36 protein-coding genes and 2 pseudogenes (1 of these 38 only partly in view) are annotated in these 43,608 nt (G+C 67.2%); 16 read left to right on the top strand and 22 right to left on the bottom strand.

The features are described from left to right. Positions 1 to 140: 140 nt before the first annotated feature. On the top strand, positions 141 to 557 hold the full coding sequence (locus NRB20_RS31760) for a PPOX class F420-dependent oxidoreductase (RefSeq protein WP_153415078.1): 417 nt from the start codon (positions 141 to 143) through the stop codon (positions 555 to 557). Positions 558 to 831: 274 nt separating this feature from the next. Here NRB20_RS31760 and NRB20_RS31755 read toward each other — a convergent pair whose 3' ends face one another. Beyond that, positions 832 to 1,449, bottom strand: a complete 618-nt coding sequence (locus NRB20_RS31755; RefSeq protein ID WP_194290081.1) for a DedA family protein — start codon at positions 1,447 to 1,449, stop codon at positions 832 to 834. A gap of 186 nt (positions 1,450 to 1,635) precedes the next feature. On the opposite strand from NRB20_RS31755, the gene NRB20_RS31750 reads away from it, so the two are divergent. After that, complete coding sequence (locus NRB20_RS31750; RefSeq protein WP_153415076.1) at positions 1,636 to 2,055, top strand: hypothetical protein; 420 nt, start codon at positions 1,636 to 1,638, stop codon at positions 2,053 to 2,055. A 31-nt stretch (positions 2,056 to 2,086) separates the two neighbouring features. Here the strand turns inward: NRB20_RS31750 and NRB20_RS31745 are convergent, their stop codons facing one another. Continuing rightward, positions 2,087 to 2,872 (bottom strand): TetR/AcrR family transcriptional regulator, encoded by a 786-nt coding sequence (locus tag NRB20_RS31745; RefSeq protein WP_153415075.1) that lies wholly within the window; start codon positions 2,870 to 2,872, stop codon positions 2,087 to 2,089. A 117-nt stretch (positions 2,873 to 2,989) separates the two neighbouring features. Between NRB20_RS31745 and NRB20_RS31740 the strand changes: the two genes are divergently transcribed. Further along, the gene (locus NRB20_RS31740; RefSeq protein ID WP_153415074.1) at positions 2,990 to 3,649 is read left to right on the top strand and encodes a hypothetical protein; all 660 of its coding nucleotides are present in this window, start codon (positions 2,990 to 2,992) and stop codon (positions 3,647 to 3,649) included. A gap of 149 nt (positions 3,650 to 3,798) precedes the next feature. Here the strand turns inward: NRB20_RS31740 and NRB20_RS31735 are convergent. The 6 genes and pseudogenes from NRB20_RS31735 to NRB20_RS31710 form a co-directional block, all read right to left on the bottom strand. Next, positions 3,799 to 4,047 (bottom strand): annotated as a pseudogene (locus NRB20_RS31735) (hypothetical protein); the annotation flags it as partial. Between the two features lie 15 nt (positions 4,048 to 4,062). Next, positions 4,063 to 4,656 carry a nucleotidyl transferase AbiEii/AbiGii toxin family protein gene (locus NRB20_RS31730; protein ID WP_153415073.1) on the bottom strand — a complete coding sequence of 198 codons (594 nt, stop codon included), beginning with the start codon at positions 4,654 to 4,656 and terminating at the stop codon, positions 4,063 to 4,065. Continuing rightward, positions 4,653 to 4,859 carry a hypothetical protein gene (locus NRB20_RS31725; RefSeq protein WP_153415072.1) on the bottom strand — a complete coding sequence of 69 codons (207 nt, stop codon included), beginning with the start codon at positions 4,857 to 4,859 and terminating at the stop codon, positions 4,653 to 4,655. Before NRB20_RS31725 ends, NRB20_RS31730 begins: the two co-directional genes overlap by 4 nt. A 95-nt stretch (positions 4,860 to 4,954) precedes the next feature. Continuing rightward, a complete protein-coding gene (gene ilvC, locus NRB20_RS31720) occupies positions 4,955 to 5,968 on the bottom strand; it encodes a ketol-acid reductoisomerase (protein ID WP_319945650.1) in 1,014 nt (337 codons plus the stop codon). A 221-nt stretch (positions 5,969 to 6,189) separates the two neighbouring features. Next, positions 6,190 to 6,693 (bottom strand): acetolactate synthase small subunit, encoded by a 504-nt coding sequence (ilvN, locus tag NRB20_RS31715; RefSeq protein ID WP_153415071.1) that lies wholly within the window; start codon positions 6,691 to 6,693, stop codon positions 6,190 to 6,192. Then, on the bottom strand, positions 6,694 to 8,619 hold the full coding sequence (locus tag NRB20_RS31710; protein ID WP_319945649.1) for an acetolactate synthase large subunit: 1,926 nt from the start codon (positions 8,617 to 8,619) through the stop codon (positions 6,694 to 6,696). A 358-nt stretch (positions 8,620 to 8,977) separates the two neighbouring features. Between NRB20_RS31710 and NRB20_RS31705 the strand changes: the two genes are divergently transcribed. Continuing rightward, complete coding sequence (locus NRB20_RS31705; protein WP_319945648.1) at positions 8,978 to 9,466, top strand: PH domain-containing protein; 489 nt, start codon at positions 8,978 to 8,980, stop codon at positions 9,464 to 9,466. Positions 9,467 to 9,740: 274 nt separating this feature from the next. Next, positions 9,741 to 11,582: a dihydroxy-acid dehydratase gene (ilvD, locus tag NRB20_RS31700; RefSeq protein ID WP_153415070.1), complete on the top strand. Its 1,842-nt coding sequence runs from the start codon at positions 9,741 to 9,743 to the stop codon at positions 11,580 to 11,582. An 85-nt stretch (positions 11,583 to 11,667) separates the two neighbouring features. On the opposite strand, the gene NRB20_RS31695 is transcribed toward ilvD, so the two are convergent. The 5 genes from NRB20_RS31695 to NRB20_RS38595 form a co-directional block, all read right to left on the bottom strand. Next, complete coding sequence (locus NRB20_RS31695) at positions 11,668 to 13,107, bottom strand: NCS1 family nucleobase:cation symporter-1 (protein WP_153415069.1); 1,440 nt, start codon at positions 13,105 to 13,107, stop codon at positions 11,668 to 11,670. Positions 13,108 to 13,429: 322 nt separating this feature from the next. Further along, on the bottom strand, positions 13,430 to 14,455 hold the full coding sequence (locus NRB20_RS31690; RefSeq protein WP_153415068.1) for a TIGR03842 family LLM class F420-dependent oxidoreductase: 1,026 nt from the start codon (positions 14,453 to 14,455) through the stop codon (positions 13,430 to 13,432). 10 nt (positions 14,456 to 14,465) lie between these two features. Then, entirely contained in the window at positions 14,466 to 15,887 is a 1,422-nt protein-coding gene (gene hydA, locus NRB20_RS31685) for a dihydropyrimidinase (RefSeq protein WP_153415067.1), read from the bottom strand. Between the two features lie 66 nt (positions 15,888 to 15,953). After that, the gene (locus tag NRB20_RS31680; protein WP_153415066.1) at positions 15,954 to 16,802 is read right to left on the bottom strand and encodes a nitrilase-related carbon-nitrogen hydrolase; all 849 of its coding nucleotides are present in this window, start codon (positions 16,800 to 16,802) and stop codon (positions 15,954 to 15,956) included. A 204-nt stretch (positions 16,803 to 17,006) separates the two neighbouring features. Then, positions 17,007 to 17,903 (bottom strand): DoxX family protein, encoded by an 897-nt coding sequence (locus tag NRB20_RS38595; protein ID WP_319945647.1) that lies wholly within the window; start codon positions 17,901 to 17,903, stop codon positions 17,007 to 17,009. Positions 17,904 to 18,026: 123 nt separating this feature from the next. Between NRB20_RS38595 and NRB20_RS31670 the strand changes: the two genes are divergently transcribed. Continuing rightward, on the top strand, positions 18,027 to 19,160 hold the full coding sequence (locus NRB20_RS31670; RefSeq protein WP_153415065.1) for a PQQ-dependent sugar dehydrogenase: 1,134 nt from the start codon (positions 18,027 to 18,029) through the stop codon (positions 19,158 to 19,160). A gap of 248 nt (positions 19,161 to 19,408) precedes the next feature. Here the strand turns inward: NRB20_RS31670 and gatB are convergent, their stop codons facing one another. From gatB to NRB20_RS31650, 4 genes are all read right to left on the bottom strand, one after another. Further along, the gene (gene gatB, locus NRB20_RS31665) at positions 19,409 to 20,923 is read right to left on the bottom strand and encodes an Asp-tRNA(Asn)/Glu-tRNA(Gln) amidotransferase subunit GatB (protein WP_153415064.1); all 1,515 of its coding nucleotides are present in this window, start codon (positions 20,921 to 20,923) and stop codon (positions 19,409 to 19,411) included. 353 nt (positions 20,924 to 21,276) lie between these two features. Continuing rightward, positions 21,277 to 23,769 carry an ABC transporter permease gene (locus tag NRB20_RS31660; protein WP_153415063.1) on the bottom strand — a complete coding sequence of 831 codons (2,493 nt, stop codon included), beginning with the start codon at positions 23,767 to 23,769 and terminating at the stop codon, positions 21,277 to 21,279. Next, positions 23,766 to 24,491: an ABC transporter ATP-binding protein gene (locus tag NRB20_RS31655; RefSeq protein WP_153415062.1), complete on the bottom strand. Its 726-nt coding sequence runs from the start codon at positions 24,489 to 24,491 to the stop codon at positions 23,766 to 23,768. Before NRB20_RS31655 ends, NRB20_RS31660 begins: the two co-directional genes overlap by 4 nt. Positions 24,492 to 24,566: 75 nt before the next feature. After that, positions 24,567 to 24,902 (bottom strand): hypothetical protein, encoded by a 336-nt coding sequence (locus NRB20_RS31650; protein WP_153415061.1) that lies wholly within the window; start codon positions 24,900 to 24,902, stop codon positions 24,567 to 24,569. Between the two features lie 182 nt (positions 24,903 to 25,084). Between NRB20_RS31650 and NRB20_RS31645 the strand changes: the two genes are divergently transcribed. The 7 genes from NRB20_RS31645 (at position 25,085) to NRB20_RS31615 (ending at position 35,297) form a co-directional block, all read left to right on the top strand. Next, positions 25,085 to 26,449 (top strand): sensor histidine kinase, encoded by a 1,365-nt coding sequence (locus tag NRB20_RS31645; RefSeq protein WP_153415060.1) that lies wholly within the window; start codon positions 25,085 to 25,087, stop codon positions 26,447 to 26,449. Continuing rightward, positions 26,446 to 27,141, top strand: a complete 696-nt coding sequence (locus NRB20_RS31640; protein WP_319945646.1) for a response regulator transcription factor — start codon at positions 26,446 to 26,448, stop codon at positions 27,139 to 27,141. Before NRB20_RS31645 ends, NRB20_RS31640 begins: the two co-directional genes overlap by 4 nt. 72 nt (positions 27,142 to 27,213) lie before the next feature. Then, complete coding sequence (locus NRB20_RS37755; RefSeq protein ID WP_319945645.1) at positions 27,214 to 30,591, top strand: serine/threonine-protein kinase; 3,378 nt, start codon at positions 27,214 to 27,216, stop codon at positions 30,589 to 30,591. Between the two features lie 248 nt (positions 30,592 to 30,839). Further along, positions 30,840 to 31,685, top strand: a complete 846-nt coding sequence (locus tag NRB20_RS31630) for a serine hydrolase (RefSeq protein ID WP_153415059.1) — start codon at positions 30,840 to 30,842, stop codon at positions 31,683 to 31,685. Positions 31,686 to 31,928: 243 nt separating this feature from the next. After that, positions 31,929 to 32,969 (top strand): amidohydrolase family protein, encoded by a 1,041-nt coding sequence (locus NRB20_RS31625; RefSeq protein ID WP_319945644.1) that lies wholly within the window; start codon positions 31,929 to 31,931, stop codon positions 32,967 to 32,969. A gap of 144 nt (positions 32,970 to 33,113) precedes the next feature. Next, positions 33,114 to 34,145, top strand: coding sequence for an ATP-dependent 6-phosphofructokinase (locus tag NRB20_RS31620; RefSeq protein WP_153415057.1), 1,032 nt, complete (start codon positions 33,114 to 33,116; stop codon positions 34,143 to 34,145). Between the two features lie 270 nt (positions 34,146 to 34,415). Continuing rightward, positions 34,416 to 35,297 carry a helix-turn-helix domain-containing protein gene (locus NRB20_RS31615; RefSeq protein WP_153415056.1) on the top strand — a complete coding sequence of 294 codons (882 nt, stop codon included), beginning with the start codon at positions 34,416 to 34,418 and terminating at the stop codon, positions 35,295 to 35,297. 14 nt (positions 35,298 to 35,311) lie between these two features. On the opposite strand, the gene NRB20_RS31610 is transcribed toward NRB20_RS31615, so the two are convergent. After that, positions 35,312 to 36,439 (bottom strand): hypothetical protein, encoded by a 1,128-nt coding sequence (locus NRB20_RS31610; protein ID WP_227834072.1) that lies wholly within the window; start codon positions 36,437 to 36,439, stop codon positions 35,312 to 35,314. 183 nt (positions 36,440 to 36,622) lie between these two features. On the opposite strand from NRB20_RS31610, the gene NRB20_RS31605 reads away from it, so the two are divergent. Continuing rightward, entirely contained in the window at positions 36,623 to 37,426 is an 804-nt protein-coding gene (locus NRB20_RS31605) for an SAM-dependent methyltransferase (RefSeq protein ID WP_319945643.1), read from the top strand. A gap of 57 nt (positions 37,427 to 37,483) precedes the next feature. On the opposite strand, the gene NRB20_RS39100 is transcribed toward NRB20_RS31605, so the two are convergent. From NRB20_RS39100 to NRB20_RS31585, 4 genes are all read right to left on the bottom strand, one after another. Next, a complete protein-coding gene (locus NRB20_RS39100; protein WP_153415053.1) occupies positions 37,484 to 39,256 on the bottom strand; it encodes a serine/threonine-protein kinase in 1,773 nt (590 codons plus the stop codon). A 112-nt stretch (positions 39,257 to 39,368) separates the two neighbouring features. Next, positions 39,369 to 40,028: a response regulator transcription factor gene (locus NRB20_RS31595; RefSeq protein ID WP_319945642.1), complete on the bottom strand. Its 660-nt coding sequence runs from the start codon at positions 40,026 to 40,028 to the stop codon at positions 39,369 to 39,371. A 10-nt stretch (positions 40,029 to 40,038) separates the two neighbouring features. After that, entirely contained in the window at positions 40,039 to 40,983 is a 945-nt protein-coding gene (locus NRB20_RS31590) for an undecaprenyl-diphosphate phosphatase (RefSeq protein ID WP_153415052.1), read from the bottom strand. 60 nt (positions 40,984 to 41,043) lie between these two features. Continuing rightward, a complete protein-coding gene (locus tag NRB20_RS31585; RefSeq protein ID WP_227834051.1) occupies positions 41,044 to 42,255 on the bottom strand; it encodes a sensor histidine kinase in 1,212 nt (403 codons plus the stop codon). Between the two features lie 168 nt (positions 42,256 to 42,423). On the opposite strand from NRB20_RS31585, the gene NRB20_RS31580 reads away from it, so the two are divergent. Beyond that, positions 42,424 to 43,191, top strand: coding sequence for a hypothetical protein (locus NRB20_RS31580; RefSeq protein WP_153415051.1), 768 nt, complete (start codon positions 42,424 to 42,426; stop codon positions 43,189 to 43,191). A 70-nt stretch (positions 43,192 to 43,261) separates the two neighbouring features. Beyond that, positions 43,262 to 43,608: pseudogene (locus NRB20_RS39410) on the top strand (alpha/beta-hydrolase family protein); its annotated part runs 1,333 nt beyond the window's last position; the annotation flags it as partial.

Below are 43,608 nucleotides of genomic sequence, written 5' to 3'. Positions count from 1 at the left end.
ACTGACTCACCGAAAGGGTGCTCCTGCAACTGCCATATTCGAACCTAGACAACTCGAATTATCGCAGGTCAGAGCACCCTTTCCTCATACCGACACACGGTGTCGGAATTCCGGTGAATGCGCGAGGCTAGTGTCGATCCATGACCTTCACCGACATCGAACGCGCCTACCTCAACACCCAGAACCTCGGCCGCCTGGCAACCGTAACCCCAGGTGGCAAGCCCCTGATCGCCCCCGTCGGCTTCCGGTTGAACGATGACGGAACCATCGATATCGGCGGACCCAACCCGGAGTCTCAGCGGTATCGGAACGTCGGGAAAAATCCGAATGTCACGTTCGCTGTGGACGATATGACTCCGGATGAGCCGGGAGCGGTCAAGCCGGGGTGGGGGCGGGGAGTGATCATTCGGGGAGTGGCCGAGGTGCTGACCGTGGAGACGCCGCCGGTGGCGCCGGAGTGGTTCTCCAACAAGATCATTCGGATTCGTCCGGTTCGGATCCACAGCTGGCATATCGATCCGGACAACCCGGACGGGGAGGTTCGGGTTGTCGGGTAGGGGTTGTCCCTGAGGGGGCTCATACCTGCGGGGGATTCTCACCCGGAAGTCGGCGCAGGGCGGTGACGGACGGGGATGTCTGCGCGAGACTGTAAGTAGGGCAATGAGATTGGGGAGCGAATCTTGTTGGCCGGTGGGATCATCGCAACCCTACTTGCGGTTCACCACCATCATCCGTGATGACAGCGATCCGAACCGCCGGGATGGTTCGGGAGCGGCTGTTTCCGGGTGCGATGGCCCGGCACCACATGGATGCCGGGCCATTGATGTTCGGTCAGGGCTGGTCGGTGGGAGTGCGGTGATGGCGTCGCCATTTCCAGTAGACGACGGCGAGAACGATCAGCGCGACGATGACCATGGCCGCCCAGGAATCTACTCGTTGCAGGATCGCGGTGAAGGACTGGCCGATCGCGTAGCCGGCCATCACCATCGCGCTGCCCCAGATGATCGCGCCGATCGTGCTGGTGAGCAGGAAACGCGTGTATCGCATCGAGGATATGCCGACCAGTTGCGGCAGCATGGTTCGGAAGAAGGTGCTGAAACGGCCGAAGATCACTGCCCAGCTGCCGTGACGTTCGAAGTATCGGCCCGAACGGTCCAACCGCTCGCGATGCCGTTCGAATACCGCCCAGCGCAGGATTCGCGCGCCGAAGATCCTGCCGGTGCCGAATCCGATGCTCGCGCCGACGATTGCGGCGACGACCACGAGGACCAGGGTGGTCGGCAGATCCAGCCGACCGCGGTTCGCGGCGACGCCGGCCAGCACCGCGGCGGTGTCACCAGGCACCAGCAGGCCGAACACCATGGCCTCCTCCGCGCACACCAGAAGCGCCACAACCAGATACGTCCACACCGGTTGAAGGCTCAGTACGCGCTGAACCAGCGAGTCCATGCCATCGACGCTAGCCACTGCGGTGAGCGATTTCAGGCGAGATGGTCGCGGGCTGTCCGAACCGATATCGACAGCGCAGCGCGATCGACGGCTAGATTCCGAATGGAACAAATCGAACGTTCGTCGCGACATACTTCACGTACAGATCGACCCGAACACGAATCGACCCCCGAAGGAGCCGAACGGATGAAATTCGGTCGCATCGCCGCTGGTATCGCACTCGCCGCCGCCGCTCTCACCACAGTCCCGGCCGTCGCGTCTGCCGACGACCCGGAATTCCCGCGCAACGGCGTGATCCCGCCCGGCACGTATCACATCATCAGACACCCCTCCAACGTCGTCGGCTCCCCGGTGGAGAACTGCGACCTGCAGGTGTTCGTGGACCGTATCGTCGTCGTGCTGGTCTGTGGGCAGTCGTCGGTGACCGGACGCCAACGCCCGGTCGCGGCCGACGAAACCTATGTCACGTTCGACGGCAGGCCGTTCGGCCTGGATCTACAGGACATCGACCCGCGGTTCGGACATTGGATCGGCGTACCGAATATCGCGGGCACCCAGTTGAAGGCACCGTATCCGCTGGCGGGAGTCACCCTGAACCGCCGCTGATCCAGCAGCAGTCCACTGCCTCCGCGGCGGCTCAATCCTTCCGCGGAGGCGGTCGACTGTGGGCGGTCGTTTCACCGCCTTCGAGCACTCCCGCGATGCCGTCGAGGATAAGTTCCAGGCCGAAGGTGAAGTCCTCGTCGGCGGTGTCGGGTGGGGGGACCGATTCGAACAGGCCCGCGGCGAGGAGTTCAGCGACGTCCGGGAAGCGGTTCGGGTCGACCAGTTGGGTCAGTTCGCGGCTGTAGATTCGCAGGGCACGGGACTCGTCGAGGTCGGCCTCGCGGCGGGCGGTGTCGAGCTGGTTCGCCATCAGGAAGCCTTGGCGCACATAGCCGCTCAGGACTGTGATGACGCCGATCTTGGCGCCCCAGTCGGCATCGGTCGTGCGCAGGGCGCGCAGGCCCGCGTCCATCCAGCCGACGGCGTTCGGACCGCGCGGGGGGCCGCTGATCGGGATCTGCACGAGCCACGGGTGACGTTCGAAGACGGCGAATTGGTTTCGCGCCCAACGGCGTAGGGCCGGACGCCAGGGTTCGTCGTCGGGAATCGGTTCGAGGGGCGGACCGAAAGCGGCGTCGGACATCAGGGCGATCAGTTCGTCCTTGGAGCCGATGTGGCGATATAACGACATCGGCGTCACGCCGAGTGCGGCAGCGATTTTCGGCAGGGTCGCGCCGGACAGGCCGGTGCGATCGGCCAGGTCGATCGCGGTGCGGACCACCGTGTCCACGTCCAACTCGGCGGGCCGACCCAGGCGGGTGCCGAGCGGCAGCCGCCACAGACGGGCCAGATCGTCGGGGATCCGTCGCTCAGCCATGATCCGAACATCCTTCCACAGAGGCTTGCACGAACCATAAGTATATGACTTATAGTTTATAATATATACTTAGTGTCTATACGCACCGGCACATCACCGAACGAACAGCGAGACCGCATGAACACCAACGTCATTCGCCGTATCACCGGAGCTACCGCACTGCTGGGAGCGGTGTGCCAGCTCATCGAACTGCCGCTGTACTTCGTCTACTCCGGTGCCCCGCCGGACTCGAACATCCTGACCCGGTCGCTGTTCGGCCTGGTCGGGCTGACGTTCTACGTGGTCTTCATGACCGGCATCAGCCACCTGGTGAGCGAACTCGGCCCGCAATACCGCTGGCTCGGCACGTTGACCAGCACCGCGGGCCTGATGTGGCTGGCGGTCGCCTTCGTGGGCATGGGTCTCGAAGTGGGCGCGGTCATCCAGTCACCCGTCGACATCGACCCGACGATCACCGTCAGCGGCACCTACATCCTCTACGGCACCATCTCGAAACTGCTGATGGGCCTGTTCCTGTTCGCCTTCGCCACCTCCGTACGCCTCACCCGCATCCTCCCGACATGGACCGCATGGTCGGCATACGTTCTGGCACTGGTGAATTGGGCATTCATACCGTCGATGTTCTTCGGCAACACCCCGGCCCACTTCTACGCCGCCAACGGCTGGGGCACCACCGCAACCACCGGCGGCATACTGATGCTGTGGTTGCTCGCCGTCGGCGTCACTCTGCTGCGGCAGCCCTCCCCCGCCAACTCCACACAACCGCAACCAGCCTGAGGGGAAGGCACCCGGCATCCGGCTCGGGCGCGCCGAACCCCTCGATCCGCTGGCAAATCGCCGCACAGAAGTCCGGCGCGTAGCACCGCCCCGAAACGCACTGCGGCCCGGCACCTTCGGAGTGCCGGGCCTCAGGTGAAGCGAAAAACTTACGCGGTCTCGGTGATCGGCCGATCCACCCAGCTCATCAACCCACGCAGCTTGGCGCCCGTGACCTCGATCGGGTGCTCGGCATTCGCCTTACGCAGCCCCTCGAGCTCCTTGTTGCCGCCCTCGACGTTCGCGACCAGACGCTTGACGAAGGTGCCGTCCTGGATGTCCTTCAGGATCGCACGCATACGCTCCCGTCGATAATGCGCGAACCGAGGCCTCGGGCTCTGATCCGCGGCACCCGGACCGCCACAACCGACGTCTCAGGCAGATTGTCGCTCGATGAGTGCGTCCAAATCCGCTTCCAGATTTCGACCCCGCTGATACCCACGTTCGGTAATCAACCGTACCGCTTTCCTCGCCTCACGAATATCACTTGCAGATGCTGCCGACAGCAGAGCTTGCAGATCAGCGAGATCCTGTGGCCGTGTGGCATCATCACGGGCCAGCAATTTCAGCGCGATAAGGTGTCCAGTCATCGCCACCGGGAGACTCAAGCCAGGGATGATTTCCAGTTCCTCGGCCATGGCGGCGATTTCCGGCTCGATGCCAGAACTGGCAAACAAAAGATCTATGAGGATCGGCACTCCATCGAAGGCACGGCGCAGACGGATCGTTGCCAACCGACCGTTGTCGTGCTCCACGGATGCGTACATGGCATAGCCCGCTTCGAACAGCATGCGTACCAACGACTCTGCAGCAGCGTCGTCGGCGACCGCAACTGCCAAATCGATATCGTGGGTGAAACGCGGAGTCGATCTAGCAGATACCGCAAACCCGCCCACGAGCCCCCACCCATAACCAAGCTTGTTGATATCGGTGGTGGCTCGGCGCAGCGCTGCTTCGAGCGGATTCATGCAAATCGCAGCGAAGGCCGGCCTACCGAATCGCCCAGCGGTGCGCCCGGCCGCGACAGCAGCCATGCACTTACTTTCTCGGCGATCTCCGAATCGGAGGCATCAGGAAATGATCGGCGCATGCGAGTCCGATACATCTCGATGCCGAATTCGGACATCTCCAAAGCAAGCTTCAGGCGCTGAGCCGGGGTTCCATCCGTCACGTCTTCAGGTTACCGGGTCAGAGCCTCGGGTGCTCCGAACGCACTGCGGCCCGGCACCTTCGGAAATGTGCCGGGCCGCAGCCGATGCGAAAAACTTACGCGGTTTCGGTGATCGGCCGATCCACCCAGCTCATCAGCCCACGCAGCTTGGCGCCCGTGACCTCGATCGGGTGCTCGGCATTCGCCTTACGCAGCCCCTCGAGCTCCTTGTTGCCGCCCTCGACGTTGGCGACCAAGCGCTTGACGAAGGTGCCGTCCTGGATGTCCTTCAGGATCGCGCGCATGCGCTCCTTGGTGCTCGCGTCGATGACGCGCGGGCCCGAGAGGTAGCCACCGAACTCGGCGGTGTCGGAGACCGAGTAGTTCATGCGGGCGATGCCGCCCTCGTACATGAGGTCGACGATCAGCTTCAGCTCGTGCAGCACCTCGAAGTAGGCCATCTCCGGCGCGTAACCGGCCTCGACCATGACCTCGAAACCGGTCTTGACCAGTTCCTCGGTGCCACCGCACAGCACGGCCTGCTCACCGAACAGGTCGGTCTCGGTCTCCTCCTTGAAGGTGGTCTTGATGACGCCCGCACGCGCGCCACCGATGCCCTTCGCGTAGGACAGCGCCAGCGCCTGGCCCTGACCGGTCGGGTCCTGGTCGATCGCGATCAGGCAGGGCACGCCCTTGCCGTCGACGAACTGGCGACGCACCAGGTGGCCGGGGCCCTTGGGGGCGACCATGCCGACGGTGACGTTGCCCGGAGCCTTGATCAGGCCGAAGTGGATGTTCAGGCCGTGGCCGAAGAACAGCGCGTCGCCGTCCTTCAGGTGCGGCTCGATGTCGTTGGTGAAGATCGACGCCTGGGCGGTGTCGGGGGCGAGCAGCATGATCACGTCGGCCCACTCGGAAACCTCGGCGGGGGTGCCGACCGTCAGCCCGGCCTCCTCGGCCTTGACCCGCGACTTCGAGCCCTCCTTCAGGCCGATGCGGACCTCGACGCCGGAATCGCGCAGGCTCAGCGAGTGCGCGTGCCCCTGCGAGCCATAGCCGATGACGGCGACCTTGCGTCCCTGGATGATCGACAGGTCGGCGTCGTCGTCGTAGAACAGCTCGATAGCCACTGTTGGTATCCCTTCGCGGATGATCCCCGAGCGGGCCGGGGAATGGTTCGGTATGCGCGCCCAACGAGGCGCATTCGGTTCAATGCATCAATTTCGATCGGACCCCGCGGCGGCGGGGGAAAGCAGTTGCGCCGACCTATCGACAGACGACAACCCTAGTCCTCGGGACGCCGCCGCAGTGCAGCGCCCGTCCCCTACCACCGCGTACGAGGCCCGGGAGATCACCGGGTCGCGGTGATCGATTTGGGCCCGCGGCCCACCGCCACCACGCCGGACTGCACGATCTCGCGGATGCCGTACGGTTCCAGCATCCGCAGCAGTGCGTCGAGTTTGGACCGGGTACCGGTCGCCTCGATGGTGAGCGCGTCGGGCGAGACGTCGATCACCTTGGCGCGGAACAGATTCACCGATTCGATGACCTGGGTGCGCACACTCGCGTCGGCGCGCACCTTCACCAGGATCAGCTCGCGCGCGACCGAGTTGTCGGCGTCCTGCTCGACGATCTTGATCACGTTCACCAGCTTGTTGAGCTGCTTGGTGACCTGCTCGAGCGGCAGATCCTCCACGGTGACGACGATCGTCATCCGCGAGATGTCCGGCAGCTCGGTCCCGCCGACCGCGAGGGATTCGATATTGAATCCACGCCGGGAGAACAGGCTCGCCACCCGGGCCAGCACGCCGGGCTTGTCCTCCACCAGCACGCTCAAGGTGTGGGTGGTGCTCATCTAGTCGTTCTCCTTGTCGTGCGCCATCGCCTGGTGGATCACCGAGGGCTCGGCGGCCGCTTCGTCGTCGTCGAACAGCGGGCGGATGCCGCGGGCTGCCATGATCTCGTCGTTGGAGGTGCCGGCGGCGACCATCGGCCACACCTGCGCGTCCTTGCCGACGATGAAATCGATCACCACGGGACGGTCGTTGATGGACTGCGCCTCGCGGATCGCGGCCTCCACATCCTCCTCCTTCTCCACGCGAATTCCGTGGCAGCCCAACGCTTCCGCGAGCTTGACGAAGTCGGGGATGCGCAGGGTGTGGGTGCCCAGATCGGTGTTGGAGTAGCGCTGCTCGTAGAACAGCGTCTGCCACTGCCGGACCATACCGAGGTTGCCGTTGTTGATCAGCGCGACCTTGATCGGCACTCCCTCCACCGCGCAGGTGGCGAGCTCCTGATTGGTCATCTGGAAGCAGCCGTCACCGTCGACCGCCCACACCTCTTTGTCCGGCGCGCCCATCTTCGCGCCCATGGCCGCCGGCACGGCGTATCCCATGGTGCCGAGGCCACCGGAATTGAGCCAGGTGCGCGGCTTCTCGTACTTGATGAACTGCGCGGCCCACATCTGATGCTGGCCGACACCGGCGCAGTAGATCGCGTCGGGTCCGGCGAGCTGGCCGAGCTTCTCGATGACGAACTCCGGGGACAGCGAACCGTCCGAGGGCTGGTTCCAGCCCAGCGGGTAGCTGCGGCGGATGCCGTCGAGGTAGCTCCACCACTCCGAAAGTTCCAGCAGCGCCGCGTCTTTCGTGGTCGAGTTGGCGGGATCGGCCTTGAGGGTCTCGATCAGTTCGGCGATCACCTCGCGGCAGTCGCCGACGATCGGCACGTCGGCGTGCCGGTTCTTGCCGATCTCGGCGGGGTCGATGTCGGCGTGAATCACCTTGGCGTTCGGGGCGAACGAGTCCAGCTGCCCGGTGACGCGGTCGTCGAAACGCGCGCCCAGGGTGATCAGCAGATCCGACTTCTGAAGTGCCGCAACGGCTCCCACAGTGCCGTGCATACCGGGCATACCCATGTTGAGGGTGTGGCTGTCCGGGAACGCGCCGCGCGCCATCAGCGTCGTGACGACCGGGATGCCGGTCAGCTCGGCCAGTTCCAGCAGTTCCGCGGACGCCTCGGCCTTGATCACACCGCCGCCGACGTACAGCACCGGAGCCTTCGAGTCCAGGATCATCCGGGCGGCCTCGCGCACCTGCTTACCGTGCGGTTTCGTCACCGGACGGTAGCCGGGCAGCCGCATCTCCGGCGGCCAGCTGAACAGCGTCTGCGCCTGCAACACGTCCTTGGGGATGTCGACCAGCACCGCGCCCGGACGTCCCGTCGCGGCCAGGTGGAACGCCTCGGCGATCATGCGCGGGATGTCGAGCGGGTCGTTGACCAGGAAGTTGTGCTTGGTGACCGGCATGGTGATACCGGAGATGTCCGCCTCCTGGAAGGCGTCGGTGCCGATCAGGCTCCGGCCGACCTGACCGGTGATCGCGACCAGCGGCACCGAGTCCATCTGCGCGTCGGCGATCGGGGTCACCAGGTTGGTCGCGCCCGGACCGGAGGTGGCCATGCACACACCGACCTTGCCGGTGGCCTGCGCGTATCCGGTCGCGGCGTGACCCGCGCCCTGCTCGTGCCGAACCAGCACGTGCCGAACCTTGGTGGAATCGAACAGCGGATCGTAGACCGGGAGTACCGCACCGCCCGGAATGCCGAAGACCGTGTCGACGCCGAGCTCCTCGAGGGAGCGGACGACCGACTGCGCGCCGGTGACCCGCTCGGGCGGGACCTGGCGGCGGTTCGGTGCGGCAGTAGTCGCGGATGCCGGCTGATTGGCCGAGGGCGCGGGCCTGCGGGCCGAGGGCCCGGGGCGTGCGGTAGGTGCGCTCACCGTCTTGATCCTTTACTGCTTGTTCTTACCTAGCGGAACTGGCCTGAACACAAAAAAGCCCCCGACAGCCGATGGCTGATCGAGGGTGGCGCGTCGCAGCTACGAGCTGAGGTAATCAGTCTCAGCGCTGGACGCGCCGGCCGATTACGAGAAGCTCGATTCGATTCACGCGCTCGACGGTATGTGTGCGTGCGGCGTTGAGTCAAATTCCCTGACATGGGTGTCCCATCATGTGAGACAGGGCGGTATCTGTGTCCGATCGCCGTGATGCGAGGATGTGGGTGTGTCCTCGTCGCATCAGTCCGTGCCACCTGCTCGATCGTCCCACACCGCCGACCGCCCGACCGATACGGGTCGGGTGATCAGGAACCCGCGCCTCGGCCATCTCGCGGTGTTCGTACTGCTGCTCTGCGTGGCATTCGCGTTCTTCGGCTGGCCGCAGGTGCTGTGGATTCTGTTCGTGATTCCGATCGCGGTATCGATCTGGATCGAGCGGACCCGCACGAAGGTCACCGAGTCCGGGCTGGATCTGCGGACGTTCTTCGGATCGCGGCATATCGACTGGTCACAGGTGCAAGGCGTGAGCATTCCGAAGCGTGGATATGTGCGGGCGCACCTGTCCGACGGCGAGGAGGTGCCACTGCCCGCGGTCGGGTACGACCGGTTGCGAATCCTGATCGAGGCGTCGGGTGGGCGGATTCCGGATCCGTTCGCGGCGGCGGCGGAGGCCGAGGCGAAGGCACGCGCCGAGGCTGCGGCGGCGAAGGACGAGGCCGACTCCGAAGAGACCAAGATCACCGACGAAACCGAGGTCACCGCAGAGTCCGGCGTCAAGAACGGCGACTGATCCCGCCACGATCTCACCCGGGCCGGTTCACTCACGCCGCCGATCGCGTCCCGACTCCTGCCGGGAATTTCGCCCTGTCCCCTGCCGGGAATATTGCCCGCCACGTACGCGCTGAACTTCTGCACGGCCGATCGCGGCACACCGCACCGCGCACCCGCCGAGTCGCCCACCGGCGCAGAACCTCCTCCTCACTCGGGAGTACCGTAAAAGGGCCGTCCAGGCAGTCACCAGTCGCCGTACAGCCCCCGCGACGAGATTCGAGGACCCGACACCTATGCCACCGCTTCGTTCACGTACCACCACGGCCGGACGCAACGCCGCAGGCGCACGCGCGCTGTGGCGGGCCACCGGCCTGACCGACTCCGACTTCGGTAAGCCGATCGTCGCCATCGCGAACTCGTACACCCAGTTCGTCCCCGGCCACGTGCATCTGAAGGACGTCGGCGAGATCGTGGCGGACGCCGTGCGGGCCGCGGGCGGCGTACCGCGCGAATTCCACACCATCGCCGTGGACGACGGCATCGCGATGGGCCACGGCGGCATGCTCTACTCGCTGCCCAGCCGCGAGATCATCGCCGACTCGGTGGAGTACATGGTCAACGCGCACACCGCCGACGCGCTGGTGTGCATCTCCAACTGCGACAAGATCACTCCCGGCATGCTCAATGCCGCGATGCGCCTGAACATTCCGGTGGTGTTCGTCTCCGGCGGCCCGATGGAGGCCGGTAAGGCCGTGGTCGTCGGCGGTGTCGCGCAGGCGCCGACCGATCTGATCACCGCCATATCCGCGAGCGCCTCGACCACCGTGGACGAGGAGGGCCTGTCCGAGGTCGAGCGCAGCGCGTGTCCGACCTGCGGTTCCTGTTCGGGCATGTTCACCGCCAACTCGATGAACTGCCTGACCGAGGCGCTGGGCCTGGCGCTGCCGGGCAACGGTTCCACCCTCGCCACCCACGCCGCGCGCCGCGCGCTGTTCGAGCGGGCCGGGACCACCATCGTCGAGGCCGCCAACCGCTGGTACCGCGACGACGACGCCTCGGTGCTGCCGCGAAACATCGCCAACGCCAAGGCTTTCCGCAACGCGATGGCGTTGGACGTCGCGATGGGCGGTTCCACCAACACCGTGCTGCACACCCTGGCCGCGGCGCAGGAGGGTGAGATCGACTTCGATCTGGACACCATCGATGAGATCTCGCGCCGGGTGCCGTGTCTGTCGAAAGTCTCCCCCAACTCCGATTACCACATGGAGGACGTGCACCGGGCCGGTGGCATCCCCGCCATCCTGGGCGAGCTGCGTCGGGCGAATCTGCTGGAGACCGACGTCTCCACCGTGCACACCCGCGACTTCGACGAGTGGCTGGACACCTGGGACATCCGCTCGGGCAAGGCCTCCGACGAGGCGCTGGAACTGTTCCACGCCGCGCCCGGCGGGGTCCGCACGACCGTGCCGTTCTCCACCGAGAACCGCTGGTCCTCGCTCGATACCGACGCCGAGGGCGGCTGCATCCGCGATCTCGCGCACGCCTACACCGTCGAGGGCGGGTTGTGCGTGCTCAAGGGTAATATCGCCCCCGACGGTGCGATCCTCAAGACCGCGGGTATCGATGAGGACCTGTTCACCTTCGAGGGTCCGGCCGTGGTGCTGGAGTCGCAGGAGGACGCGGTGTCGGCGATCCTCGGCAAGAAGATCCAGCCGGGCGATGTCGTGGTGATCCGGTACGAGGGTCCCGCGGGCGGGCCGGGTATGCAGGAGATGCTGCATCCGACCTCGTTCCTGAAGGGCCTGGGCCTGGGCAAGGTCTGCGCGCTGATCACCGACGGGCGTTTCTCCGGCGGTACCTCGGGGCTGTCCATCGGGCACATCTCGCCCGAGGCGGCCAGCGGCGGCACCATCGGCCTGATCGAGGACGGCGACCGGATCCGCATCGACGTGCACACCCGTGCCCTCGAATTGCAGGTCTCCGACGAGGTTCTCGCCGAGCGTCGCGCGAAAATGGATGCGCGGGAACGGCCTTGGCAGCCGGTCGCCCGTGATCGTCCGATCACCACCGCGTTGCGGGTGTATGCGGCGATGGCGACGTCGGCCGACAAGGGTGCTGTGCGTCGCGTTCCGTAACGGACTGGACGACATTCGGGCCCGCTCGTCGATGAGCGGGCCCGAATTCGTTTGCGGGAGTGGTCAACTGCTCGCCGTTGTGCAATTACGCTGCGGCAGAACGTCTTCCGATGCTCATGGCGTACATCAGCCCACCTCCGAGGATGACGCCGACCGGCCAGGACAGGGCCGTCACATATTGGGAGTGCGGAACCAGGGCGACCAGGACCCCGACCACTCCGGAGATCACCAGAGCGATCAGCGCGCGGGGGTTGAAGCCGCGCAGGTAGTGGTAAGTACCCTGGGGCGCTTCGGAATACAGGTCATCCACCACCGTCTGCTGTCGGCGGATCAGGTAGTAGTCGACGATCAGGATGCCGAAGACCGGCCCCATCAGCGCGCCGACGCCGCCGAGGAAATACACGATGAAATTCTGGTTCGCCCACAGCTTCCAGGGCAGCACCAGGATCGACAGCACGGCGGTGATGATGCCGCCGGTGCGGAACGAGATGTATTTCGGTGCGGTATTGGAGATGTCGTAGGACGGGGAGACGAAGTTCAGCACCACGTTGATGCCGACGGTGGCGATCGCGAACAGCGCCGCGGAGATGATGACGACGGTGTCGCTCTGGATGTGCGCGACCAGTTCCACCGGATCGGACAGCACCTTGCCGTACACCTTCAACGTCGCCAGTGAGATGACGATCGAAATCACCACGAACGCAGTCTCATTGAACGGAATCCCCCACGCATTGCCGCGCACGATGGCCTTCTTGCTGGGCGAGAAACGCGCGAAGTCGGCGTAGTTCACCAGCGGCCCGGCCATGAACGCCACCATCAGGAACACCACGCCCACGAACGCGGCCACGGTCTTGCCACTCGAGAGCGCCGCACCCGCGCGCGAGCCGAAATCGATACTCCACCCGGCCTTTCCGAGAATCCAGATCGCCAGCGCGAGCATCCCGATCCACACCACCGGCCCCGCGAAATCCGATACCCGGCGCACCACCTCCATCCCGTACGTGATGATCAGCAGCTGCGCCGCCCACAACACCAGGAACGAGATCCAGCCCAGTTCCGACAGACCCAGAAAGCTGTGCTGCGTCAGCGATTTCAGCCCCGGCGCGACCCGCAGCAGCAATACGATCACCGCGGTCGAGGCCAGATACGTCTGGATGCCGTACCAGAACACCGCCACCAGCGCCCGCAACAGCGCCGGAATATTCGCGCCGAATATCCCGAACGCACCCCGCGCGAACACCGGGAACGGCACCCCCACCCGCTGCCCCGCCACCCCGATCAGATTGCTACCGCCCCACAGCACCAACACCCCGATGAACAACGCCAGCATGGTCTGCCACCCGGTCAACCCGAGCGCGAGCATCCCCACGGCGAAGCCGTAACTGCCGATACTGTGCGCCGAGGTCATCCAGAGACAGAACAGATCCCAGGTACGCCAGGCATCGGACTCGGACGTAGTGGGTTTGAGATCCGAATTGACCAGCGCCGAACGCTCGGCCGCCGGTTGTGTCCGCGTTTCCGTCATAACTGTTCCCTCACTCGACATCCACCGACATGAACACTGTTGGCGGCCAACAAAATTCGGTGCATCACACCAGATTGCCCCGGCCTCGAGGTCCGCAGCCGCGACCACGGACACACCGAGTGACCGGCCGTCGATTCGATCGCCCGAAACACCCGACGCACCTCATCGGTCGGCGAAATACCTTGTGCCAGTTCAGCTGACGCCGACCCGATCGGCCTGCGACCACTGCGGGCGCGCTCGACCACCCGCGTGGACCGCGCGTAGAACACACGGGACCGGCCGAGGACGACGGAATGCCGCGCCGCGCCGATCTCGATGAGCCTCACGAGTTCACCTGCAACGCCGTCACGGACGGATTCAGCTGCGGTATGACGACTTCGCCGTATACGCGCAGGGTCTCTTCCTTGTTGTCGTGTTGCAGGTATCCGGCGAACTGGTCGACGCCGAGGGCGGCGAGGTGGCGCAGTTTGGTGAGGTGTTCCTCGGGAGTGCCCAGGATGCAGAAGCGGTCGACCACTTCGTCGGTGACGAAGTCCGCGTGGGTGTTTCCCGCGCGGCCGTGCTCGTTGTAGTCGTAGCCGTGGCGTCCGGCGATGTAGTCGGTGAGGGCGGCGGGGATCTGTGCGTCCGCGCCGTAGCGGGCGACGATGTCGGCGACGTGATTGCCGACCATGCCGCCGAACCAGCGGCACTGGTCGCGCATGTGCGCGTGGTCGGTGCCGATGTACATCGGTGCTGCCACACAGACTTTCACCGCATCCGGGTCCCGCCCGGCCGCGGCGGCGGCCTCCCGGACGGTGCGGATCGTCCACTCGGCGATATCCGGATCGGCCAGTTGCAGGATGAATCCGTCGGCGACCTCGCCGGTGAGGGCCAGCGCCTTGGGCCCGTACGCCGCGACCCACACCTCCAGCCGCGAACCGGCGCCCCACGGGAATTGCAGTGTGCGCCCGCCGTATTCGACCGATCGGGAATTGGCCAGTTCGCGAATCACATGGATCGAATCGCGCAGTGTCCGCAGGGTGGTGGGATGGCCGCCGCCGACCCGCACGGCCGAATCACCGCGTCCGATACCGCAGACGGTGCGATTGCCGTACGCCTCGTTGAGGGTGGCGAAGGTGGACGCGGTCACCGCCCAGTCCCGGGTGGCGGGATTGGTGACCATCGGGCCGACCGTGATTCGCTTGGTCTCGTTGAGGATTCGGCTGTGCAGGACGTACGGCTCCTGCCACAGGATGTGCGAATCGAAGGTCCACACGTGGCTGAATCCGTGCGCCTCGGCCAGTTTCGCCAGTTGCACCGTGCGCGCCGAGGGGGGATCGCACTGTAGTACCGCGCCGAATTGCATTGCCGCCTCCCTAGATCAGGTACTGACAGGGATCGCGGCGCACGAAACGTCCGTCGCCCTTGCGGCCCAGGTACTCCCCCGCATCGACGACGACCTTGCCGCGCGAGAGCACCGTGTCGACGTGACCATCGATCTCGAAACCCTCCCAGGCCGAGTGGTCCATGTTCATGTGATGGGTCTTGCCCAGGCCGATCGAGGTGTGCCCGTTCGGATCGTAGATCACCACGTCGGCGTCCGCGCCGGGCGCGAGCACACCCTTGCGCCCGTACAGCCCGAACATGCGCGCCGGTGTGGTGGAGGTGATCTCGACCCACCGCTCGAGGCTGATCCGGCCCTCGACCACGCCCTGGTACATCAGATCCATCCGGTGCTCGACCGAGCCGATCCCGTTGGGAATCTTGGAGAAATCCCCGATGCCCATATCCTTCTGCCCCTTCATGCAGAACGGGCAGTGATCCGTCGCGACCATCTGAATGTCGTTGGTACGCAACGCCTGCCACATATGGTCCTGATGACGCTCCGCGCGCGAACGCAGCGGCGTGGAGCACACCCACTTGGCGCCCTCGAAACCCGGTGCGCCCAACTGCTCTTCGAGCGAGAGGTACAGATACTGCGGGCAGGTCTCCCCGAAGACGTTGCGCCCCCGATCACGTGCCGAAGCCACCTGTGCGACAGCCTGTTTCGCCGAGACGTGCACGACATACAGTGGGGCCCCGGTCACATCGGCCAGCATGATCGCCCGATGGGTGGCCTCCTCCTCGAGCTGCCAGGCCCGCGCGATGCCGTGATAGTAGGGATCGGTCTTGCCCTCCGCGAGCAGCTGACCCACGAGCACGTCGATGGCGGGCCCGTTCTCGGCGTGCATCATCGTCATCAACCCGGTCGACGCGCCGATCTGCATCGCGCGCAGGATCTGCGCGTCGTCGCTGTAGAACACGCCCGGATAGGCCATGAACAGCTTGTAGCTGCTGATGCCTTCGTCCGGCAGCCCGCGCAACGCCTGCAACGACGCGTCGTTCACATCCCCGACGATCTGATGGAATCCGTAATCGATCGCGCACTGTCCGGCGGCCATCTCGTGCCAGGTGGCCAGGCTGTCCTGGAGGCGCTCGCCGAACTTCTGCACCGCGAAATCGATGATCGTGGTGGTACCGCCCCAGGCCGCGGCGCGGGTGCCGGTCTCGAAATCGTCCGAGGCGGTGGTGCCGCCGAACGGCATCGACATGTGCGTGTGCGCGTCGATACCGCCGGGGACGACGTACTTTCCGGTCGCGTCGATGACCGTATCCGCGGTCCGGGCCAGATCCGTGCCGAGCACGGTGCTGCCCGGTGCGAGCAGGGCGGCGATCCGTTCACCGTCGACGAGAATGTCCGCGGCGGTGCGACCGGTCGACGAGACGACGGTGCCGCCGGTGATGAAAGTGGTTGGCATACCGGGTAACTCCTTAGGAAGAGGACCGGAAGAGGTGATGCTTGCGGAGTCGGCGGGCGGGCCGGGTCAGGGCGCGACGATCGCCTCGTACGAATCCGGGCGACGGTCCCGGTAGAACTGCCAGTCCCCGCGCACCTCGCGCACCGCGTCCAGATCCAGTTCGCGGATCACGATCTCCTCGGTGTCGGTGGAGGCGACCGCGCCGACGTAGTTGCCCCGCGGATCCACGAAATACGAACTGCCGTAGAAGGTTACGGCCGCCTCACCGAATTCCTCACGCTCCGTGCCGATTCGGTTGTTGGCGGCGATGTAGTACTGATTCGCGGCCGCGGCGGCGGGCTGTTCGAGTTCCCAGAGCCGGTTGGACAGACCGGGTTTGGTGGCCGAGGGGTTGAACACCAACTCCGCGCCCGCCAGGCCCAGCGCCCGCCAGCCCTCCGGGAAATGCCGGTCGTAACAGATGTAGACGCCGATGCGGCCGACCGCGGTATCGAAGACCGGATAGCCGAGATTGCCGGGCCGGAAATAGAACTTCTCCCAGAAGCTCGGCAGATGCGGGATGTGGTGCTTGCGGTACTTCCCCAGATAGCTACCGTCCGCATCGATCACCGCGGCGGTGTTGTACAGCACGCCGGGCTGCTCCTGCTCGTAGACCGGCAGGATGACGACCATGTTGTGCTCGCGGGCCAGTTCGGCGAATCGCGCCGTGGTCGGACCCGGTACTGATTCGGCGTACTCGTAGTACTTCTTGTCCTGAACATTTCCGAAGTAGGGCCCGTAGAACAATTCCTGGAAGCAGATCACCTGCACGTCCTGCGCCGCGGCCTGCTCGATGAACTTCTCGTGCTTGGCCAGCATGGATTCCCTGTCACCGGTCCAGGTGGCCTGGGTGATGGCCGCCTTGATCGTCGCCATGGAGGTTCTCCTTCCCGAATTCTTCGATATTCTCGAATATAAACATTTCCTGAATATTTCGAGGAATGCAGGAATTGTAAACCGGCTGCTCGGGCGACCAGGCGGAAATGCGCAGAGTGCGCCGAAGGCCGGGCCCGGCGAGGTGCGGGCCCGGCCTTCGGGCGGCGGCTCGCGGGAGGGCGAGCGCCGGAACAGCGGTGCGGGTCAGTGCCGGATGCCGTGGAACGGGTTACCGCCGTGCAGGTAGAACCAGCTGACCGCGGCGGCCACCAGGGCCAGGATCAGTACCACGAACGAGCCGTAGCGGGGCCGGGTGGCCCAGCCGCGGCCGCGATCGAAGGCCAGGCGTCCGGGGCCGGTGAGGATCAGCGCGGCGGCCAGACCTGCGAGGATCGACTCCAGTTCGACTGTCTTGTACTGGAATCCGGAGGACATGCCCTGCTTCCAGAGCCACGCGTCGCTGATCGAGGCCAGCACCGCACCCGCCGCCAGCGGCGTGGCCAGGCCGAGGATGATCAGGACGCCGCCGCCCACCTCCGCGACGGTGAGCATCGAGGCGGACAACTCGACGTGCTTCCAGCCGCCGGAGGACAGCATGTCGCGGGTGCCGCTCAGACCCGGTCCGTGGAACCAGCCGGCCAGCTTCTGCAAACCGTGGTAGAGGAACGTCAGGCCGATGACCAGGCGCAGCACCAGCAGGCCAAGATCCTGGGTGCCGCGGCGAGAGTCGGTGCGGGCCAAACGAATACGCCGACTGCCGTCGCCGGTCGGGGCGGGCGGGATACTGGCGAAGGAATAGGTCGAGGCGGAGTCTCCCTCCCGTACCTCGTCGGCGTCGGGGAGTTCGCTCTTCGCGGCCTCGTAGCGGCCGATACCGGCGGATTCGTACTGGCCCGTGGTGTACGGTTCGGCGGACGAGCCGCCCTGGGCGGGAACATCGGGATCGAGGCCGAGTTCGTCGTCCGTGCGCGGGACATCCGAGCCGAGAGTGGATTTCACCGTCGGGAGTTCCCCGGTGGGCGAGTCGTAGGGACTGCGCGCCGGTTCCCCGGGGTGGCCCGGAGAGTTCGATTCGGATGATGCATGCGGCTTGTCGGTCACCCGAGCAGACTATGTCGACGCCGAGATCCGCGCTCCCCCTCCACGCGGCGTGTCCGCGCCACGCGGGCCGGTCGGGTCACCCCCTGCGAGCGTGCGCCGGGGTATTTCCGTAACGTCTGAGCCATGAGTGTGGTTGTCACGGGCCGTATCGCTGTGAGCTTGGCCGTCACCGCCGGTCTGCTGGCCGGATGTGCCAGTTTCGACGATTCCGCGTCCAAACCGTTCACTCCCGCGCCCAGCATCATCCCCGAGGGATCGGGGCCGACCACCACACCCTCGGCCAAGCCGTCCACCCCCAAACGCGCCGCCGGACCGTGCGTCGACGCCGATCCCAGCGTCGTGGTGTCGTGCCTGGACACCACCGGCGGGCTCACGGTCCTGCCCGACGGGCAGCAGGCGCTGGTCGCCGAACGTCTCACCGGGCGGCTGCTGAAGGTGGTCAACGTATCCCCCAGCGAGGTGCCGCCGAGTCCGATCGAGGTTGCCAAGGTCGACGTGGACACCACCGGGGACGGCGGCCTCACCGCCGTCGCGTTGTCGCCGACCTACGAAGAGGACGGGCTGATGTACGCGTACATCACGACACCCAGCGACAACCGGATCGTGCGCATCGGCGCGGGCGGCGTGCCGAAGCCGATCCTGACCGGAATCCCCAAGGGCCCCACCGGGAATCGCGGCGCCATCGATTTCGTGTCGAACAACAAGATGGTGGTGGAGACCGGTAACGCGGGCGATCCGGGCGCGGCCGGGAATCCGAATTCGCTGGCGGGCAAGGTGTTCACGATCGACAACCCCGCGCCGGGCAACGCGAATCCGAAGATCCTCGCCTCGGGCATCGGCACGGCCGGTGGCGTCTGCCCGGATCACAAGGACACCATCTGGTTCACCGACCGCACCGCGACCCAGGACCGATTGCAGCGCGTGGACGCCAACGGCACCGTGAGCACCGGGTGGACGTGGCCGGACCGGCCGGGAGTCGGCGGTTGCGCGGCCGCGCTGGACGGCGTCGCGGTCTCCCTCGCCGCGGGCAAGGCCCTGGCCTTCGCCACCGCCGATCAGAACACCCACGCCATCACCACCCCGCCGACCCTGGTCGCGCAGAACAAGTACGGCCAGCTCAACGGCGCGTCACTGGCCCCGGACGGCTACGTCTGGGTGGACACCGTGAACAAGCCGTCCGCGGCCGGACCGCTGGACGATCGCGTCGTCCGGATCCCGCCGCCGAAGGCCGGTTCCGGCGGCGGCTCGGCGGACTGACCGCCCGGCCGACGCCGGATCAGCCGAGCAGTCCGCCCGAGATCGTGGCGGGTGGACCCGGCTGGATGCACCGACCCGAGACCGCAGCTCGTCGGCTGAGGGACAACCACGTAACCGACCGAACTTGCCCGACGACGTCCACGTCCGACGGAGGAATACCGGCGTCGTCGTACGATCGGCGCCTGCCGACGGGCGGCGCATCCGGTTCGAATGCGCCGCCGCCCTGAGGTTTTCGGCGAGCGGGCGTGTTATCCGGCGACGCCGCAGGCTGCCAGGACCAGCTCGCGCACGCGGGCGGCGTCGGCCTGGCCGCGGGTGGCCTTCATGACGTCGCCGACGACCTTGCCCGCGGCCTGCACCTTGCCCGAGCGGATCTTCTCGGCGATGTCCGGGTTGGCCGCGAGGGCCTTGTCGACCTCGGCCTGCAACGCGGAATCGTCGGACACCATGCCCAGGCCCTTGGCCTCGACGATCGCGCCCGGCTCACCCTCGCCGGCCAGCACGAAGTCGACGACCTGCTTGGCGACCTTGCTGTTGATGGTCTTCGCGTCGACCAGCGCGACGACCTCGGCGACCTGACTCGGGGTGATGGGCAGCTCGTCGAGGGTCAGCTCGCGTTCCTTGGCCTGCTCGGTGAGGTAGTTGACCCACCAGGCGCGGGCGGCGTCGACCGAGGAACCGGCGTCGACGGTCGCGATGATCAGATCCAGCGCGCCGGCGTTGATCAGGTCGCGGAACACCTCGTCGGGCAGGGCCCATTCGGCCTGGATGCGGGCGCGACGCAGCCACGGGTACTCCGGGATGGTGCCGCGCAGCTCCTCGACCCAGGCCGCGTCAGGGGCGACGGGCTCGAGGTCGGGCTCGGGGAAGTAGCGGTAGTCCTCGGCGGATTCCTTGATGCGGCCGGGTGAGGTGGTGCCGTCGGTCTCGTGGAAGTGCCTGGTCTCCATGAGGATCGAGCCGCCGTCCGCGAGTATCGCTGCCTGACGGCGCATTTCGAAGCGCACCGCGACCTCGACGCTCTTGAGCGAGTTCACGTTCTTGGTCTCGGTGCGGGTGCCGAATTCCTTGGCGCCCTTGGCCATCAGCGAGACGTTGGCATCGCAGCGCAGCGAACCCTGCTCCATCTTGACGTCCGAGACGCCGAGCGACTTGAGCACCTCACGCAGCGCGGTGACGTACGCGCGGGCCACCTCGGGCGCGCGCTCGCCCGCACCGGTGACCGGCTTGGTGACGATCTCGATCAGCGGCACGCCCGCGCGGTTGTAATCCAGCAGCGAGTGGCTCGCGCCGTGGATGCGGCCGGTGGCGCCGCCCACGTGCAGGGACTTACCCGTGTCCTCCTCCATGTGGGCGCGCTCGATCTCGACCCGGAAGGTGGAGCCGTCGTCCAGCACGACGTCCAGGTGGCCGTTCGCCGCGATCGGCTCGTCGTACTGGCTGATCTGGTAGTTCTTGGGCTGATCGGGATAGAAGTAGTTCTTGCGCGCGAACCGGCCCCACGGAGTGATCGAGCAGTTCAGCGCCAGGCCGATCCGGATGGCCGACTCCACGGCCTTCTCGTTCACCACCGGCAACGCACCGGGCAGCCCCAGACACACCGGGCAGACCTGCGTATTCGGCTCCGCACCGAACGCCGTCGGGCAGCCACAGAACATCTTCGTCGCGGTGCCCAGCTCGACGTGCACCTCCATGCCCAGCACCGGCTCGAACCGGTCGACGACATCGGCATAGTCCATCAAGTCCACCGTGGGTGCAGTCATGCCGACAAGTCTAAGGAAACCCCCCGACACAATGTTTTATGGCCTCCGCTTCACGTCCCTTCATGCCCCCGACGAGGTGCGGTGGAACCCCGACGCAACCACCAACGCACCCAGCGGCGAATCGTCTCCGTCGGGCTGGAAATCGCCCGCGAAGCGAAAGGCTCAGTAGGCCAGCTCCAAGGGTTTTCGGCGCGGCTCGTCGTTCAGCCCTCGAAGCGCATGGCCGGAGGCCGAGTCTCGAGGGGTGAACGACGAGCCACACGGGCGCCGAAAACCTGCCGGAGCGGAGCGGAGGCCAAAGAGAAAGCCCTCACCCGCCCGAGCCGGGTGAGGGCTCCCCTCCTGGTGTCCGATCAGTCGGCGGCTATGGCCTCGACTATCGGCATGCGGGCCGCGCGCACCGCTGGCGGGATGGAACCCAGTAGCGCGAGAATCAGTGCGGCCGAGGCGTAGGCGAGCAGCATCGGGCTCGGGGTGTAGGTCACGGGGATGGTCATGGCCCGGCCGAACGCGATGTCGGCAAGGTACTGGACCGCGGCACCGATCGCCAGCCCCAGCACCGCACCGGTCAGGCCGATTCCGGCGGCCTCGGTGAGCACGGTGCGCAGCAGGAAGCGGCGGCTGGTGCCCATCGCGCGCAACACTCCCAGTTCACGGCGTCTTTCCAGGACCGAGAGCATGAGCGTGTTCAGCAGGGCGATGGTCGCGACGAGCACCACGATCCACAGGATCGATCCGGACAGCGACGTCCCCTGTTTCACGCCACCGGACACCGCCGCCACCGCGCCCGCACCGGTGTCCACGGCCAGACCGTGCGGTACCGCCCGACGCAGTAGATCGATCTCAGCGGTGGGGTTCACCCCGGGTGCGTAGCTGATGCCGAGGATGGTCTCCCCGGGTCGTTCGTACCACCGTCGCATGACATCCAGATCCAGCAGCACCGTTCCGGTGATCGCCGAGAAGTACGGAATCACTTGCAGGACAATTACTTTGTGGATTCCGGTCGGCGTCGGCAGATCCAGTTCGGAACCTTCGCGGATGCCCTGTCGGCGGGCCACGTCGGCGGAGATGACAACTCCCTCACCGCGCGACATCCGGTCCTGCACACCGGGTTTCAGGTCGGCGACCGCATCGGCGTCGATACCGCGCTCGAAAGCCTGCAACATCACCTGGCCGCCGCCGAGCGTCGCGAAGGCCATCTGCCCCGAACCGACCTCCGCCACCCCGGGCACCGCGCGGACCTTCGCCTTCAGATCCGCGGGCAGCAGCGGCCCGGTCGGGAACTCCGCCATCGCGGACGTGCTGACGTAGGCGTCCCGGCGACCCAGCCCGTCGAAGGTGGCCGTCGCCGAATCGACCAGATCACGCGACGCGCCACCCATCGAGACCACCGCGCTCACCCCGATCATCACCGTCATCGCGGTGGCCCACACCCGGCGCGGCGCGCGCTCGATCGTGGTGGCCCCCAACGCTCCCGGCGCGCCGAACAGCCGCGCGACCGCCGCCGCACACCGCACGATCGGCCCGGTCGCCGCGAAACACAGCACCACCGCGGCGCTGATCGACAGCGAGATGGCGGACAGGGACAACCGGCCGATATCGGCACGCGCGATCAGGATCGCCGCGGTGACCATCACACCGCCGAGAACCACTGCGGCCCAACGCAACAGCGGGCTCACCGCATCGGCCTTGGACACCCCGACCGGAGCCAGCGCCTCGATCGGCTCGACCTTGTAGATCTGCCGCGCCGCGATCGCCGCGGCCACCGTACTCGCCGCCACACAGGCCGCGATCGCGACCGGAATCGCGTAGCCGGGCACCATGTACTCGATATGCGCCTGCACCGAGGCCACCATCGCCGAGGGCACCTGATCGATCGCGTTGCGCCCCATGAACATTCCGATCACCGCGCCGACCGCGCCGCCGACCAGCCCCAGCAGCGCGGCCTCGGCGATCAGATCGCGCACCATCGGCCCGCGCCGCCCGCCGATGGCCCGCAGCAGCGACAGCATCGGACGCCGTTGCGCCACAGCCATACTCATCGCGTTGTAGATCAGGAAGGCCGAGACGATCAACGCCGCGGCCGAGGCCATCGTGGTGGAATACCGCACCAGCTGAATCGCACCGCCCGCCTGCGCGGTGCGCAGACTCGGATCGGCCACCACCGCGCGACCGTCGACCACCGTGGTCAGCGCCGAACGTAGTTGCCCCACATCGGTTCCCGGCGTCGGCACGATCTCGACCGAATCGAGCTGACCGGACCGCGCGAGGATCTTCTCGGCCACCGGCAACGTGGCCACCACGATCTGCCCGCCGTTGATCTGCCCGGACGTGTGGTCGTCCAGCACGCCCGCGACCGTCACAGTGGCGGAACCGAGGGCGAACCGCTCCCCTTCGTGCCGCCCGAGCCCGGTGCCGACCAGCACCCCATCGGGCGCCGAAAGTAGTTTGATCGCTTGCGAACCCATCGATCCGGACAGCTCGCTCCCCAGCGCCGACACACTCGCGTCCGCCCCGATCAGCAGCGTGTGGCTCGCGCCGACACCGACCCTGGCCCGCACCATCGGCACGGCCGCGCTCACCCCCGGCACCGACCGGATCCGCGGCAGCAGATTCTGATCGAATCCGGCATCGGTCACACCCGAGATCTCCAGCGCCGCATTACCTCCCAGCGCGCGGCCGAGTTTGTCGACCGACCCGGTCACCGATCCGGAGATGCTGAACACCGACACCAGCAGACCCGCCGAGACCGCCATCACGACCAACGCCATCAGGGTGCGGCCGCGATGGGCGAGCAGCTCACCGATATTGAACAGCCGCAAGCGATCCCACGCGGCGGCGATCATGCGCGGACCGCCGGACGGGTGTCCGTCGCACGATGCTCACCCGCGTGTTCACCGACGGTGATCGATCCGATTCGCCCGTCCCGCAACGTGATCACGCGATCGCAGTAGTGCGCAGCGCTCATGTCGTGGGTGACCATCACCACCGAATTGCCCTGCTCGGTGATCGTGCCGAACAGTTCCAGAATCGCCGCGCCGGTCTTGGAATCCAGGTTGCCGGTGGGTTCGTCGGCCAGGATCAGCGGCGGATCCATGATCAGCGCCCGCGCCACGGCGACCCGCTGCATCTGCCCGCCGGACAGTTCGGCCGGACGGTGCTCGGCGCGATCGGCCAGCCCGACCAGATCCAGCAGTTCCCGCGCGCGCGGCTCGGCCTTGCGTAATCCGGTGCCGTCCAACAGTTTCGGGATCGCGACGTTCTCCCAGGCCGTCAACGTCGGCAGCAGATTGAAGAACTGGAAGACGAAACCCACCCGGTGCCGCCGGAATTCGGACTGCCGGTCGTCGCCGAGATCGCCGATCTCCTTGCCCTGGAAGGTGATCGATCCCGAATCGGGCGAGTCCAGCGCACCCAGCAGATGCAGCAGCGTGGACTTGCCGGACCCCGACGGGCCGATCACCGAGGTGAACTCACCCGCCGCGATCTTCAGGCTGACGCCGTCCAGCGCCCGCACCCGCTGCTGCCCCACCCGATACTCCTTGACGACGTCGGTCAATTCCAACATCGGTGCTCCCCTCCTCGTTTCCGCCCGCTCACCGGGCACTGTGTTGTCCTTCGGCGCGGCGTGCGACGCATGTCGTCAGCGCACGAGCACCTCGGCCGTCCGCTCCGCGGCCGCCTGCGACCGCCGCACGTCCTGCACATCGAGTACCGCGCGCAGCACGGGTTGTTCCGCGGCCAGCTCGAGATATGCCTCGGCGGCCGACTGTCCTTGCAGCAACGCCAGTTCGAGCTTGACGTGCAGATGGTTGTCCCAGCGGTATTGCAGCGCGGCCAGCAGGCCGTCGGGCCCGCCGAACAGTCGATCGATATCCGGAATCCCCTGCAACAGATCGGGATTCGACGGATCGACGGCCGCGCGGGCCAGCACCGCATCCATTGTTTCGGTACGGGCGTGCAGATCTTGCCAGGTCATGGCTCTCACCCCTTCCCTCCTGCGCCGGCATCGGTCCGCCGAACGCTGTGGATTCGACGCTACGGACGCGGGAGCGGCGAATCGTCGTGCCGAGGGCGTGAGTTCGACTCCTACTCCGGTAGGAGCGCGAGCCCGCTCCAGGGACGATGATGGGTGTCACACCCACTGGCTAGCCTTGATATATGGAGGCGTTGCGGATCATCGTGCTGACCGCTGCCGCAGTGCTGCTGGCCGCGGTGCTCTGGCAGGGGGTCGTCGGCTGGCGTCATGCCCACCAGCGGATCGTGGAGTTCTGGCACGATCCGCGCGGCACCTTCGACCGGCACATGGCCGAGCTGCCGTTCGACTATCCACCGGCGATGATCGTCAGCGCCGACGTGGCCCTGTCGATCGCCGCGGTGACCGCCGTGATCCAGCGGCACGACTACGTCCAGACCGGTTTGCCGATCCTGGCACTGCTGCTGGTCACCTTCGCGTTCCCGATCCTGACCATCTTCGGCGTCCCGCCGAAACCGCTGGCGCTGTGCGCGGTCGGGTTGATCGCGCAGGGCATCTTCCTGTTGCAGCCGGTGCGGCTGGATGCCTCGCCGTTCGTGCTGGTGGTCGTCGCGGGCGAGGTCGCGGCCATCGCCAGTAAACGGATCAGTGTGCCGTTCGCCGCGATCGCCCTGCTGGAACTGCTGCTGTTCCACTTCGTGGGTCCCGGGATCGACGCGCTGCCCACCTATCTCATCGCGGTCCCGCTGGGCATCCTGGTCGGGCTGATGATGCAGTACCAGCGCATGTATCTCTACAAGGAACGCGAGAACCAGGAGATCCGCGCCGGTCACGCGGCCGACGAGGAGCGCCGCCGGATCGCCCGCGAGGTGCACGATGTGATCGCGCATTCACTGAGCGTGACGCTGCTGCACCTCACCGCGGCCCGCCACTCGCTGCAAACCGACCGCGACGTCGAGGAGGCGATCGACGCGCTCACCGACGCCGAACGCCTCGGCCGCCAGGCGATGGCCGATATCCGGCACACCGTCGGCCTGCTCGACCAGCGCCCGTCCAGCCTGACCCCCGAGCCCGGGATCGACGATATCGACGCCCTGGTCGAGGATTTCGTGCGCGCAGGCCTGGACGTGAAGTACTCGGTATCCGGAAATATCGGAACCGTCTCGGCGACAACGGGTCTGGCGCTGTTCCGGATCAGTCAGGAATCCCTGGCCAATATCGCCAAACACGCACCCGATGCCGCGGCCGCGGTGCGCATCGAGGTGACCGACGCCCAGGTGACCGCGGTGGTCACCAATACGCTCAGCGGCCCGGCCCCGACCCGACGCGGCCGCGGCATGGGCATCACGGGGATGCGCCAGCGCGCCACCCTCATCGGCGGCAGCCTGACCGCCGGTCCCGGCGACGGCAAGTGGGAGGTGCGCGCCGGATTCCCGATCGCCGCCGCCTCCGCCGGCCTGAGCTGCCCGGTCTCGGGATCGGAGGAACATCTGCGGACCGTGCGCGACGCGTTCACCGCTCTGACCCGAAAACTCCAGGAGGGTATGTGAATCCCGGAACCTCGTCCGCCGAGGAGAACACGCTCGGTGTCCTCGTCGTCGACGATCAGGAACTGGTGCGCGGCGGCCTGCGCCGGATCCTGCGCCGCCGCGACGGATTCCTGGTCAGCGAATGCGCCGACGGTGACGAGGTCCCGGCCGCACTCGCCGCCCAGCCCGCCGATGTGGTGCTGATGGATCTGCGGATGAAGCGCGTCGGCGGTATCGACGCCACCCGGATCCTGCGCTCGCGCACCGACGCGCCGCCGGTACTGGTGCTGACCACCTTCGACGACGATCAGTTGCTGTCCGGCGCACTGCGCGCGGGCGCGGCCGGATTCATCCTCAAGGATTCCCCCGCCGAGGATCTGATCCGGGCGGTCCGCACGGTCGCGGGCGGCGGTTCCTGGCTCGATCCCTCGGTAACCGGGCGGGTGCTGTCGGCGTACCGCACGGTCGCGCCGACGCCCGCGAAGGCCCGCTCCGGTCTGGAGGACCTGACCGCGCGCGAGTACGAGGTGTTGCAGCGAATCGGTCGCGGACGGGTGAACACCGAGATCGCCGCGGATCTGGGGATCTCGGAGGTCACGGTAAAGAGCCACGTCGGACACATTTTCGGAAAGCTGGGGTTACGGGACAGAGCCGCGGCGATCGTGTTCGCGTTTGACCACGGCGTAGTCACACCTGGAGAATCGTCGGCGTAAGAGGGGCAGGCAACCCCGGTGAGACAGCCGGGCACGGGTGTCGCACCCTGCCCAGGGACGGAGGTTTCACCGGTGAACGCATCGCGGCCGCGGACCGGCGGCCGATTCGGTCCGTACGAGCTGCGCTCCATGCTCGGCCGCGGCAGCATGGGCGAGGTCTACGAGGCGTACGACACCCACAACGATCGCGTCGTCGCGGTGAAGTTGCTGCCCGAGGAACTGGCCCAGGATCCCGGCTATCGCGAGCGGTTCCGCCGCGAATCGCACGCCGCGACGCGCATCGCCGATCCGCACATCGTCCCGATCAACCGCGCGGGCGAGATCGACGGCATGCTCTACCTGGACATGCGGCTGATCCGCGGGGACAACCTGCGCGCACTGCTGCGTCGGCAGGGGCCGATGGAGGCCGAACGCGCGGTGCACATCGTCGAGCAGATCGCCACGGCGCTGGACGCGGCGCACGGCGCGGGTCTGGTGCATCGCGATGTGAAACCGGCCAATATTCTCGTCACGCCGACCGATTTCGCCTTCCTCACCGATTTCGGGATCGCCCGCAGCGAGGGGGACAGCGCGACCACGATGGTCGGCGTCACCGCGGGGTCGTACACGTACATGGCGCCCGAGCGATTCGACTCCGGGCCGGTCACCGGGCGTTCGGACACCTATTCGCTGGCCTGCGTGCTGTACGAGTGCCTCACCGGCTCGACGCCGTTCCCGGTGCAGAACGTGAGTTCGCTGATCCGCGCGCATCTGTCCGAGACGCCGCCGCGGCCGAGTCGGCAGCGGTCCGATGTGCCCGAGGCGCTGGACGCGGTGCTCACGCATGCCATGTCGAAGTCTCCGGACGATCGGTTCGCCACGACCGGTGAGTTCGCCGGGGCCGCGCGCGCCGCGGTGGGGCTGTCGGGTGCGAGTGAGACCACTGTCGCCGCACCGCCGCCGCCACCCGCGCCGGCCTCGGTCGCGCCGCCGCGTCCGCCGGAGACCGGCGCGGTGCGGCCGGGTCCGTTGCCGCCACTGCCCCAGCGCGTGGCTCCCGGACCGGGTGCGCCGCGGCCGGTGTTGGAACCGACGACGTTCCAGCCGTTCGGCCCCGACGGGCCGACGATCGCGGCGCAGTTCCAGCCTCGTGGTGACGATCAGCCGCATGAGGAGTTCGCGTCCGAGCCGCGCGAGGAGAGCGCGCCGACGACGGGTTCGATGGCCGCGGTCGGGCGGACCGGCACGGGTGTCCGGTCGGATGCGGACGCGACGACCAACGCCATGGCGCGCGGGCCCGTCCCGACCGCCGCGGATCAGGACATTCCCGACGAACCCGCACCCGCCCCGCGCGGTTACGAGACGACCGGTTCGTTTCGGATCATCGCGCCGCCGGATCCCGAGGAGCGCGATACCAGCAACGACCTGCCGGTGATCACTCCAGCGGACCCCACCCGCATGCCCCGGGAGGAGTTCGAGTTCGCGCCGCAGGAGCCGGTACTGCCGCAGCGTGCGGCCGATCCGACTCCGCCGCCGAAGCTGCCGCAGCGCGCGCCACAGACCGGGTCGATACCGAAACTCCAACAGCCGGTCGCGGATTCGCCCCAACCCCCGCTGCCGCAACGCGGATCGCAATCGCTCCCGATCCCGCCACGAACCTCACCCTCGGAACAGTCGTCGCCCTCGCTTCCACTGCGGACGCCGCAGTCGGACCCATCGGCACCACAACTCCCACAACGGACGTCCCAGTCCGACCCGTCGACATCGCTGCTTCCCCAGCGAGGGACGCAATCGGACCAGCCGCCACTACCTCAGCGTGCGTCGCAGTCGGACCCGTCGGCACCACAACTGCCCCAACGCGGATCGCAATCGATCCCGATCCCACCGCGAACATCACCCTCGGAGCAGTCGTCGCCCTCGCTTCCACTGCGCACGCCGCAATCGGATCCATCGGCACCACAACTGCCCCAACGCGGATCGCAATCGATCCCGATCCCACCGCGAACATCGCCCTCGGAGCAGTCGTCACCGTCACTTCCACTGCGCACGCCGCAATCGGACCCGTCGGCACCACAACTGCCCCAACGCGGATCGCAATCGATCCCGATCCCGCCACGAACCTCACCGTCGGAACAGTCGTCACCGTCGCTTCCACTACGCGCGCCGCAATCGGACGCATCGGCACCGCAACTGCCACAACGGACGTCCCAGCCTGACCCGTCGACGTCATTGCTTCCGCAGCGAGGGACGCAATCGGACCAGCAAGCACCGCAACTCCCGCAACGAGGGTCGCAGTCGGACCCGTCGACGCCCCCGATGCCGCAACAGGCGATCCAGCCGATGCCGAAACTCCCGCAACGCGCACCGGAGTCGGACGATCCGGGGCTGAATCTGCCGCCGCAGGCAGCGGCCCCGATCCCGCCGACGTCGATTCTGCCGCTGCGGGCACCGGAGTCGGACGACTCGTCACCGCACACCGAACTGCTGCCGCACGGCACCACCGCGGGTGCTGCGGCCGCGGGCGTGATCGGCGCGGGTTACGCGGAATACGAGGAGGATTCGCAGTACGAATCGCAGGACGGGTACGACCGCGAGGCCGATTATCGCGGTGAAAGCGAGACTGGTTACCGCGCCGATGACGAGGCCGATTACCGCGCCGAGGACGGTTACGCGGACGGGTACGACGACTACGACCCGAACGCCACCCGCGTCCACGGTTACGCCGAATACGACGAAACCAGCTATGCGGCAAACGAATACGGCCGGAACGAGTACGACGACGGCACGTACGACGAAGGCGGCTACGACGAGAACGACTACGCCTCCGGTGAATACGAACAGGGCGAGTACGAGCAGGGCGAATACGACGACCGCACACCGCATTCCGTCCTGGGCTACGGCCCCGACGACAACGGCGCCTACGCCGAGGACTACGACTACGCCGACACCGGATACGACGATCCGGGTAGCAAACCGAAGCGGAAGCGTTCGGTCGCGGTGCCGGTAGTGCTCGGCTTCCTCGGCGCGGCGCTGGCCGTCGGCGTGGGCGTGGTCGGCTGGCAGGTGCTGGGCAAATCCCCGACGTCCAGTTCGTCGGCCGCCCAGCAGACCGCGGCGGTCGCGGCCACCTCCGGAGCGCAGGCCGCACCGGCGCCCCAGAGCTCGGAGACCACGACCAGCGCGGCCACCTCGACCCCGCCGGTCGGGTCCACCTCGTGCTCGTCGAGTTCGTCGGGTCAGGACACCGAGTTCACCCGGTCCGCCTCGGGCAATTCCCAGACGAGCTGCGGTTTCGCCGAGGCGGTGCGCAAGGCGTACGCGAAGGCCGCCGCCAATTCGGGCACGGATTCGGCCACCTCGATCGTCGCGGTCAGCCCGACCACGGGCCGCTCGTACTCGATGACCTGTGAGGCGACCGGCCGCCTGGTCACCTGTACCGGCGGCGACAATGCGATCGTATACGTGTACTGACCGGAAAGCCGTTCCAGCGCAAGCGATTTCGCCACGACACCCGGCCCGCGATCGCTCGGGCCGGGTGCTGGAACGGCAGGCGACCCGGCACATATGCGCCATCGCGAACCGGTGCATTTGACCACCGGGGCGTGACGGCACAGAATTCCACGACTGACCGGTGGACGCGAGCCACCGCGCGATGTGGAGGTGGCCGGGTGCGGGTTCCCACAGAACCGAACAGGTGGCGCAGGAGCCTCGGGGCAGCCGTGTGCGGGTTGGCCCTGCTGGCGAGTGCGGCGTGCTCGCATGCCACGAACGACACGGCCGCTCCGGTCAATCCGATCCCGGCGCGGCCGACCGATACCAGCCCCGGCCCGGTGGTGGCGCTGCCCGGGACGCTCGCCGCCGATTTCGCCTCCCTGCTGCCGACCCTGGGCGGCCACGCCGGGATGGCGATCATGGCCGTCGGCGGCGACACCGTGGCCTCGATGGGCGATTGGACCACCGGCGCGGCCTGGTCGACGATGAAGGTGCCGTTGACGCTGGCCGTACTGAACAGCAACGGCAACACCCCCAGCTACGCGATGTCCGCGGCGATCACCGAATCGGACAACAATGCCGCGGATTCGCTCTGGCAATCGCTCGGCACCCCCGATCAGGCCGCGCAGTCGGTGCAGAAGATCCTGCAGCAGGGCGGCGACACCACCACCAGGGTGCCCTCGATCCGGGCCCGGGCGGATTATTCGGCGTTCGGCCAGGCCGCCTGGGCGCTCGGCGATCAGGCGCGGTTCGCCGCGCATCTGCCGTGCCTGCCCGACGCGAGTACGGTCACCGATCTGATGGGCAAGGTGGTCCCCGGCCAGCAATGGGGCCTCGGGCATCTGGACAACGTCGTGTTCAAGGGCGGCTGGGGTCCCGACCCCTCGGGCAACTACCTGGTCCGGCAGTTCGGCCTGGTGACGACTCCGAACGGTCAGATGGCGGTAGCGATTGCCGCCCAGGCCAATTCGGGTTCCTTCGACGACGGCACCGCGATGCTGAACAAGATCGTCCCGCTGATCACCCAGCACCTCAGCGCCCTTCCCGCGGGCACCTGCGCCGCGGCGCACTAGCGGGATCGATCGACCGGCCTGCTCGAACCCACTCGACGGGCCGCGTCTGCCGGGCCGATGCCCACTCGCGACTGAGCCAACGCCCACGCCTTCACGTCCCCGCTTCCTCGGGCGTCCCCCCACCGATCCCACACCCCAACCAAGATTGCCAACTCTATTGTCAACAATAATGTGAACATATAGGCTCCTAGACGGCTCGGCGCAGGTACCCCACCCATGCCGCGGACCGTGAAGGAGAACGCAGTGATCATCGACGTCCACGGTCATTACACGACCGCTCCGGCCGGGTTGGCCGACTGGCGCAACGCGCAGATCCAGGCCCTGGCCGGTGGTCCGCCGCCGCCACCGGAAGGCCCGCGGATCTCCGACGACGAGATCCGGGAATCGTTGCGGGGCAATCAGTTACGACTCATGGATGCCCGCGGGATCGACCTCACGATCTTCTCGCCGCGCGCCTCCTTCATGGCCCATCACATCGGTGACGTCCGCACCTCGCAGGACTGGGCGCGGCACTGCAACGACCTGTGCGCACGAGTGGCCCGCCTCTACCCCGACCGCTTCGCACCCGCGGCAATGCTGCCGCAGTCCCCCGGGGTCGATCCGGCGACCTGCGTGGCCGAGATCCGCCGCTGCGTCGACGAACACGACATCGTCGGCATCAATCTGAGCCCCGACCCGTCCGGCGGCTACTGGACCGCGCCGCCGCTCACCGACGAGAGCTGGTTCCCGATCTACGAGGCGATGGTCGAATACGACCTGCCCGCCATGGTCCACGTCTCCACCTCGGTCAACCCGGCCTTCCACACCACCGGCGCGCACTACCTCAACGCCGACACCACCGTGCTGATGCAGCTGATCGAGGGCGATCTGTTCACCCGATTCCCCGGCCTGCGCCTGGTGATCCCGCACGGCGGCGGCGCGGGCCCGTACCACTGGGGACGATTCCGCGGCCTGGCGATGGCCTTGGGCAAGCCGCCCCTGGAGGATCACATCCTCGGCAACGTCTATTTCGACACCTGCGTCTACCACCAGCCGGGTATCGACACCCTGCTGGAGGTGATCCCGCACGCCAACATCCTGTTCGCCTCGGAGATGATCGGCGCCGTGCGCGATATCGATCCGTGCAGCGGCCGTCACTTCGACGACACCGGGAGCTACCTCGAGCACGCGGATCTCGATGCCGCGGACCTGTCGCAGCTCTGTGAACACAACGCACGCCGCGTGTACCCGCGACTGAACTCCCGGCCGGTCTTCGCCGAAACCCAAGCGGCACAGCCACACTGAGCGTCATCGAGGCACACATCCGGATCGTCGGCCACCGATCGAAAGACAGCGATCGCCCCGGCGTGGATCGGCGGCGCGGGCGCGAGACCGGCGCTCGGACCGCCGCAACGAGGTAGCGGCCGGAAGTAGGGCAAGATAGCCGGTATGCGCATCGGAGTCTTGACCGGAGGCGGAGACTGCCCCGGACTGAACGCCGTCATCCGAGCCGTCGTCCGTACCGCGAACGGGCGGTACGGGGACGCGATCGTCGGGTTCCGGGATGGCTGGCGCGGACTACTCGAGGATCGAAAGATCCACATCCACAACGACGATCGCACCGACCGGCTGCTCACCAAGGGCGGCACCATGCTCGGTACCGCGCGCACCAATCCGGACGTGTTGCGCGCCGGGCTCGGCCGCATCAAGCAGACACTGGACGACAACGGCATCGACGCGCTCATCCCGATCGGCGGCGAGGGCACGCTGACCGCGGGCAGCTGGCTGGCCGACGAGGGCGTCCCGGTGGTCGGCGTGCCCAAGACCATCGACAACGACATCGATTGCACCGATACGACTTTCGGCCACGACACCGCCGTCACCATCGCCACCGACGCCATCGACCGCCTGCACACCACCGCCGAATCGCATCAGCGCGTCATGCTGGTGGAGGTGATGGGCCGGCACGCCGGATGGATCGCGATGAACGCCGGTATCGCGGCGGGCGCGCATCTGACGCTGGTGCCCGAGGTGCCCTTCGACGTCGACGAGGTGTGCACGATGATCAAACGGCGTTTCCAGCGCGGGGATTCGCATTTCATCTGCGTGGTGGCCGAGGGCGCGAAACCCGCCGAGGGCTCGTTCGCGCTGCGTCAGGGCGGTATCGACGAATACGGTCACGAACGTTTCACCGGTGTGGCGCATCAGCTGGGTGTGGAGATCGAACGCCGCATCGGCAAGGAGGTCCGCACCACCGTGCTGGGCCATGTGCAGCGCGGCGGCACCCCCACCGCCTTCGACCGGGTGCTGGCCACCCGCTTCGGCGTGCACGCCACCGAGGCCGTCCACGACGGTCACTTCGGCCAGATGGTCGCCCTGCACGGCACCGAGATCGACCTCGTCCCCCTCTCCGAGGCCACCAAGCAACTCAAACTCGTCCCCGAGGACAGGCACGACGAGGCCGCCGCCTTCTTCGGCTGACCGCTTCCGCTTCCCGGGCCGCCGCCCTCTCCGAGTAGGTCGGCGGCCCTTTCCGTGTCGCGACCGATTTCACAGGGCCGATTCATTTCACGGATTCCAGCACGGTGAATTCCGGTACGGATATTCCTGACGGAATATTCGGTCGCACCCGGCCTCGGCTCGGAGCTTCGAGTTTGTCGGTGGTAGTTATTACAGTCGTTCGTGGACCCGCCACCGACAGATCACGCTCCGATCACGCCGAATACAGCAGCCACAGCCGAAGGGGGCCTCATGACGATCGAACCGACCACCGTGCCACGTAGGCTGCTCGCCAGACGGCTGGTCGAGTTGCGACTGGCCGCGGCCCTCACCCTGGACGCCGCCGCCGAACTCGCCGAGATCGCCCGCCAGACCCTGTGGCGGCTGGAGCGCGGGCGCACCGCCGAGATCAAGAAGCCGACCGTGCGGGCGCTGTGCCGCGTCTACGGGGTCGAGGGCGAGGATCTGGCCAACCTGCTGTGGCTGGCCGACGAGTCCCGCAAGGACGGCTGGTGGCAGTCCTACGCCGACGCGATCCTCCTCGATCGGGACCTGTACATGAGCCTGGAGGAAGCCGCGAGCCGCATCCGATCCTTCCAGCTCACCCTGCTCCCCGGCCTCGTCCGGACGGCCGAGTACCACCGCGCGCTGGCACGGGATCACCGGCCGCAACTGAGCGACGAGGAATTCGAACGGCATCTCGAAGTACTCGAAATACGCCAATCCCGGCTGCACGATTCGCCGGACCCGCCGAAACTGGAGATATTGATCAGCGAGGCGGTACTGCGTCATCGGATCGGCGGCGCGGCGGTAATGCGATCCCAGATACATCACCTGTACAAATTGAGCGCCCGTCCGAACATATCCGTCCGCGTCGTCCCCTTGGCGGCCGGTGGTTATCTCGGCCTGCAAACCGGTCCGTTCGTCCTGTTCGAATTCCCGGGATTTCCGACCCCGTCGCTGATGCACAACCCGGTCGTATTCCTCGAGAATTACGTCGGAGCCGTATATCTGGACAAACCCGCCGAGATCGAGCTGTACGCCGACGCGCTCGCGGCCATCGCGGCGGTGGCCCTGAGCGAGACGAAGTCCAGGAAACTGCTGCGCCAGATCGAACGGGAGTACTCGGCATGAGTATCGCCCGAGCCCTACGACGCGGCCTCCGCGCCGTCGTTCGCCGCGTCCGCGGTCTGCTCCGTTCGCAGCTGCCGGGCCCGCCGATCGCGGTACCGCACCAGCGCCCACAGCAACAACGCCTCGGCGATCGCGGTGAACACCGTCAGGAACTGGCTGAAGTAGCTCGCCAGCACGTTCACCACGGTCAGCGACACCACATCGGACCAGATGGCAAGGCGCACACCGAGTTCCTCGTTCCCGCGCGTCCACGCCACCGCGCCCACCGCGCAGCCGATACCGACCGCGAGTTCGGCGACGGCCGCAATCCCCAAGGCCACCAAGGATTTCCAGCCGTGCCCCTGGGTGAGGTCGAGCATGTGGTCGACCTCGTGCCAGTGCGAATGCCACCCCGCGATCACCACCCCGGCCAGCACCAGACGCAACAGCGACCACACCCCGTGCGCGATCAACACCACGATCAACACGCCACGCAACAGCGGCAACGGCAGCAACCGGTTCTCGAGCCCCACCCCTATCCGGGTCAGCCGCCGCCCGAGTTCGGGCTCGGTGTCACACGGCAGCGCGGTCAGGTAATCGTGCAGTGCGACAACGAGTTCGCGATGTTCCGGGCCGCAGCCACCCGGATCGATGTCGCGCAGTTCGGCGAGCAGTTCGGCCCGGCGCGCGGCGTTCATCCGATCGCCGACGAACTGCCCGATCTCCTCGGTGATCGCCCCCAACGCCAGCTCCGGATGCCTGGTCCGCCGCCGAGCCGACATCCGCGCCACCGCGACGGTCAGCAGAAAGGCCAGATAGATGATCGGCGCGGCCAACGGAAAGAAGTAGTTGTTGTCCGCGGTGATGAATTTGCCCACCTCATCGATGAACAACCCCAACCCGACCCCGGACAGCAGCGCGGCCCAGGTGATCGCCGTGCGCCCCGACGACATCAGCAACAGCAGGCAGGAGATCACCAGCAGCAACCCGCCGAACAGGGCGTGCGCGATGTGATAGACGCTGCCGCCGATCTTCGGATATCCCGAGGCCATCAGGTACAGCCGCGTGATCACGACGGTCATCCCGAACGCCACCGCCATCAACGTCACCAGCCGCCCCGCCTCGGGCCGCCACCGCATCCGCATCCGCTGTCCGCCGATCATGGGAGATCACCCTCCCACACGCACCGGGCGGCGACCAAGCGTCAAAAGCACACCGTCGCAGCACAACCGGGGCGAGGCTGTTGCCGGACGCACGATCGCGGGTGCCCGAGGCCGGAACGACACGCCCGGCGAGCGACCGCTTGCTACCTTGATATCGCATCGACTTCGAAAGGACTCCGAACTGTGGAACCCGGCCCTCCTGTCGACCTCCAGAAGGATCAGCCCCATACCGCCCGGATGTACGACTACTACCTCGGCGGTAAGGATCACTACCGCGCGGATCGGGAGGCGGCGGAGAAGGTGGTGGGCATCTGGCCCGGAGTGCGGGTGGCCGCACGGCAGAACAGGGCGTTCATCCACCGGGTGACCCGTTATCTCGCGAACGCGGGTGTTCGTCAGTTCCTCGACATCGGAACCGGTATCCCGACCGAGCCGAATCTGCATCAGGTCGCCCAGCAGGTCGCGCCCGACGCGCGAATCGTCTACGCCGACAACGATCCGCTGGTCCTGGTGCACGCCCGAGCGTTGATGGTGAGTTCCCCGGAGGGCCGCACCAACTACGTCTCCGCCGATGTCACCACACCCGAGCAGATCCTCGAATCCCCCGGCCTGCACGACACCCTGGACCTGACCCGGCCGATCGCGCTCAGCCTCAACGCCCTGCTGCACTTCATCCCCGACGACCGCGACCCGCACGGCATCGTCGACACCCTGATGGACCGTCTCGCGCCCGGCTCGTATCTGGTGATGACCCATGTGACCCCGGACTTCGATCCGACCTCGATCGGCACCGTCGTCGACATCTACCGCCACAGCGGCCTGCCCTGCCAGGTCCGGTCGAAGGCCGAATTCGCCCGCTTCTTCGAGCGATTCGAGCTGATCGATCCCGGTGTCGAGGTCCCGCACCGCTGGCGTCCGGACGGTGCTCCGACTCCCGAGAAGATGGACGCGGAGGTCTCCGCCTACGCGGCCGTCGCCCGCAAATAGCCTGCGCCACCGCGTGTCCCGCGCGCACAGCACCCGATCACGTTGTGCGCGAACGCTTCACAGCGGCGTCTGATCCCACCACTTGTCGAGCACCTCGTGCGCGGGAGATTCGGCCATCATCTCCACCGGACCGGTGTTGTAGGCGTAGAGCAGCGTATTCGCCCGCGCCGGATCGGATTCGAAGGAGACGAGCATCTCGGCGGCCTCGGTCTGCATCCCCTCCTGCGGCACGATCCACTTGCGGACGGTGCAGGAGGTACCGCCCTTGCTACTGGTGGTGGTCCGGGTGATGGGCGCCTGGGCCAGGGCGGCTTGGACCGCGGCGGGACTGTCGAATACCACGATCGCGTAACTGAACGAGGTCTGGCGTGCGGTGCATTCCCAGGCTCCGATCCAGTTCGTCGAGGCGAGTGGGTCGGTGCGCCGGACCGCACTGGTCACCGGGTCGTTCAGCAGCACCTTGCCGGGCTCACCGGCCTGGCTGCGCTGGCAGGACATCCGGCCCTGATACGCCTCCCCGGCGTTCGCGCCCCCCTGTGGTAGCAGCGTCGGGAAGGAATGTTCGATCTCGTCGACCGGATCCGAACGCCCCATCGTGCTCGGCGTCACGGCTCCCGACGCGGTCGCCGGTGCGGTGGCCTTCGGCCCGGCAACCTCGGGATGCGAACCGCCGGGGAGTACCAGCAGGCCCACGCCGACGACGACCAACAGGGCGACCACACCCAGCACACCCCACAGCAGCAGGTTGGAGGTCTGCTTCGAAACCGGTTGCGGCACAGCGGGATTCGGTGAGAAACCACCCTGCGGAGGCACCGGCGGCGTCTGGACCGCAACCCCCACCTGATGCCCGTTCATCGCCGACCCGGCGACCGGAACCCCGACCGGCGGCACTCCCGCGGGCGGCACCCCGACCGGTGGCACTCCCGCAGGAGCCAACGGCACCCCCGGACGCAACCCCACGGGCGGCACCGCACCAACCGGCGGCGCAACGGGCACCGGCGCGGTCAACGCCTGCTTCGCCGCCGCGGCGAAATCCGCACAGCTGGCGAACCGGTCGACCGCCCGCTTGGCCATCGCCCGCGCCAGCACCAGATCCATCGCCGGATTCAACCCGGGCCGACGCGCGCTCACCGGCGGCAACGGCAATTGCAGATGACCGTGGATCAGCTCGGCGGGATCCTCCGAATCGAACGGCCCGGTCCCGCTCAGCAACCAGTACAGCGCACACCCCAGCGCGTATTGATCCGAGCGGTTGTCCAGCGGCGACCCGGTCATCTGCTCCGGCGAGGCGTAGGCCAGCGTCGCGGTGAACATCCCGGCCTGCGTCAGATGCGTGGAATCCTCTCGGAGCCGGGCGATTCCGAAGTCCGTGAGGTAGACCCGCTCGCCCTTGCCGTTGGTATCGCGGCCCAGCATGATGTTGGCGGGCTTCACATCCCGATGCAGCACCCCGTTGCCGTGCGCGTAATCCAGTGCGGCAGCGACACCTTCGATGATCTGCACCGCGCGCTCGGGCGGCAGGGTGCGCGGATCCACCGTGGCCGCGTCGACGCCGTCGATGTACTGCATGCTGATCCACAGTTGCTCGTCCTCGACGCCGCGGTCGTAGACGGCCACGATGTTCGGGTGATCGAGCTGCGCGACGAGATCGGCCTCGCGCTCGAAACGCGCGCGAATCTCCGCGTCCGCGAACAGTTCCCGGTTCAGCAGCTTCAGCGCCGTCTGCCGTTGCAGTCGCGGATGCCGCGCGAGATAGACCGACCCCATACCGCCCTGACCGAGGAGGCGTTCGACGGAGAACCCGGCGAACACATCACCGCTCTGCAACATCTACGACCCCCTTCCGGCGACGGGCGCGTCCCGCGTGCGCGGGGACGGTGGTGTGAGTCGATGCCACGCGCATACTACTCGACCTGCACTCTGTACTTCCTGCTGGAGAAATTCAGCCCGGCGTCACCAGACCCGATTCGTAGGCCAGCACCACCGCCTGCGCCCGATCACGCAGGTCCAATTTCGAAAATACCTTCGATACATGCGTTTTCACGGTCTGCTCCGCGACGAACAGCGCCTCGGCGATCTCGATGTTCGACATCCCGCGGGCCAGGAGTTCGAGTACCTCGCGTTCGCGCGGGGTGAGGGCGTTCAACGCCGGGGACGGGGTGCGGCGGGCGCGTCTGCGGGTGACATCCGCGATGAGCCGCCGGGTGACCGTCGGGGCGAGTAGCGCCTGACCGTCCGCGACGACCCGCACCGCGCGCACCAACTCCTCGGCCGGCGCGTCCTTGAGCAGAAAACCACTGGCCCCCAGGCTCAATGCCTCGTACACGTAGTCGTCGATATCGAACGTCGTCAACATCAGCACCCGCACCGGCGGATCGAATCCGGCGGCGAGAATGGCACGCGCGGCATCGAGGCCGTTCATCTCCGGCATGCGCACATCCATCAGCACCACATCGGGGCGCAGGCGTTTGGCCTCGGACACCGCGATCTGCCCGTTCGCGGCGTCACCGATGACGCTGATGTCGGATTGCGCGGCCAGCAGCGCGCCGAAGCCCTGCCGGACCATCGCCTGATCGTCGGCGATCAACACGGTGATGGGCACGGATGCTGCCTCAGGCGAATCGGATGATCGACAGCAGACCCACGATCAGGCAGTACACCGCGAACGGCAGCATCGTGCGGGTCTTGAAGAACCGTTCCAGGAAACGCACCGCGAACCACGCCGCCAGACCCGCGACGATCGAGCCGACCACGGCCTGACCGATGATGTCGCGCCCCTGCGGACCGGCCAGTTCGGGCAGCTTCAGCACGCCCGCGGCCAGGATCACCGGGGTGGCCAGCAGGAAGGCGAATTTGGCGGTGTCCTCGTGATCGAGGCCGCGCAGCAGGCCGCCGATCATGGTCAGGCCGGAACGGCTGAATCCGGCCAGCAGCGCGCCGGACTGGGCGAGTCCGATGCCGAGCGCATCCTTCACGCTCAACGCCGCGAGCCGCTCGTCGGAGGCGAGATGTTCCTCGGTCAGCACCTCGCCGTCGTGGCCCGAGGCGCGCGCCTCGTCCTCGGCGAATTTGCGTCCGTAGTCCGAGAGCGACGGCGCGTTGCGGCGACGCAGCCCCTCGCCGACGATCAGCACCACACCGTTGAGCATCAGGAAGATGCTCGCGTAGATCGGGGTGGCGAACAGCGTGCGCAGCGGATGTTCCAGGGCCAGACCGAGAATGCCGACCGGGATGGTGGCGATGACGATCAGCCAGGCCAGCCGCTGGGTGGAGGTCTCGATGCGGCGGGTGCGCAGGGTCTGCACGAATCCGATGATGATGTCGCGCCAGTCCCGCCAGTAGTACCCGAGCAGCGCGATCGCCGTCGCGACGTGCAGAGCGACCACGAACGCCAGATACGGCGTGCCCGAACTGGAATCTCCCTGGGTGACGAGCTCCTGCCAGCTGCCGCCGATCCACGCCGGGACCAGCACGGAATGGCCGAGACTGGAGATGGGGAACAACTCGGTGACGCCTTGCAGCGCACCGATCACGATGGCTTGGAAGTAGGTGAGCATCGTGACGAGTCTCCCATGCGCGGTATCGATCTGCCGCACCAGTTCCCGGGCCGCCGCGAACTACGGCAGCGCGGGCGGTGCGGCAATGACGGAGGGGCTGGACGGCAGGCTCGCGCGGACCTCGAACCCGCCGTCGGGGCGCGGTTCCGCGGTGAGGGTGCCGCCGATGGATTCCGCGCGGGCGCGCATCCCGACGATGCCGGTGCCGGGGGTGCCCTCGACCGGAGATTCGCCAGGGGCGTTGACGACGGTCAGCTCCACGCTCTCGGTCCGGACGATCAGGCTCAGCCGCACCGCCGCGTGCGGGGCGTGCCGCGAGGCGTTGGACAGCGATTCCTGCGCGATCCGGTACAGCGCGAGGCCGACCGTGTCCGGCACGGTGTGCAGCGGCCCCTCGATGGTCCAGTCGATCGGGACACCGGCCCGGCGCGCGCCCTCCAGCAGCGGCAGCACGTCGGCGGCCACGGGCTGCGGTGCGTGCTCGGGCAGCTGGCCGTCGCTGCGCAGCACGCCCAGCATGCTGCGGACCTCGTTGAGCGCGTCCCGGGCCGACGCGCCGATCGATTCGAATTCCGCACGCGCGGAAGGTGATACGTCGTCGATCCGGTAGGGCGCGGTCTGGGCCTGCACCACCACCATCGACATGTGATGCGCGACCACGTCGTGCAGATCGCGGGCGATGCGCGCCTTCTCCTCGAGGACGGTGCGGCGGGCCCGTTCGAGCTCGCTGACCTCCTCCTGTTCGACCAGCGCCCGGCGCGAGAGCACCAGCCAGCGCACCAGCAGACCGAACAGCACCAGAGCCGTCATCGCGATCGGCCAGCCGAACGCGGAGGAGGCGACCGACTGATCCGCGTCCGCCATCGTGGTGGCGAACAGCAGCGCCGAGCACAGCCAGGCGATCACCACCATCCGGATGTGCGCACGCACCGCGACCGCGAACAGCAGCGGGAAGAACACCAGGATGTGCACGACCTGGAACGGCAGGTTGTTGCCCGGCTGATGCGGAATCGCCAACGCGATCAGCAGTGCCGAGCCCGCCGAAATCGACCATCCCAGAGCCGGATTCACCCGCACCAGCACGATCGGCAGCGCCGCCAGTCCCGCGATGAACGGCTGTGCCGCAGCGGGCACCTGATGCGTCAGATGCAAGGTCGGCCAGGCCACCGAGAACATGGTCACGGCCACCACCACGGTGGCGATGTCGAACCACAACCGCACCTGTTTCGGATCCCGCGCCGTGCGCGCGAGCATCCGCATCCTCCGAGCCATACCCACGACCCTAGAAACCCCGCCCACCCGATTCCGTCATACCCGCGGGTGAATTCGCACCCCCTACCCCGGTACTGGTGCGATACCGGGCTCCCCCACCGTGCCCGCTCGGGAACAGATCCCCAGCGTGAGGCCCGATTCACGTTCGGATTCATACCTTTTCGAACCATGAGCGAGCACCGAGCCGCAGTCCCGCAGCGCGTCGACCCCATCCGCCGCGACTCCCGTTCCACCTCGACCGCACGCGAGGTGTGGTGGGGGCGGATGCTGGCCGGGGGCGGGGCGCTCGCTGTGGCTGTGTTCGTCGTCGCGCAGCCGGTTGCCGGGGCTGCCGTCGGGATTGCACCCGGGGAGAATTCCGCGGCCCGGGTGGCGGTGGCGGGCCTGGTCGGACCACATCCCGACGAGGTGGTGCTGCCGGAGGATTTTGCCGCCGAGCGTGGGTATCGTCCGGTGAAATCCGGTGGGCTGCTGGTGGATCCGGGTGGTGGGTGTTCCTCACCAGTCCGGCTGCCGATCGAGTTCCGCACCGCCTGCCAGGCCCACGACCTCGGCTACGACCTGCTGCGTTACGCCGACGACCACGGCCAGCCGCTGGGCCCCTGGGCCCGCCAGGCGATCGATGGCGCCCTCGAGAATCGCATGCAGGCCGCCTGCGCCGACCGCCACGGCCTGCGCCGAGCCCAGTGCCGAACCATGGCCACCGTCGCCGCGACCGCCGTCGACCTCAACTCCCGCCGCCAGAACTACGCCCCACCCCGCCCCGAATACCTCTTCGGCCACCGCCTCTCCGGCGAACACTTCGGCCACCAATTCCTCACCATCGCCGCCCCCGCGGCCCTGATACTCAGCGCCCTCGCACTCCTGGTCATCGAGATCGCGCGCGGCAGGCGGCGCACCCGCACGACGGCCGATCGCCCCGAGCCACCCCAATGACACGGCCGCGCTACGCGTTTCGCCAGCCGCACTGCGCCTTCCGTTGGCCGCACCCCGCTTTTCGCCGAGCATGCACGCCACGTTCGTCGGACACACCGCGCATTTCGCCAACCGTGCGCGCCACGTTCGCCGGATGCACAGCCAACTCGTACCGCTGTCGTCGAACAACTCCGGCCGAGAAGTCGAACCGGCAAGGGCTGCTACCGAATCCGCGCGCCCGATCACCGCAGCGACAGCTGTCGCACCGTGTGCACACTCCACCGTCAGATCCCGGTCTGCACGGAATTCAACACGGAGGCAAGGAGTCTCGATGAGTTCGTCAACTGCTCACATCCGAACGGACCGCAAATCCGGTGAGACTTCCAGGCCCGAGCGTGTCCCGCGTCGGCACGAGTACACCGGAGGTACGGGGGTGTC

It is taken from the genome of Nocardia macrotermitis (genome assembly GCF_009604405.1).
Classification (GTDB): domain Bacteria; phylum Actinomycetota; class Actinomycetes; order Mycobacteriales; family Mycobacteriaceae; genus Nocardia; species Nocardia macrotermitis.
This window is presented reverse-complemented; position numbering and strand designations above follow the sequence as displayed.

What these genes read in the sequence shown, in the direction of transcription:
- NRB20_RS31740 (WP_153415074.1), top strand. Translation starts at nt 2,990, where the DNA reads ATGAACACCAACGTCATTCGCCGTATCACCGGAGCTACCGCACTGCTG.
- NRB20_RS31660 (WP_153415063.1), bottom strand. Translation starts at nt 23,769, where the DNA reads ATGATCGCCGCCGCGTGGGATCGCTTGCGGCTGTTCAATATCGGTGAG.
- NRB20_RS31730 (WP_153415073.1), bottom strand. Translation starts at nt 4,656, where the DNA reads ATGAATCCGCTCGAAGCAGCGCTGCGCCGAGCCACCACCGATATCAAC.
- NRB20_RS31680 (WP_153415066.1), bottom strand. Translation starts at nt 16,802, where the DNA reads ATGGCGACGATCAAGGCGGCCATCACCCAGGCCACCTGGACCGGTGAC.
- NRB20_RS31610 (WP_227834072.1), bottom strand. Translation starts at nt 36,439, where the DNA reads ATGATCGGCGGACAGCGGATGCGGATGCGGTGGCGGCCCGAGGCGGGG.
- NRB20_RS31655 (WP_153415062.1), bottom strand. Translation starts at nt 24,491, where the DNA reads ATGTTGGAATTGACCGACGTCGTCAAGGAGTATCGGGTGGGGCAGCAG.
- NRB20_RS31745 (WP_153415075.1), bottom strand. Translation starts at nt 2,872, where the DNA reads ATGGCTGAGCGACGGATCCCCGACGATCTGGCCCGTCTGTGGCGGCTG.
- NRB20_RS31585 (WP_227834051.1), bottom strand. Translation starts at nt 42,255, where the DNA reads ATGGCTCGGAGGATGCGGATGCTCGCGCGCACGGCGCGGGATCCGAAA.
- ilvD (WP_153415070.1), top strand. Translation starts at nt 9,741, where the DNA reads ATGCCACCGCTTCGTTCACGTACCACCACGGCCGGACGCAACGCCGCA.
- NRB20_RS31620 (WP_153415057.1), top strand. Translation starts at nt 33,114, where the DNA reads ATGCGCATCGGAGTCTTGACCGGAGGCGGAGACTGCCCCGGACTGAAC.
- NRB20_RS31590 (WP_153415052.1), bottom strand. Translation starts at nt 40,983, where the DNA reads ATGCTCACCTACTTCCAAGCCATCGTGATCGGTGCGCTGCAAGGCGTC.
- NRB20_RS31755 (WP_194290081.1), bottom strand. Translation starts at nt 1,449, where the DNA reads ATGGACTCGCTGGTTCAGCGCGTACTGAGCCTTCAACCGGTGTGGACG.
- hydA (WP_153415067.1), bottom strand. Translation starts at nt 15,887, where the DNA reads ATGCCAACCACTTTCATCACCGGCGGCACCGTCGTCTCGTCGACCGGT.
- NRB20_RS31695 (WP_153415069.1), bottom strand. Translation starts at nt 13,107, where the DNA reads ATGACGGAAACGCGGACACAACCGGCGGCCGAGCGTTCGGCGCTGGTC.
- NRB20_RS31670 (WP_153415065.1), top strand. Translation starts at nt 18,027, where the DNA reads ATGAGTGTGGTTGTCACGGGCCGTATCGCTGTGAGCTTGGCCGTCACC.
- NRB20_RS31750 (WP_153415076.1), top strand. Translation starts at nt 1,636, where the DNA reads ATGAAATTCGGTCGCATCGCCGCTGGTATCGCACTCGCCGCCGCCGCT.
- gatB (WP_153415064.1), bottom strand. Translation starts at nt 20,923, where the DNA reads ATGACTGCACCCACGGTGGACTTGATGGACTATGCCGATGTCGTCGAC.
- NRB20_RS31690 (WP_153415068.1), bottom strand. Translation starts at nt 14,455, where the DNA reads ATGCAATTCGGCGCGGTACTACAGTGCGATCCCCCCTCGGCGCGCACG.
- NRB20_RS31650 (WP_153415061.1), bottom strand. Translation starts at nt 24,902, where the DNA reads ATGACCTGGCAAGATCTGCACGCCCGTACCGAAACAATGGATGCGGTG.
- NRB20_RS39100 (WP_153415053.1), bottom strand. Translation starts at nt 39,256, where the DNA reads ATGTTGCAGAGCGGTGATGTGTTCGCCGGGTTCTCCGTCGAACGCCTC.
- NRB20_RS31645 (WP_153415060.1), top strand. Translation starts at nt 25,085, where the DNA reads ATGGAGGCGTTGCGGATCATCGTGCTGACCGCTGCCGCAGTGCTGCTG.
- ilvN (WP_153415071.1), bottom strand. Translation starts at nt 6,693, where the DNA reads ATGAGCACCACCCACACCTTGAGCGTGCTGGTGGAGGACAAGCCCGGC.
- NRB20_RS31760 (WP_153415078.1), top strand. Translation starts at nt 141, where the DNA reads ATGACCTTCACCGACATCGAACGCGCCTACCTCAACACCCAGAACCTC.
- NRB20_RS31580 (WP_153415051.1), top strand. Translation starts at nt 42,424, where the DNA reads ATGAGCGAGCACCGAGCCGCAGTCCCGCAGCGCGTCGACCCCATCCGC.
- NRB20_RS31615 (WP_153415056.1), top strand. Translation starts at nt 34,416, where the DNA reads ATGACGATCGAACCGACCACCGTGCCACGTAGGCTGCTCGCCAGACGG.